At 38.8% G+C, this 57,671-nt stretch carries 53 protein-coding genes and 1 pseudogene (1 of these 54 running past the window's edge); 46 read left to right on the plus strand and 8 right to left on the minus strand.

Translation table 11 applies throughout. The features are described 5' to 3' along the window. Positions 1-432, plus strand: a pseudogene (locus tag ABU914_RS02735) (IS256 family transposase); the annotation flags it as partial. Positions 433-604: 172 nt separating this feature from the next. Here the strand turns inward: ABU914_RS02735 and rpsD are convergent. Next, the gene (gene rpsD, locus ABU914_RS02740; protein WP_379668226.1) at positions 605-1,207 is read right to left on the minus strand and encodes a 30S ribosomal protein S4; all 603 of its coding nucleotides are present in this window, start codon (positions 1,205-1,207) and stop codon (positions 605-607) included. A 390-nt stretch (positions 1,208-1,597) separates the two neighbouring features. Between rpsD and ABU914_RS02745 the strand changes: the two genes are divergently transcribed. Then, positions 1,598-3,037 carry a sensor domain-containing diguanylate cyclase gene (locus tag ABU914_RS02745; protein WP_379668227.1) on the plus strand — a complete coding sequence of 480 codons (1,440 nt, stop codon included), beginning with the start codon at positions 1,598-1,600 and terminating at the stop codon, positions 3,035-3,037. A gap of 111 nt (positions 3,038-3,148) precedes the next feature. Then, a complete protein-coding gene (refZ, locus tag ABU914_RS02750; protein WP_379668228.1) occupies positions 3,149-3,787 on the plus strand; it encodes a forespore capture DNA-binding protein RefZ in 639 nt (212 codons plus the stop codon). Positions 3,788-3,832: 45 nt separating this feature from the next. Here refZ and hisJ read toward each other — a convergent pair whose 3' ends face one another. Continuing rightward, positions 3,833-4,657, minus strand: a complete 825-nt coding sequence (gene hisJ / locus ABU914_RS02755; RefSeq protein ID WP_379668341.1) for a histidinol-phosphatase HisJ — start codon at positions 4,655-4,657, stop codon at positions 3,833-3,835. Between the two features lie 463 nt (positions 4,658-5,120). Between hisJ and ABU914_RS02760 the strand changes: the two genes are divergently transcribed. The 11 genes from ABU914_RS02760 to ABU914_RS02810 all read left to right on the plus strand — a co-directional run bounded on the left by ABU914_RS02760 (position 5,121) and on the right by ABU914_RS02810 (position 14,617). Next, on the plus strand, positions 5,121-6,833 hold the full coding sequence (locus ABU914_RS02760; protein WP_379668229.1) for a septation ring formation regulator EzrA: 1,713 nt from the start codon (positions 5,121-5,123) through the stop codon (positions 6,831-6,833). A gap of 124 nt (positions 6,834-6,957) precedes the next feature. Then, positions 6,958-8,088 carry a cysteine desulfurase family protein gene (locus tag ABU914_RS02765; RefSeq protein ID WP_379668230.1) on the plus strand — a complete coding sequence of 377 codons (1,131 nt, stop codon included), beginning with the start codon at positions 6,958-6,960 and terminating at the stop codon, positions 8,086-8,088. Further along, the gene (gene thiI, locus ABU914_RS02770) at positions 8,088-9,293 is read left to right on the plus strand and encodes a tRNA uracil 4-sulfurtransferase ThiI (protein WP_379668231.1); all 1,206 of its coding nucleotides are present in this window, start codon (positions 8,088-8,090) and stop codon (positions 9,291-9,293) included. The genes ABU914_RS02765 and thiI overlap by 1 nt, the downstream gene beginning before the upstream one ends. A gap of 89 nt (positions 9,294-9,382) precedes the next feature. Then, complete coding sequence (locus ABU914_RS02775) at positions 9,383-9,580, plus strand: alpha/beta-type small acid-soluble spore protein (RefSeq protein WP_379668232.1); 198 nt, start codon at positions 9,383-9,385, stop codon at positions 9,578-9,580. Positions 9,581-9,891: 311 nt separating this feature from the next. Next, the gene (gene sppA / locus ABU914_RS02780; RefSeq protein ID WP_379668233.1) at positions 9,892-10,896 is read left to right on the plus strand and encodes a signal peptide peptidase SppA; all 1,005 of its coding nucleotides are present in this window, start codon (positions 9,892-9,894) and stop codon (positions 10,894-10,896) included. Between the two features lie 11 nt (positions 10,897-10,907). Further along, entirely contained in the window at positions 10,908-11,378 is a 471-nt protein-coding gene (locus ABU914_RS02785; RefSeq protein ID WP_379668234.1) for an RDD family protein, read from the plus strand. 94 nt (positions 11,379-11,472) lie between these two features. Beyond that, the gene (gene tpx, locus ABU914_RS02790) at positions 11,473-11,970 is read left to right on the plus strand and encodes a thiol peroxidase (RefSeq protein WP_379668235.1); all 498 of its coding nucleotides are present in this window, start codon (positions 11,473-11,475) and stop codon (positions 11,968-11,970) included. Between the two features lie 168 nt (positions 11,971-12,138). Then, complete coding sequence (locus ABU914_RS02795; RefSeq protein WP_379668236.1) at positions 12,139-13,122, plus strand: class I SAM-dependent methyltransferase; 984 nt, start codon at positions 12,139-12,141, stop codon at positions 13,120-13,122. Positions 13,123-13,144: 22 nt separating this feature from the next. Then, the gene (locus tag ABU914_RS02800; protein ID WP_379668237.1) at positions 13,145-13,951 is read left to right on the plus strand and encodes an EcsC family protein; all 807 of its coding nucleotides are present in this window, start codon (positions 13,145-13,147) and stop codon (positions 13,949-13,951) included. Between the two features lie 7 nt (positions 13,952-13,958). After that, positions 13,959-14,267: a hypothetical protein gene (locus ABU914_RS02805; protein WP_379668238.1), complete on the plus strand. Its 309-nt coding sequence runs from the start codon at positions 13,959-13,961 to the stop codon at positions 14,265-14,267. Further along, on the plus strand, positions 14,264-14,617 hold the full coding sequence (locus ABU914_RS02810; protein WP_379668239.1) for a hypothetical protein: 354 nt from the start codon (positions 14,264-14,266) through the stop codon (positions 14,615-14,617). The genes ABU914_RS02805 and ABU914_RS02810 overlap by 4 nt, the downstream gene beginning before the upstream one ends. Positions 14,618-15,168: 551 nt before the next feature. Here ABU914_RS02810 and ABU914_RS02815 read toward each other — a convergent pair. After that, positions 15,169-15,627, minus strand: a complete 459-nt coding sequence (locus ABU914_RS02815) for a universal stress protein (RefSeq protein ID WP_379668240.1) — start codon at positions 15,625-15,627, stop codon at positions 15,169-15,171. Between the two features lie 177 nt (positions 15,628-15,804). Between ABU914_RS02815 and ABU914_RS02820 the strand changes: the two genes are divergently transcribed. The 4 genes from ABU914_RS02820 to ABU914_RS02835 all read left to right on the plus strand — a co-directional run bounded on the left by ABU914_RS02820 (position 15,805) and on the right by ABU914_RS02835 (position 19,221). After that, positions 15,805-16,566, plus strand: a complete 762-nt coding sequence (locus tag ABU914_RS02820; RefSeq protein ID WP_379668241.1) for an SDR family oxidoreductase — start codon at positions 15,805-15,807, stop codon at positions 16,564-16,566. A gap of 44 nt (positions 16,567-16,610) precedes the next feature. Then, positions 16,611-16,982: a hypothetical protein gene (locus ABU914_RS02825; RefSeq protein ID WP_379668242.1), complete on the plus strand. Its 372-nt coding sequence runs from the start codon at positions 16,611-16,613 to the stop codon at positions 16,980-16,982. A gap of 365 nt (positions 16,983-17,347) precedes the next feature. Further along, on the plus strand, positions 17,348-18,469 hold the full coding sequence (gene ald / locus ABU914_RS02830; RefSeq protein ID WP_379668243.1) for an alanine dehydrogenase: 1,122 nt from the start codon (positions 17,348-17,350) through the stop codon (positions 18,467-18,469). A gap of 68 nt (positions 18,470-18,537) precedes the next feature. Further along, positions 18,538-19,221: a metal-dependent hydrolase gene (locus tag ABU914_RS02835; RefSeq protein WP_379668244.1), complete on the plus strand. Its 684-nt coding sequence runs from the start codon at positions 18,538-18,540 to the stop codon at positions 19,219-19,221. Between the two features lie 46 nt (positions 19,222-19,267). On the opposite strand, the gene ABU914_RS02840 is transcribed toward ABU914_RS02835, so the two are convergent. Next, complete coding sequence (locus tag ABU914_RS02840) at positions 19,268-20,260, minus strand: phenylacetaldoxime dehydratase family protein (RefSeq protein ID WP_379668245.1); 993 nt, start codon at positions 20,258-20,260, stop codon at positions 19,268-19,270. A 319-nt stretch (positions 20,261-20,579) separates the two neighbouring features. On the opposite strand from ABU914_RS02840, the gene ABU914_RS02845 reads away from it, so the two are divergent. Continuing rightward, entirely contained in the window at positions 20,580-20,819 is a 240-nt protein-coding gene (locus tag ABU914_RS02845) for a hypothetical protein (protein ID WP_379668246.1), read from the plus strand. 64 nt (positions 20,820-20,883) lie between these two features. After that, complete coding sequence (locus ABU914_RS02850) at positions 20,884-22,203, plus strand: DRTGG domain-containing protein (protein WP_379668247.1); 1,320 nt, start codon at positions 20,884-20,886, stop codon at positions 22,201-22,203. A gap of 8 nt (positions 22,204-22,211) precedes the next feature. Here ABU914_RS02850 and ABU914_RS02855 read toward each other — a convergent pair whose 3' ends face one another. Continuing rightward, on the minus strand, positions 22,212-22,517 hold the full coding sequence (locus tag ABU914_RS02855) for a YtpI family protein (RefSeq protein WP_379668248.1): 306 nt from the start codon (positions 22,515-22,517) through the stop codon (positions 22,212-22,214). Between the two features lie 553 nt (positions 22,518-23,070). Here ABU914_RS02855 and ABU914_RS02860 point away from each other — a divergent pair. Beyond that, entirely contained in the window at positions 23,071-24,009 is a 939-nt protein-coding gene (locus tag ABU914_RS02860) for a DHH family phosphoesterase (RefSeq protein WP_379668249.1), read from the plus strand. On the opposite strand, the gene ytrI is transcribed toward ABU914_RS02860, so the two are convergent. After that, positions 24,004-24,510 (minus strand): sporulation membrane protein YtrI, encoded by a 507-nt coding sequence (ytrI, locus tag ABU914_RS02865; RefSeq protein WP_379668250.1) that lies wholly within the window; start codon positions 24,508-24,510, stop codon positions 24,004-24,006. The genes ABU914_RS02860 and ytrI overlap by 6 nt on opposite strands. Continuing rightward, positions 24,510-24,839, minus strand: coding sequence for a sporulation membrane protein YtrH (ytrH, locus tag ABU914_RS02870; protein WP_379668251.1), 330 nt, complete (start codon positions 24,837-24,839; stop codon positions 24,510-24,512). The genes ytrI and ytrH overlap by 1 nt, the downstream gene beginning before the upstream one ends. Positions 24,840-25,173: 334 nt before the next feature. Here ytrH and dnaE point away from each other — a divergent pair, with 334 nt between their 5' ends. The 11 genes from dnaE to ABU914_RS02925 all read left to right on the plus strand — a co-directional run bounded on the left by dnaE (position 25,174) and on the right by ABU914_RS02925 (position 39,238). Beyond that, positions 25,174-28,521 carry a DNA polymerase III subunit alpha gene (gene dnaE / locus ABU914_RS02875; protein WP_379668252.1) on the plus strand — a complete coding sequence of 1,116 codons (3,348 nt, stop codon included), beginning with the start codon at positions 25,174-25,176 and terminating at the stop codon, positions 28,519-28,521. 182 nt (positions 28,522-28,703) lie between these two features. Then, positions 28,704-29,972, plus strand: a complete 1,269-nt coding sequence (ystJ, locus tag ABU914_RS02880) for an NADP-dependent malic enzyme (protein WP_379668342.1) — start codon at positions 28,704-28,706, stop codon at positions 29,970-29,972. A 297-nt stretch (positions 29,973-30,269) separates the two neighbouring features. Then, on the plus strand, positions 30,270-31,139 hold the full coding sequence (gene accD / locus ABU914_RS02885) for an acetyl-CoA carboxylase, carboxyltransferase subunit beta (protein WP_379668253.1): 870 nt from the start codon (positions 30,270-30,272) through the stop codon (positions 31,137-31,139). Further along, entirely contained in the window at positions 31,127-32,113 is a 987-nt protein-coding gene (accA, locus tag ABU914_RS02890) for an acetyl-CoA carboxylase carboxyl transferase subunit alpha (RefSeq protein WP_379668254.1), read from the plus strand. Before accD ends, accA begins: the two co-directional genes overlap by 13 nt. A gap of 7 nt (positions 32,114-32,120) precedes the next feature. Next, complete coding sequence (gene pyk / locus ABU914_RS02895; protein ID WP_379668255.1) at positions 32,121-33,875, plus strand: pyruvate kinase; 1,755 nt, start codon at positions 32,121-32,123, stop codon at positions 33,873-33,875. A 77-nt stretch (positions 33,876-33,952) separates the two neighbouring features. After that, positions 33,953-34,351, plus strand: a complete 399-nt coding sequence (locus ABU914_RS02900) for an FxsA family protein (RefSeq protein WP_379668256.1) — start codon at positions 33,953-33,955, stop codon at positions 34,349-34,351. Between the two features lie 193 nt (positions 34,352-34,544). Continuing rightward, complete coding sequence (locus tag ABU914_RS02905; RefSeq protein ID WP_379668257.1) at positions 34,545-35,069, plus strand: gamma carbonic anhydrase family protein; 525 nt, start codon at positions 34,545-34,547, stop codon at positions 35,067-35,069. Continuing rightward, positions 35,069-35,461: an acyl-CoA thioesterase gene (locus ABU914_RS02910; RefSeq protein WP_379668258.1), complete on the plus strand. Its 393-nt coding sequence runs from the start codon at positions 35,069-35,071 to the stop codon at positions 35,459-35,461. Before ABU914_RS02905 ends, ABU914_RS02910 begins: the two co-directional genes overlap by 1 nt. Positions 35,462-35,483: 22 nt before the next feature. Beyond that, positions 35,484-36,041, plus strand: a complete 558-nt coding sequence (locus tag ABU914_RS02915) for a cysteine dioxygenase family protein (RefSeq protein WP_379668259.1) — start codon at positions 35,484-35,486, stop codon at positions 36,039-36,041. 140 nt (positions 36,042-36,181) lie between these two features. Continuing rightward, complete coding sequence (locus ABU914_RS02920) at positions 36,182-37,663, plus strand: sodium:solute symporter family transporter (RefSeq protein ID WP_379668260.1); 1,482 nt, start codon at positions 36,182-36,184, stop codon at positions 37,661-37,663. 147 nt (positions 37,664-37,810) lie between these two features. Next, positions 37,811-39,238: an amidase gene (locus ABU914_RS02925; RefSeq protein WP_379668261.1), complete on the plus strand. Its 1,428-nt coding sequence runs from the start codon at positions 37,811-37,813 to the stop codon at positions 39,236-39,238. Between the two features lie 78 nt (positions 39,239-39,316). On the opposite strand, the gene ABU914_RS02930 is transcribed toward ABU914_RS02925, so the two are convergent. Continuing rightward, complete coding sequence (locus tag ABU914_RS02930) at positions 39,317-40,240, minus strand: AEC family transporter (RefSeq protein ID WP_379668262.1); 924 nt, start codon at positions 40,238-40,240, stop codon at positions 39,317-39,319. A gap of 242 nt (positions 40,241-40,482) precedes the next feature. On the opposite strand from ABU914_RS02930, the gene ABU914_RS02935 reads away from it, so the two are divergent. The 14 genes from ABU914_RS02935 to ABU914_RS03000 all read left to right on the plus strand — a co-directional run. Next, positions 40,483-41,403, plus strand: coding sequence for a hydroxymethylglutaryl-CoA lyase (locus tag ABU914_RS02935; RefSeq protein WP_379668263.1), 921 nt, complete (start codon positions 40,483-40,485; stop codon positions 41,401-41,403). 113 nt (positions 41,404-41,516) lie between these two features. Continuing rightward, on the plus strand, positions 41,517-42,311 hold the full coding sequence (locus ABU914_RS02940; protein ID WP_379668264.1) for an enoyl-CoA hydratase/isomerase family protein: 795 nt from the start codon (positions 41,517-41,519) through the stop codon (positions 42,309-42,311). Positions 42,312-42,343: 32 nt separating this feature from the next. Beyond that, on the plus strand, positions 42,344-43,504 hold the full coding sequence (locus ABU914_RS02945) for an acyl-CoA dehydrogenase family protein (RefSeq protein WP_379668265.1): 1,161 nt from the start codon (positions 42,344-42,346) through the stop codon (positions 43,502-43,504). 839 nt (positions 43,505-44,343) lie between these two features. Next, positions 44,344-46,461 (plus strand): acetate--CoA ligase family protein, encoded by a 2,118-nt coding sequence (locus tag ABU914_RS02950; protein WP_379668266.1) that lies wholly within the window; start codon positions 44,344-44,346, stop codon positions 46,459-46,461. Between the two features lie 400 nt (positions 46,462-46,861). Continuing rightward, positions 46,862-48,019: an acyl-CoA dehydrogenase family protein gene (locus tag ABU914_RS02955; RefSeq protein ID WP_379668267.1), complete on the plus strand. Its 1,158-nt coding sequence runs from the start codon at positions 46,862-46,864 to the stop codon at positions 48,017-48,019. A 32-nt stretch (positions 48,020-48,051) separates the two neighbouring features. Then, complete coding sequence (locus ABU914_RS02960; RefSeq protein ID WP_379668268.1) at positions 48,052-48,822, plus strand: citryl-CoA lyase; 771 nt, start codon at positions 48,052-48,054, stop codon at positions 48,820-48,822. Positions 48,823-48,849: 27 nt separating this feature from the next. Continuing rightward, complete coding sequence (locus ABU914_RS02965) at positions 48,850-50,019, plus strand: TAXI family TRAP transporter solute-binding subunit (protein ID WP_379668269.1); 1,170 nt, start codon at positions 48,850-48,852, stop codon at positions 50,017-50,019. 85 nt (positions 50,020-50,104) lie between these two features. Continuing rightward, a complete protein-coding gene (locus ABU914_RS02970; protein ID WP_379668270.1) occupies positions 50,105-52,009 on the plus strand; it encodes a TRAP transporter permease in 1,905 nt (634 codons plus the stop codon). 125 nt (positions 52,010-52,134) lie between these two features. Further along, on the plus strand, positions 52,135-53,913 hold the full coding sequence (locus ABU914_RS02975) for an acyl-CoA dehydrogenase family protein (RefSeq protein ID WP_379668271.1): 1,779 nt from the start codon (positions 52,135-52,137) through the stop codon (positions 53,911-53,913). A 565-nt stretch (positions 53,914-54,478) separates the two neighbouring features. Further along, positions 54,479-55,825, plus strand: coding sequence for an MmgE/PrpD family protein (locus tag ABU914_RS02980; RefSeq protein ID WP_379668272.1), 1,347 nt, complete (start codon positions 54,479-54,481; stop codon positions 55,823-55,825). A gap of 10 nt (positions 55,826-55,835) precedes the next feature. Beyond that, complete coding sequence (locus ABU914_RS02985; protein WP_379668273.1) at positions 55,836-56,678, plus strand: fumarate hydratase; 843 nt, start codon at positions 55,836-55,838, stop codon at positions 56,676-56,678. Positions 56,679-56,690: 12 nt separating this feature from the next. Then, entirely contained in the window at positions 56,691-57,245 is a 555-nt protein-coding gene (locus ABU914_RS02990) for a Fe-S-containing hydro-lyase (protein ID WP_379668274.1), read from the plus strand. Positions 57,246-57,338: 93 nt separating this feature from the next. After that, the gene (locus ABU914_RS02995; protein ID WP_379668275.1) at positions 57,339-57,533 is read left to right on the plus strand and encodes a hypothetical protein; all 195 of its coding nucleotides are present in this window, start codon (positions 57,339-57,341) and stop codon (positions 57,531-57,533) included. Between the two features lie 19 nt (positions 57,534-57,552). Further along, positions 57,553-57,671: the 5' portion of a tartrate dehydrogenase gene (locus ABU914_RS03000; protein ID WP_379668276.1), read on the plus strand. The gene runs 949 nt beyond the window's last position; the window shows 119 of its 1,068 coding nt (coding positions 1-119); the start codon lies at positions 57,553-57,555; its stop codon lies beyond the right edge, outside the window.

Genomic DNA, 57,671 nt, shown 5'->3' on the forward strand with positions numbered 1-57,671 from the left:
TTGTCATATCGCCCTCGGTGTAACAGATGAAGGTGATCGTGAAATCGTTGGTTTCATGATTCAAAATGGTGAAAGTGAAGCATCTTGGTCCACTTTCTTTGATGATTTGAAAAATCGCGGGTTGTCTGACACACAACTTGTTATTTCTGATGCTCATTCTAGGTTAGTATCAGCGATTCGTAAATCTTTCACAGGTGTTTCCTGGCAGAGATGTCAAGTGCATTTCATGCGAAACATCTTAAGTATTATCCCTAAAAAGGATTCCAAAACCTTTCGTGAAGCTGTTAAAGCAATCTTTCGATTCTCAGATATTCAATTAGCTAGAGCAACGAAAAACGAACTGTTACGTGCCTACGCGGACAATAAAAAGTATGAGAAAGCCTGCCAAAAATTAGATGAAGGCTATTTGAAGATGCTCTTCAATACACTTTGGTCATTAAATTGAGTCTTGGACCTAGATTTAATCTAGTCCCAAAATCGCCCCAATTTACCCCCTAAAATAGCCCCAAATCATGCATTATCTTACAATCCAAAAAAAGCCCCAAAACCTTGATATATCAAGGATTTTAAGGCTTTCAATACTACAGTATGCATTGCGTAAAAGTTAACGTGAGTAGAACTCAACAATAAACGCTTCCGTAATTTCAGCAGGCAATTCTGAACGTTCTGGGTAACGAGTGAATGTGCCTTCTAATTTTTCCTGATCAAATGTTAAGTAGTCAGGAACGAAACTGTTTAATTCAAGTGCTTCTTTAATGATATCTAAGTTTCGTGATTTCTCGCGAACGCTAATCGTTTGACCTGGTTGTAAACGATATGATGGGATGTCAACGCGTTGACCATCAACGAGAATATGACCGTGGTTTACGAGTTGACGAGCTTGGCGACGCGTACGTGCTAAGCCAAGACGATATACGATGTTATCAAGGCGAGATTCGAGAAGAATCATGAAGTTCTCACCGTGAACACCTTTCATTTTTCCAGCTTCGTCAAATGTACGACGGAATTGACGCTCGTTTAACCCATACATGTGACGTAATTTTTGTTTCTCTTGTAATTGTAGTCCATATTCAGAAAGCTTTCTTCGTTGATTAGGTCCGTGTTGTCCAGGTGGATAAGGACGTTTTTGAAGTTCCTTTCCAGTGCCACTTAAAGAAATACCTAATCGACGAGAAAGTTTCCAAGTTGGTCCAGTATAACGAGCCATGAAAGCTCCTCCTTAATCACTTGTTTTGTTGTAAAACAGAAACAGTGTTCGTAATCCCGACGTTTGCCCATTTTATTTTCACACACCTTCACTTCGACAGCGAGAAGTTACACAGTGCACCTCACTCATTCGCAGCCGCGGATCAAAAAGTTTAAAACTCATAATTGACCCAATAGAATGAGAAATAAAATGAACTCAAACGAAGTTTACGCTAGCTGTCTTATTTTACACAAATTTAAGTATAGGTTTTTTTTTGATAAGAGTCAAGAACATGAAAAACGCTTTAAGGATTATACTTGAAATAAAAAACACGAAGCAACTAAAATGTAGTATGATAGAAGTAGGACTTTTGAACGTATGGTGATAGCTTGCTAGAGTGAGGTGAAGGCCGTGACGAGTCATCATAAAGAGACTTATATCCATAATAATGAATTTGAGCGTTTGTTTCACTTAACGAAAAAACTTCTTTCTATATCACGATCGAATGAAGTATTGAGCGAATTTATTCAAGCCCTTTTAGATTTTTATCCCGAATCTCGCATGTTTTTATTATTAACACATGAAGACAATCAATATACCGATTTGCCAATTGCATATTTTGAGCGGAATATTAAGTTCAAAAATGAAGTAGCATTTCGAGCATATCAAACGGGAACGATTCAAGTTGATGAAAAAAACGATGAGCGCATGTTGCATATCCCTTTAAAAGGGTTGCAAGCAATGTATGGTGTTTTGCAGTTAACATTGCCAACATCGAAAGTGATAGAGGAAGCGGATTTTGAAATTTTGAAACATTTAGCGGATGTCTCTGGTAATGCGTTTGAAAAGGCACGGCTTCAAGAACAATTAAATCAGCGGCTTGATGATCTTAATTTGCTGAACGAAACGTCCCATACGTTAAATTCTAATCTTCGTTTAACGGATACAGTGGAGTATATGACGAAGCAAATTCAATCATCCATTCAAGCTGAGCAAGTCGGATTCTTTTTTTATAATCGCTACGGCGAAATTGAAACGTTAACGGGTTCTAGTGAATATTTTTTTGAGAAAAATTCAGAAATGCTCGTTGTTAAAATAAGTGAAGAAGTGAAAAAGCGAAAAGAAGCATTTATGATTACCGATATGAAAAATGGAAATATCGAGTCAATGTATCAATCACTTTTGGCAGTTCCGATGATCCATGATCGAGAGCTGAAAGGCGCTGCGATTGTCTTGCATCATGATCCCTATTATTTTACATTTGAGCAGTTTAAATTGCTCCAATCACTTATCTATCATTTCACTTTAGCATTTATAAACTCGATGCTACACGAAGAAATGGAACAATTAGCGATTACGGATCAATTAACACGTTTATATTCTCGAAATTATTTGGACGAAAAAATTAACGAATCGATGGAAAAAGACTGTTTGGGGACGTTCATTTTATTTGATATTGACGATTTTAAACAAGTGAATGATACGTACGGACATTTAACAGGTGATGACGTCATTATTCAAGTCGCTAATATTATCTTGAAGAATAAACGAGAAACAGATATTGCTGCACGATGGGGTGGTGAGGAACTTGCACTTTATTTGCCATCTGTCGATGTGAACAAAGGGTTGAAAATTGCGAAACGACTCGTAAAAGCTGTGCAACAGAGTACAAGCCCTTCCGTTACGATTTCGGGAGGAGTGACGTATTGGAGTGCAAAAAAATCCGAAGATACAGTGACAAAACTATTTAATCGTGCTGATCAGGCGCTTTATGAAGCGAAACGTTCCGGGAAAAACCGCATCGTAGTAGATTCATCCACTTCTAGCGACAATCTTCTACATGAAGAGTAGGAATCTAGTTGCAATTTGTCGTACGATTCTGCTAGGAATTTGTAGTTAAAAGGTGGAAAATATAAATAACGACAAGCGACTCCTAGTAGAATGAAATTAGGTGGGATAAATATGGATGAACGAATGACGAGGCAAAATATTTGTAACGCAGCCGTATCATTGTTCAATACGAAAGGTTTTACTGGAACGTCTGTAAGAGAAATCGCGAAAAAGGCAAATGTAAATGTCTCGCTGATTTCCTATTATTTTAATGGGAAACAAGGTTTACTAGAAACTTTAATGGAATCTTTTTTCGAAGCGTATATCAAAGTTTTAGAAAATGCCTATGAATTAAGCGATACACTTTCAACTCGAAACTGTATTCGTAAATCGATTTTTGACTTGCTTAACTATCAACAGGAAAATAGCCGCCTTGCTCGATTTGTTCATCGTGAAACGACGATCGACTCTACGTTGACAAGAGAGATTATGGCTATTTACTTACGGAAAGAAAAGTTTTATTGGCAAAAGTTGTTTGAACAAGGTTTTCGTTCAGGTGAATTGACGAAACGTGATCTCGATTTCACGATCATCCAATTAAAAGGGATGATTACGATGCCGTTTAGTAACCCGCAATACGTTGAAGAAATTTTTCATCTTTCACCAACTGAACAGTACTTTATACGGAAATATGGATTGTATATCGTTCAATGGCTTGACGAACGATTTTCATGCCATGAAAAACAGAAGCAAAAAGCAGATGTTGGATAATGTGAAAGCAACATGCTCCCTTAAGTTTGTTGGGAGCCTGTTGCTTTATTTCAATCCTTTCGGAACTGTCGTTTTATCGTGCAAATAAAGTTGTTGAAAGCCTTGACCTAATCCTTTTACACTATGTGCATCCGAACCATAAATTAGTGGAATGCCACGTTTGACCGCTTCATTAATAATCCATCCGGATGGATAAGCTTCTTTGCATAGCGGTTTCGTCAAACCAGCCCCATTATAGTCGAGTTCAAACCCTTTAATTTCGACTAAGTCTAATATTTCCATGATTGCGTTTTTGTTCGTTTTTTCATAAGGAAATTGCTTTTGAAATTTACGCACGAGTGTCATATGGCCAATTCTTCTCGGTTTGTGCTCTCCTAAGTCTGCGAGTATCGACTGTTTAACAGTATGAAAATATTTTTTATAAACAGCATCAACGGTTCCCGCTTTTTCAACAATTTGAGCAAACATTTCTGGACTGAAGTCTAAACAAAAATAATCATTTTGAAAGTGTAAAAAATGCACGGATAAAATCGCATCATCTAAATATTTTCCCCATTTTGAAAGAAATGCCCGTATATCTCTATCAAAACCTTCGATATAATCAACTTCAAGACCAATATTTATAGTGATTTTCGATTCGAAGTCTTTTTTTAACCTCGTTAACGTCTCAACGTATGCATCCATATCGATAAGGCGCATTCCGCTATCTTGATCAGGAGTCGGATCAATAAATGAAGAAGGAAGCGGTGCATGTTCAGTGAACGTTAACCCTTGAATGCCAAGTTCAATCGCTCGTTCTATGTAAGCTTCAAAAGAATCGCTTGTCCCGTGGGGACAAAAAGGAGTATGTACGTGTCCATCGTAACGGATCATTTATTATCCCACCTTTTATTATTAAAATCCAACAATTAAAAGAGAATTTTGACAAAAAATGTAGGAAACCGATACTCAAATGAGTGGTTACATGGTATCATAATAGCAAGATATTATGAAAAAGACGAAGACTTTATTTAAAGCGAGGTTTAGGCTCACATAAGTGGGTCATGCAAATGTTGCCACAGGACTCAAACAATGCTCCGTCGAGTATGCTGTACTAAAGAGTAAACCGAGAACAATACATCCTCGAATCATTATCGGGTGTCTCGAACGTGGCGTACTTAGTCTGCCTGCCTAATAAATCACTAATGGGTAGCGACACTTATCAATTTTTAGCGTGTGTTTGAATAATCAACGGATACTTGACATGCTGAAACAGAAGCCTGTCATTTTACTATACACAGGTTGCTTTGTTTTATCACTTTGAAGGATGCACGTTTCGGAAAGGGTGCTTTCAGTGAAAGTTATTATTGGCATTGTCGTGCTGCTTACAGTTTTTATCATTATAGGTGCATTAATACGTAAAAAAATATATCGAGAAGTCGACCGCCTCAGTCTTTGGAAAATCGAAATTTTGAATCGACCCATCTCAGATGAAATTTCAAAAGTGAAATCGTTGCATATGATTGGAGAAACGGAAAAGCGTTTTGAACATTGGCGAAGTGAGTGGGAACGAATCATTGCGATTGAGCTGCCCGACATAGAAGAGACGTTAATCGATGCTGAAGAGGCTTCGGATAAATATCGTTTTCGAAAAGCGAAACAGACGCTTTCAGCGATTGAGAACGAATTACATAAAATTGAAGAAAAAATTGAAGTGATTTTAAAAGAAGTTAACGAGTGGGTAAGAAGTGAAGAAGATAGTAAAATTCAGATCGTCACATTACAGGCTGAATACAACGAAACAAAACAATTTTTACTTTCGCATTACCCCAGTTTTGGAAAAGCGGCCGCAATTATCGAAGAGCAATTTCAAAAGGTCGATGAAAGTTTAGCTCAATACGAAGATGCGAATGCAGACGGAAATTACCCGAAAGCAGAAGAAATTTTAGTCTCTACACAGAAAATGATTGATGAAATAAAAGTAAAGCTTGAAAAAATCCCAGAGTTTCGCATCCAATTGACGTCAGAATTACCGAAAAAAATAGCTCAGCTAGAACGAGATATTGACGAAATGGAAAGGAAAGACTTTATTTTAGAGCGTCGTTCTTTTCAAAAAGAACTGGATGTAATACGTGATATTCTTCAAGCAGAATTGAAAAAAGTCGAAGCGGATGATCTTTCGACTACAGGTGAGAAAGTAAATGAATGCAATGAGCGAGTCGAGGCATTATACGATTTACTTGCAAAAGAAGTTGAAGCGAAGCAAGCGGTTATTGAAAAGCAAACAAAGCTGACACAAGATCTTGAAGTGCTACAAACGAATATTTCGGAATTGAAAAACGAAGTTCAAACGATTTTGGAGCGCTATCGAATTGATGATAAAGACTTAAAGTCACAAGTAAATTTAGAAAAACGGGTAGAACAGCTAGTCGCACGATTTGAAACGGTAGAAGAATCTTTGGAGCAGAAAGAACAATCGTATACGACCGTTCAGCATATGCTGGAAGAAATCGATGAAAAACTGAAAGAATTGCAAACATTAAGCGAAGACTATGCTGAAATGTTAGCGAACTTAAGAAAAGATGAAATTGAAGCGAAAGAAACAATCGAGCTGTTAATGAAACAATTGTTTAATGCGCAACGACTAATTGAGCGATACAATTTACCGGGAGTTCCTGATACATACTTCGTTTCTGTGGAGGAAGCGGAAGAGAAAGTAACTGAAGTTGAAGCGAAATTAAAAGAAAGCCCGCTTGATATCCCAGCAATCAATTATGCTTTAAAGCAAGCTTTAAAAGTTGTTGAGTTGTGCTTGAAGGATACGGAAGACATGATCGAAACATCATTATTAAGTGAAAAATTAATCCAATATGGAAATCGTTATAAAAGCAGTGATCCTTCGATTGCGAAGGCATTGCAAGAAGCAGAAGAAGCATTTCGAAATTATTTATATGCTGATGCTTTAGAAATCGCAGCACGTGCGATCGAACCGATCGATCCAGACGCACTGAAAAAAATCAATGTTGAATTGGAAGAGATTGAGCTCTCGATACTCGTCAAATCGTAAAAACACTCGGGGAAACGAAACACCGAGTGTTTTTTACTGTCACGAAACGTCCATTCCTTTACAACCGTCCTATAATTATGCTTGAATATAGACATTGAAATCGTCTAATAAGAGGGAAGTTTGAATGATTTATTTAGATAACAGTGCAACGACAGAACCTTACAAAGAAGTGATAGAAACGTTTACGACAGTGTCTGAAAAATTTTATGGCAACCCATCTTCTTTACATGAAAAAGGGTGGGAAACAGAACGATTAATTGAACGGGCACGTCAATTAATCGGAAAATACCTTCATGTGAAACCGCAGGAGATCGTGTTCACTTCGGGCGGAACTGAAGGAAATAATTTAGCGATAAAAGGTGTTGCGTTTCAGTTTCATCAACGAGGAAAACACATGATTACGACAGAGATTGAACATCCTTCAAGTATAGAAGCGTTTCGTTTTTTAGAGACGTTAGGGTTTGACGTGACCTATTTACCTGTTGATGAAAATGGGCTTGTGTCTGCTGAAGCTGTGAGAGAAGCGGTACGAGACGATACGATTTTAGTTTCGATCATTCATGTCAATAATGAAATCGGCTCAATTCAACCGATTGAGGAGATCGGCGCGTTTTTAAAGACAGAACGGAAAATTATTTTTCACGTCGATCATGTGCAAGGACTATCGAAAGTACCGCTAAGTTTCTATGAAGCGAATATTGATTTATGTACAGTTTCAGGTCATAAAATTCATGGGCTGAAGGGGACTGGACTGCTCTATGTCCGCGAAGGCTTAAAATTAACACCACTTCTACACGGCGGGGGTCAAGAAAACGGGTTCCGATCGGGTACTGAAAATGTAGCAGGTATCGTTTCACTCGCGAAGGCGATTCGATTAAGCTTTGAAAAAGCGAATGTGGATAAGTTGTACGAGTTGAAACAATATGTAATCAATGAGCTTGAGCAAATAGAAGGTTTGATTTTAAATACACCGAAGCAGCACTCAGCCCCGCACATCGTAAACTTTTCGCTCCCGGGGTACAAACCAGAAGTGCTCATTCATGCGCTCTCCAAAAAAGGAATTTCGCTTTCGACAAAATCAGCTTGTTCATCGAAACAAAGTGAAGCGAGCCACGTCATTTTGGCGATTGGAGAAAATAAAGAGCGCGCCCAATCAGCATTGAGAGTAAGCATGTCTTTTCATACGGAAAAAGCAGACTGCGAAATGTTTATTCATCATTTGCGTGAACAAAAACAATGGATAGGAGGATCATAATGGAATATGATCACATTTTGATCCGATTTGGTGAAATTGCATTAAAAGGAAAAAACCGTAAAAGCTTTGAAGAACAACTCATTCGTAACATTCGACCATTGCTTCAACAATTTCCGGATGTTCGTTTACAGCGTTCTTACAATCAGTTATATGTTGTGCTGAATGGAACAGATTATGAACCAATCGTAAAAAAATTAAAAACTGTTTTTGGGATTCAGTCTATGAGTGTCGCATTAAAGTCTGAAAATGATATCGAAGACATGAAGCGGGTGGCACTAAGCGCGATTGCGATGGCTGGAGCTGAAGTTAAAACATTCAAAGTATCGGCGCGGAGAAAGTTTAAGCCGTTCCCGATTGACTCTCAACAGTTAAATCGTCTGTTAGGAGCACACATCTTGAAAAATTATAAAAACATTAAAGTCGATGTCCACGAACCAGACGTAGAACTCCGTGTTGAAGTAAAAAGCGATGGGACGTATTTCAGTTCACTGCAAATTCAAGGGGCGGGTGGATTGCCAGTCGGAAGTTCAGGTAAAGTGATGCTCATGTTATCAGGAGGAATTGATAGTCCAGTTGCTGGTTATCTGGCAATGAAACGTGGTGTAACGCTTGAAGCCATTCATTTTCATAGCCCTCCATATACGAGTGAACGGGCGAAGCAAAAAGTCGAAGACTTAACTAATGTATTAGCCAATTGTGGGGTAAACGTCCAACTTCATGTCGTGCCTTTTACGTACATTCAACAAGAAATTAAAAGGCATGTTCCCGAACATTATTCTATGACGATCATGCGGCGTATGATGCTTCGGATTGCAGAAAAAATAGCTCGTAAGCGAGGTGCTTTGGCACTCGTCACAGGGGAAAGCTTAGGGCAAGTTGCAAGCCAAACGGTTGAAAGTATGCATACGATTAATGAAGTGACGTCGATGCCAGTGCTGCGCCCACTTATTTCAATGGATAAGCTAGAAATAATGGACATTGCAAAAAAAATTAACACGTATGACATTTCAATTCGTCCGTATGAAGATTGTTGCACGATCTTTTTACCGACGCATCCCGTAACGAAGCCTAAAGTTGAGCGTGCAATCGCATATGAGCAAGCTCTTGACGTCGAAAAATTAATCAATAAAGCAGTTGAAACGACTGATATGCTAACGTTTGCAGCTGAAAAAAAGATGGAATCGCCAGTCGATGAATTGTTTTAAGAATTGCCATCGTTGGTCGTGATTACCAAACAAAAATTAGTATGTTTCAGCTTATTTTACAAATCATAATAGCCAAGGGGGTGAAATCCTTGGCTAATAACAATTCAAATCAATTGCTTGTTCCAGGAGTTGAACAGGCGTTAGAACAAATGAAGTATGAAATCGCTCAAGAATTCGGTGTGAACTTAGGAGCAGATTCAACATCTCGCTCGAACGGTTCAGTTGGTGGAGAAATTACAAAACGATTAGTGCAACAAGCACAAAGTCAAATGTCTTCACGTCAATAATTTAATAATCATTGGCTAACAAGAGCGGGTCTTCCCGCTCTTTTTTCGATCGTTACAATATGGTAATATATAATATGTTTGTGTGACGCTAGGGCTCACATAATGTGGGTCAAGCAAACATTGTTCTATGATGTCATTCGTAGTTTGCTTATATCATTACTTAATGTTATTAGGTTTCTAGCGCCCGCTTGATATGGACAAAGTGGGACTTCAGAGCATTATCACATTGATGTCTTTTAATGAAGAGTATAAATTTCTAAAAGAATGATGACATCACAGTATTAGTTATTAGAAAAGACAAGGGGGTTCTTATGAACGCAAAAAGATGGGCTGCTCTAGGAATTGCAGCGGGAATTTTTATCGTTTCATTTATGGTAAAATTTGCATTTTCGTTAGCGTTTGGTGAGTTTGCTTCCTTCCAACAAAGTTTATTTGCGATGGATGAGTATGAAGTTACAGAGCGAACGATTGAACCAGGCACTAGCTTTGATCGCGTAGCGATTATTGAAGTCAATGGTGTTATTCAAGATTTAGGTGCCTCTCCTTTGCTCGCACAAGCGGGTTACCACCATCGATTAACGTTAAATATGCTAGAACAAGCTGCAGAAGACGATTCAGTAAAAGGAATTATTTTGCGTGTAAACTCGCCTGGCGGTGGTGTCGTTGAAAGTGCAGAAATATATAAAAAGGTTCAAGCGTTGATCACTACAGAGAAACCTGTCTATGTTTCAATGGGTAGCATGGCTGCTTCTGGGGGCTATTACATATCAGCGCCGGCGACAAAAATATTTGCGAATCCGACGACGATGACTGGTTCACTTGGTGTCATTATGGAAACGATCAACTATAGTGATTTAGCTGAAAATATCGGCATTGATTTTGAAACGATAAAAAGCGGACCGTATAAAGATATTGGTTCAGGATCTCGAAACATGACGAAGAAAGAACGCGAGATTCTTCAATCTATGGTTGACAATGCATACAATGATTTCGTTAAAATCATTGCAGAAGGTCGTAATATGTCGAAAGAACAAGTGAAAAAAGTAGCAGACGGAAGAATATATGATGGATATCAAGCAAAAGATGTCGGTTTAATTGATGAACTCGGTGATATTGATGATACGATCGCAGCAATTAAAGAAGAGATCGGTAATGAAAATCTCGGTGTAATTCAATATGAATCTGCTTTCGGCTTCGGTTCTTTTTTTCAAATGACGGCGCAAAAAATGTTCAGTTCGGAGTTTGATTTACTCGGAATTCGACAACTGATTTCAACATCAAATTCTCCACGTTTGATGTACTTATATGCAGAGTAGAGGTGAAAAAAATGGACCTAACCTCTCCAACAAATATGATTGATGAATTGGAAAGACAAAATGAGAGCGATTCTGTATACGCAGGCTTTTGGGTACGCTTTTGGGCATACTTACTCGATTTACTCATCATTGCGAGCTTGAACAGAATTATCGTATATCCGATTGTGAAGGTTTTTGATTTGCCGGAGTCGAGTTTCTTTTCAGTGCAAGCGATCGCAACGAGTCTCATCTTTTTTACTTATTTTGCATTGATGACGAAGTTTTTTAATCAAACATTAGGAAAAATGGTACTTGGGATTAAAGTGACTTCATTTCATGGTATGAATCTTTCATGGGGAACGGTCATTTTCCGAGAAGTCATAGGGCGTTTTATAAGTAAATCGCTTTTCGGGCTCGTTTACGTATGGGTTGCTTTTTCGCCAACGAAGCAAGGTGTACATGATTTTTTTGCGGATACGTGGGTCATTCATACGAAAAAGTAATTCTAAGTTGAAACTTTCACATGCAACAAGGTAAGATGAATGTACATCTTATGTACAGACCTCTAAGAGATAATTAATCATTGGAGGGATGATCATGGCGAACGTTACGTTTGCAGGGAATTCGGTAACTTTAATCGGATCTGAAGTAAAAGTTGGCGACAAAGCACCGAATTTTACAGTTTTGGATAACGGTTTACAAAATAAGACGTTGGAAGATTTTACAGGTGTTCGCTTGATTAGCGTTGTGCCTTCATTAGATACAGGCGTATGTGAGGCGCAGACACGTAAATTTAATGAAGAGGTCGGAACACTATCGAATGTAACAGTGCTGACCGTGAGTGTAGACTTACCGTTTGCTCAAAAACGTTGGTGTGGTAGTGCTGGTCTTGATGATGTCGTAACATTGTCAGACCATCGCGATCTTTCATTCGGAAAAGCATTCGGTGTTGCAATTGAAGAGATGCGCTTACTGGCGCGGGCTGTTTTTGTTGTCGATTCAAATGGAATCGTTACATATGCCGAATACGTCAATGAGGTGACGAATCATCCGAATTATGACGCGGCGATTGAAGCTGCAAGGAAAGCAGATTAAATGTTAAGATAATATAAATATAGAGTTTTAGCTTCGATGAAAAAAGGCATCGAAGCTTTTTTAGCAGGTAGGAAAATATAAAGATTTTAACCTACTTGCATAAGTGTAATTATGTTTTTGACGTCGTCAATTTACGAGGTTACTTTACGAGTTTGGAGGCAGTCGCTCATGTCATCAGTTGAAACATTATTTACAGTCATCGATGAAAGTACGCAGCTTTTACAAAACGAATTTTCTATTCCATATTTAGAAGCGATTATTCATACAGGAGAACATTTATTTTATCAACACATTGATGAGTCGATAAGTGAAACGAGTGAGAAACGGTTGCAAGAACTGTACAAGTATGTAAATATTGAACAGTATTCGAACGAAGAAATACGGAAAACAATGCAACTGGCAATTTTAAAAGGGATGAAAGAAGCAGTTCAGCCTCATCATGAAATGACACCTGATGCGGTATCTTTGTTTATTGCGTATATAGTTACGAAATGGACGAAAGGGAAGCAGTCGCTACGAATTTTTGATCCTGTCGTTGGTACTGGAAATTTATTGACTACAATTTTAAACGGTTTACCGAAAAACATTGAAACGAGTGCTTACGGTGTCGAAGCTGATGAGACGTTATTAAAACTAGCGTATGTGAATGCAAATTTACAACAACATCAGATTGAACTTTTTCACGGCGATGCACTGCAGCCGTTATTTGTTGATCCGGTAGATGTTGTAGTCGCTGACTTGCCAGTCGGATACTATCCGAATGATGAAGTAGCGAAGGATTATGAATTACGTGCCAAGTCAGGACATTCGTACATCCATCATTTACTAATCGAACAAAGCGTTCGCCACGCAAAAGAAAATGCAATTCTAATGTTTTTAATTCCAAATGGGCTGTTTGAGCATGATGCCGAACAACTACAATTATTTTTACAGGAACATACACATATTCAAGGGTTACTTCAATTGCCCACTACAATGTTTAAAAAAGAAGAAAATGCAAAAAGTATCTTTATCCTACAAAAGAAGGGGAAAGAGGCCCGTGCACCGAAAGAAGTTCTGATTGCTGCATTACCGTCGTTTACAAATGAACAAGCGTTATCACAAACGATCTTAAAAATGGATCGTTGGTTTCAAGAAAATATAACGACATAGCTTTTTTGGTGGGGTGTGTGAAATGAGCTTAACAGAACGAGAACGCAAAATTTACGCGGACATTATTCGTTGGGAAGAAAATGTTTTAAAAGCAAAAGCAAGGACGATTAAGCCAGAAGAGCAATTAGAAAGTCGCTTCTTTGAATCAATCGATACTATGTTATTTTTTATCCAAGCACTTGCGCAATCTCCGAAATGGCAACAGAAAGCGATCGAAAAAATAAGTAACGAAGCTCGTATGTTTGATCAATCGGTTCAAACATTGCATGATATCGCTCAATTACCCATTGAACAAATCATGGCCTTAGCTGAACAACAGGCAAAGAAAGAATTGCCTCGCTCATTAGTGCATGGCAGCTTAACAGGTACTGGCGGATTATTGCTATTAAGCCTCGATTTTCCCCTAATGATCATCCAACAAATGCGAACCATTCAGTTCATCGCGCTCAGTCACGGCTATACGATTAGCCATCCGACAGAAACGCTTATTTCATTAAAAGTGTTGCATGCCGCATTGACACCAACCTATCATCGTTATTTTGTTTGGAAAGCAACGGAACGTGAAATTGAAAAGCTCTCACACCCTTACTTGTATGAAACCGATGATTCAATCGTTGATCGCAACTGGCTTGAAAGTCAATGGAGACATGTCTTAAAAGTAATTGTCATCCGCATGTTACGAAAGAAAACAACTACAGGACTTCCGCTCATTCGCATGGTACTCGGTGCAACGGTCAATTATACTTCATTAAAAAATGTGGCCATAATCGCACAAAAGTTTTATACGAAACGATTGCTGCAGGAACGTTTACAGAATAGAAAGGAATGAACAACTCATGACGTATGAGTTTGTTTACGACGAACGACTCGGCATTTGCTTGCCGCACTTGAAATATGAATGGGAAATGTATTCACGTGAAACACAAGCGCGTATTTTATTCGAGTGGGAAACGATTCGCGGAACGATTCCAGATCGGATAAACGAACTTGAAGCCTTGATTAATGAAAAGCAAGAAAAGCTCGGGCATGAAGAAGATTTTACAGTTTCTTGTCATTTAAATCGAGAAATTAGCGAACTGGCATCGGTCATCAATGACTTGTGGATTTGGTTTCGGACTCGGCAAACGATCGAAATGAACGAATGAATGAACTTCGTAAAGAGAGCGCTTCATTGTTGTGCTATTTAAACGTGCTGTTTTTTGTAAGAAAAACAAAAGAAGCACACGATTTTTTTGAACATGTGCCTCTAGATTGTTTTAGTTTATTCGGTGGTTTTTCTGCGCTTGTGGTCGTTTTTGGTAGTTTTCCACCTAGAGCAGATTTGCCTTTGCTTTGTCATCAGTATCACTGCTTGTTGATGTTTTTGAAATCAAAAGAAAGGAGGATATCATTTCTAGTTGTATCTATTGAAAAAGTTACTATAACTGTGGACACTGTTAATTGGAACTCTTCCCCCGGTGCAACCACATCAGGCACGTTTGTTTTAAAGGTCTAGGCTGTAAAAAATAGATCAGCACCTGGCACTTGGGTTCGCAATTGAGGTCAAAAGTTTTTTCCAACTCATGAATTCCACCAGCAGCACTTGCTGAGTTTGTGCTAAATGCATAAATTAAGACCAGCGACAAAGTGAACATTGCAATTATTGCCTTTTTTATAAGATTACTAATTCTATTATTCCTCTTTTTTGTTGTCTGCATATGATGAATAGACCTTACTTATCAAGATAAAGATTTGTCTCTTTTTTAACTTTTCCAAAAAAATGTCGGGAAATCAAATAACATTTGTAGGTGTTTTGAAGTGTTTAACGATATGTCATTACAAACAAAACACTAAAAACGTATGCATGAGTATACCTACCTTCATGAATTTTTTCCAATGAGGAGAACACTGATAAGAACTCTCTGAGTATTGAAACTCAAAAATGGAGGCACACGCTCTTTTTAAACGTGTGTGCCTCCTGTTTATTTTTGGTCTATTCCAATACTTTTCTGCGTTTTAAGGAAAAGCCAGCAATCTAATCACATTAACATTGCTGGCTTTTTCAATTTATTCTGTTTCGGTTTGTTCTCTTACAATTAATACATCACATGAGGCACGGCGAACGATATTTTCCGAAACGCTTCCGATTAAAAAGCGTTCGATTGCATTGAGTCCAGTCGCACCGACGACGATTAAGTCAATGTTGTGATCCTCTGCAATTTTACCTGGGATGTCTCGTTTTGGGCTTCCCGATTCCAGTACTTTCTTTACGTTTTCAAGGCCGGCTGCTTTTGCTTTTTCGATGTACTCGTCGACTAACTTTTCTCCGTAGTTTTGAGCGTCTGTGATGGAGACATTGTACGGAGCATATTGATCGATTGTCGTTAAACTTTGCGTGTCAACGACATGGGCAATATGTAGCGTTGCTCCTTCGGCTTTTGCAACTTTTACGGCTCGTTCAAAAGCAGCGCTTGCCTGATCGGATCCATCTAGTCCGATCAACACGTTTTTGTACACTTTCATCATCCTTCCTCAATTTTTACTAAGACTTGATTATCTTTACTATATCCTTTTTCCCTTGCATTTGTAAGCAATAAACAAGAAATAGTAACAAAATGTCGAAATTCTTATTTCTTATAATCATGCTTAAAAAAATTGAAGTCGTGATTGGCTTTCATGTAAGATAAAAGAAGGAGGGTTACAATGAGGCATGCATTCGTTACCGCTGGATCAAAAGGTTTGGGGAAGAAAGTGTGTGAACACCTGTTGCAAGATGGTTTTCGCGTTTCGGTAAATTATCGAACTGATGCAGAAGCCGTTGAGCAACTCAAACGTGAATGGGCCCCATATCGCGATCGATTGTTATTTGTTCAAGGGGATATTACGAAAAAAGCACATATCGTTCGGATGGTAGATGAAGCTGTTCAGGCGTTTGGAACGATTGATACGTTGATTAACAACGCAGGTCCGTATATTTTTGAACGTAAGAAGCTCGTTGATTATACAGACGACGAATGGTACAACATGGTCGAAGGAAATTTAAGCGCGGTTTTTCATCTCGTGAAGTTAATGATTCCGGACATGCGAGAGCGAAAATTTGGTCGAATTATTACGTACGGATTTCAAGGGGCGAACAGTGCTCCGGGATGGATGAATCGTTCAGGCTTTAGTGCGGCGAAGGTTGGACTCGTTTCATTAACTAAAACGCTCGCTTATGAAGAAGCCGAGAATGGCATTACCGTTAATATGATCAATCCTGGGAATATCGTTGGTGATATGAAGGAAGCGGCGATTTCTGACGCTCGCAAAACGATTGATCATGAAACACCGATTGGCCGTTCTGGTACAGGGGAAGATATTGCACGAATCGTCTCATTTTTATGTCAAGAAAATTCTGATATGATCACGGGCGCTGTTATCGATGTGACAGGTGGCGTCGAAGTCGTTCATCGTTACCGAACGTGAATAAAGGAGAGGAAAGCCGCTCATCTTAATAACGAGGTGAGTATATGAAAACGGGATGGATTGCTAGTTTACTCTTTTTGCTTTTTGCAGTTCCAATTGCGACGAACAATCAGTTTCTTTCGTCTACGTTTACGTTAAAAATTGCTGTTGTTAGTAAAAACGATACTTCTGAACAGTTTGAATTTCATAGACCGAATCAATATACATATGTGAAAAATAATCGAAAATATCACGGTGCACAAGCGGAAAAAGCGATGAACGCTCTTCTGAAAGAAATGAATTTGTCGGAGGGAGCTACGATTGATTCACTTGTCGACCAATTGCAAAATAAGTCATTCAAACATCTTACCCATTTAGAAATTCGCTGGCTTACAGACACTAATGAATTATATACATGGGTGTGGAATTCTGATTAGAAACGTGTGCAAATCATTATTTTTAAAAAAGGACAGCCGGATTCCAATGGCTGTCTTCATTTGTTCAATCGTTTAATAAATCTAATTCAACATTTGTTTCAGTATTATTCCTTAAATAGGGAAATTGAATGCCCAAATCTGATCTTTTTCCGATTTCAAATGGACATCTGCTTAATATCTTTTATTGAAATGAGATACGATGTGACGAGTAGACGAGTCATGTGTATGACCTAGTTCATTTTGTCTTTCGATAACCTCTAACAAAAATACGTTAAAAAGTTTTTGCTACTTCCTGGCAAAAGCTTTTTTCGATTCGCGAAGTGTTGTAGAATAAATTTGACTAACAAAAAAATAGGTGGATGATTATGAGAATTGGAATTCCGAAAGAAATTATGAATAATGAAAACCGAGTGGGGATTACGCCCGCAGGTGTCTCGATCCTAGTTGAACAAAATCATCATATTATTATTGAAAAAGATGCAGGCTTAAATGCGGGGTTTTCAAATGACGAGTATGAACAGGCTGGTGCGGAAGTCGTTGAGACGGCTGCCGAAGCGTGGGACGTTGAAATGGTTCTAAAAGTAAAAGAACCTCAGCCTGAAGAATATCAGTTTTTTCGTGAAGATTTGATGATTTTTGCGTATTTTCATCTAGCGGCGTTTCCGGAATTAACGAAAGTGTTAATGGATAAAAAAATTATTGCGATTGCTTATGAAACGGTGCAAGTGAATGGTACGCTGCCATTGCTTACTCCGATGAGTGAGATTGCTGGACGTATGGCGCCGCAAATTGGTGCACAATTTCTTGAAAAAACGTACGGTGGAAAAGGGATTTTGCTCGGTAGTGTGCCTGGTGTGAAACGAGGCAAAATTGCGATTGTCGGAGGAGGAGTTGTTGGGACAAACGCAGCGAAGATTGCTGTTGGCCTAGGTGCAGATGTGACGATTATCGATTTAAGTGCGGAGCGACTTCGCCAGCTTGATGATATTTTTGGTTCAAACATTAATACGTTAATGTCAAATCCATACAATATCGCTTCTGCAGTACAAGAGGCGGACCTCGTTATCGGAGCTGTATTAATTCCAGGAGCAAAAGCACCGAAGCTCGTTACAGAAGAGATGGTGAAATCAATGCAACCTGGTTCGGTTATTATTGATGTCGCGATTGACCAGGGCGGAATTTTTGAAACAGCCGATCGGATATCGACACATGATAACCCTACATATACGAAACACGGTGTTACTCATTATGCGGTTGCGAATATGCCTGGTGCTGTGCCTCGAACATCAACGACTTCATTAACGAATGCAACCGTATTATACGCTTTGGAAATTGCAAATAAAGGGTATAAACAAGCAAGCTTAGACAATCCGGCTATTTTAAAAGGGTTAAATACACTTGACGGTTCTGTCGTGTTTAAAGCGGTTGCCGAAGCGCATGGCTTGCCTTATCGGTCTGCAGAAGAGATACTAAAAAATAAAAAATAGAGCAGGGAAAGAAACTTGTTTTGTGTAAGTAAAAGGTATACCAAATAGAAAGGATGTTGTAAAAAAAAATGAAAGTAAGTTTTCATGGTCATTCAGTCGTTATGATTGAGACGAATGGAAAGAAAATATTAATTGACCCGTTTATTAATGGAAATACTCAAACAGATTTAGATGCTGACACGGTTGAGTGTGATGTTATTTTATTAACACACGGGCATAACGATCACGTCGGTGATACGGTTGAAATTGCGAAGCGCAACGATGCGCTCGTCGTAGCAACGGCAGATTTAGCGACATACTTAGGGTTCCAAGGACTTAACGTTCATGGAATGAATATCGGCGGTGCGTACGAATTTGATTTTGGCAGAGTGAAATTAACGCAAGCATTTCATAGCTCACATTATACAGAAGAGGAAACTCAAACCATCGTCTATACGGGTATGCCGACAGGTATTTTGTTTACAGCTGAAGGAAAGACGATTTATCATGTAGGCGATACAGGTTTATTTTCAGATTTAAAATTAATTGGCGAAATGAACGATATTGATCTTGCGTTCATACCAATTGGTGATAACTTTACGATGGGGCCTGAAGATGCAGCAGTCGCAGCAAAATGGATCGGCGCAAAGACGGTCGTTCCAATCCATTACAATACGTTCCCTGTCATTGAACAAGATCCAAATGTGTTTATTGAAAAGTTAGATGGCATTGAAGGGGTAGCACTTAAACCAGGTGAATCGATTACGTTATAATAGTAGAAAAGTGTAGCGTCTATGATGAGATGCTACACTTCTTTCGCTATTTATACATGTATGACATTTCTTTTGTTTTAAAATAAGGTAATAAACCTGTATCGGAATGACAATTGATATATTCGAGTTCTACTTCGTCAGATTGTAAGACAGACACTTCGTGCCAAAGTGATAATTGTACAGAGAGGTTATGTCTTCTTAACATTTCAGCAAATGTACCGAAAAGCGCAATATGTGTCGGGTGGTGATGTGTCCAATCTTCTAAATGTTTTAATGATAGAAAGAAAGAAACGACACACGTTTTTTCAACAGGGTTGCCGTTTTCATCAAGTTCTTGAACGAACTTCGGATTGATGCAGCCACTTTCTTCTTGGTTCGTATTTAAATAATGATAAGATTTTTGTAGTGCTGGCTCAACGAGGCTTAAATACGTTTCCTTTTCTTCATCGTTGCATCGTGTCCAGTCTTGGGCTGTTCGAATTAAACAGATGTTATTTGGCGGAATTACTTTTAAATGTTTGCCGAGCGTTTCTTTTTTCGTATGTTCAATTTTTTCAATTGAGTTGTCAAGGCGATTCATGCTCGATGCTTGGATTCGTTTTCGCATGGAACCCCAATAGGCATGTTCCTTTGTTCCTTCTAAATTCAGAAAGTGTGTCACACCACTATTGTTATTTTGCATCGAATGAATGGTTTCAAAATGGGTGACTGGTATTTTTGTAACTTCGTGATAGAGACCAATATTTCCTTCTAACCCCTTACCATTCCACCATTCTTGCACATCCGCCTGCAGAAGCCAGTTCTCAAATTCATCAACGTCACGCCAATACACCATGAAAAGCCGATTTTCATAGTCGGCAATATCCGTAAATTGTGCTTGATCAACATGAATAGGAGCATGCGGAAGCGTAAAACTTTCGGTTATTTTAGCAGCGAACTCTGCAGATTCTTCAATCGATTTCGCTTGTAACCCAATTTGTGCAAAAACAATTTTTTCTAAACCTTCGGGAATTGTCGTCGTATATGCTTTTACTGCCATAATGTCATGTCCCCTTTATGATTTACTTAAAATTAGCATAACACTTAATTTTCAGAATTGAGTGAATGAACATCAATTTTTTTTTTCATTCATATAATAAAGCGAGACTTATAAAGTTTTTATCGTGCGTTTGAGTGCAGCGAATGACGGACGATTGACACTTGGAAAAGCGAGAATTAGACCCACAACAGGAAGTGAATCATGTAGACGGAGCCATATGTGGCGTTCTTAGTCTTCCTACGTAACCAATTACAATGGTTAGCGAGACTATCCGTATGAACGAGAAGTGAACAATCTATACAAGAGGGGGAAAGTTTCAATGAAACAGAGATGGTTATTATCCATTTTATCCGTTTTAGCCTTATTGTATTATGCTTTACCGCGGTTACCGTTTAATGCTTCAGGTATGCCGCAGTATTTTAGTTTACTTTGGCTCATGTTTGCGTTACTAGCAATTGGCGGAAATTTAGCTGCTTTTTTATACGCTGAATCGAAGCGGATATCTGTACTAGATTTAACGAAAGAGGAGCATGAACGCGAGCGAAGTTATGATGCATAGATTGCCCTTAGCTGTATTCATTTGTATAATGTAAACAATGATACAGATGAATGGGATGAAGAATATGAGCAAACCAATGACGAAGCACGAACAAATTTTAGCATTTATTGAAAACCTTGAAGTCGGGGATAAAATTTCAGTGAGACAAATTGCAAAAGAATTAAACGTGAGTGAAGGGACAGCCTATCGTGCGATAAAGGAAGCGGAAAATCAAGGGTTTGTTAGCACGATTGAACGCGTTGGGACGATTCGAATTAAAAAGAAACAAAAAGAAAATATTGAACGGCTGACGTTTGCTGAAGTCGTTAATATTGTTGACGGGCAAGTTCTCGGTGGACGGGCTGGGCTTCATAAAACGTTAAATAAGTTTGTCATCGGTGCAATGAAGCTTGATGCGATGATGCGGTATGTTGATCCGGGCAGCCTTCTCATTGTCGGGAATCGCGATCAAGTGCATAAAATAGCCCTTGAGGCAGGCGCAGCCGTATTGATTACGGGAGGTTTTGATGCGAATGACGACGTGAAACAGCTAGCAGATGAACTTGAGCTTCCCGTTATTTCGACTTCATATGATTCATTTACTGTCGGTACGATGATTAACCGTGCAATTTATGACCAACTGATAAAAAAAGAGATTGTACAAGTTAGTGATATTTTAACGCCAATTGAAAGCACTCGCTTTTTATATATTGGTGATACAGTTGATCGCTGGCATCAACATCATGAAGATACGAAACATAGCCGTTATCCTGTCGTCGATAGTAATATGAGAGTTGTCGGGATCGTTACGACGAAAGATGTCATAAATGCTGGTGACGAAAGACAGATTGAAAGAATTATGACGAAAAATCCGTTAACGATTAACGAGCGGACGTCCGTTGCAACAGCAGCGCATATGATGATTTGGGAAGGAATTGAAATGGTTCCTGTCATCAACCAGTCACATCGGCTTGTTGGAATTATTAGCCGACAAGACGTGTTAAAAGCAACACAGACGATGCAGCAACAACCGCAAATGGGAGAAACGTTTACGGATTTAATTACGGGACAAATGCAAGATGTCGAAGACAATGGTGAAGTGCATTATGAGTGTGAAGTAACACCGCAAATGACGAACCACCTCGGAACACTTTCGTACGGTGTCATTACAACGCTTATAACTGAAGCAGGGAGTCGGATTTTAAAGAAACAGAAACGTGGGGACCTCGTCGTCGAAAATATTACGATTTATTTTATTAAACCAATACAAATAGAAAGCACGATCGAAATTCGACCGCGCATTTTGGAAGCAAGCCGTAAATTTGGTAGAGTGGATGTAGAGGTGTTTAATGAAGGAACACTCGTTGGGAAAGCGCTCATGGTTGCACAATTAATCGATCGTTAGACCAAAGATTAGTTTTGATTTTGCTCAGCTTCTTTAATGGCTAGAGGCAAGTAATGACGGTATGCTCTATACCCTAATATGACATTGGCTAGCCCGAGCAATATAAAAATGGCGCTTATAATAAGCGCAATGGCTGAATCGAAGCGGATAAAGATTTGATTTAAACCAAAGAACACGAGAAAACTACCGAGCGCTATATTCGCTTTCGTATTGATCCAACTTTTTTCAATGACGGCTTTCGTGCGAAATGATTTTGCTTTATAAAAAAAGTAAAACATGATTGAAGCAATAAGGAGAATAACGAATACTGGCATGAAAATACCTCCACAATGATTTTGATGTTCGCATTACTTTCATTTTAGATCAATTTGAGCTGATATGCTATGTTTGCCATACAATTGCCATAAAGCGAGACTTATCAGGTTTTTATCGTCCGTTTGAGTGTACGAATTACGGAGGATTAACACGTGTAAAAGTGGGACTTAGGCCCACAAAGAAGTGGAGCATGCAGATGTGTCTACAGGACTCAAACAATGCTCCGTCGAGTATGCTGTACTAATAGTAAACCGATAAAGGAAACTAGCCAATTGGAAAGTCTTTTAAGGCGCAGACAGAGGCTTAGTTGCGCTTATCTAGGGACTTAAAGTTTGCAACTATGTTGAGCTTCTTCTAGTTGCAAATGTAGAACAATATATCCTCGAATCATTATTTGGGTGTCTCGAACGTAGCGTTCTTATCGTGCTTATTTTTAATCGTAAGAAATTGATAGCAAGACTGATGAGAATTGTAACTAAAGTCTATTGTCTAAGAATGAACAGATTAGTGCGACGTGATAATCAGAGCGTGGAAAAAAGGAGAACTTAGTAGATGAAATTACAAATTTTAAATGCAATTAAACAATATGAAACGATCATTATTCATCGCCATATTCGCCCTGATCCTGATGCGCTCGGGTCTCAAGGGGCATTGGCTGAACTGATTAAAGAGAGTTTTCCTGAAAAAAAAGTGTACTGCGTTGGCGAAGAAGATGAGGCGCTCACGTTTTTGAATCGGATGGACGATGTTCGTGATGCGGAATATGAAGGTGCTCTTGTTATTGTTTGTGACACGGCTAACGAGCCGAGAATAAGTGATCACCGTTATAAAATGGGTGACATGCTAATTAAAATTGATCATCACCCAAATGATGATCAATATGGAGATATCATGTGGGTGGATACGTCTGCAAGTGCGGTCAGTGAAATGATTTATGAGTTTTACCATTTCGGAAAAGAACACGGGTTGAAGTTAAACGATAAAGCGGCTTCATTAATTTACGCGGGAATAATCGGTGATACAGGGAGGTTTTTATTTTCAAATACGACAGAGAAAACGTTCCGTTACGCTAGTGAGATCGTATCTAGCGGTTTAGATTTTACTGCCATCTATGATGAACTTTATAAACGACGCATTGAACTCATCCATTTAAATGGCTATGTGCTGCAAAATTTCACTTTCGAAGATCACGTCGGAGTGATGAAAATTCCGATGGAAGTGTTGAAGAAATTTAATGTGTCACCGAGTGAGGCGTCATTGCTTGTCAATGCTTTTTCTGATGCTGAAGGATTAAAAGCATGGGTGTTTTTTATTGAAGAAAATGACCAAATTCGCGTTCGTTTCCGATCAAAAGGACCGATCGTAAATACAATAGCAAACCAGTTTAATGGGGGCGGGCACCCGTTGGCGGCAGGAGCGACGATCTATTCTTGGGATGACGTAGATGAGATCGTTCAGCAGCTGAAAGAAGCTTGCCGAATAGAATCATGAAGAAAGTTGAATGTCTACGAAAAATTCAACCGTCGTGTATAAGTAGAGCTGTCGAACCTTAAACGAATATTGTTTCTTTTCAAATGTGAATTGCTTATTTTCTAACGTTGAAATGAGCAATTCTTTATTTTTAGAAACCGTATCAACATGTTTATTTAATAACAGTTGATTTAAATAGTGCTGTGCCATTTTTTCTAGTTCAAATATTTCCATTTCGTTTAACTTCAATTTTTCATGATTAAGAAATTCAAGTTTGATCTCTTTAATTAATAATTGTTTTTCACTTTGTTCATTAATCTCTTCGATATCTTTCTGGAACAGTTCAATTTTTTCATTTAACTCTTTAATTTCTGCTCGTTGCTCAGTAATGGTATCTATTTGTCGTTCATGCATTATGCCGAAAAATAATAAAAATAAAAACCAACCGATGATCGTACCAAATGCTAGTCCTGCAAAAAAATGTTGCAATGTTTTAATGCGATAAAAAAAGGGTATTCTCATTAGTTTAAATGCTCCTGTGTAAACCATTCGATAAACTGTGATCCTGTATATGCACCACTCATGGCTGACATGACGAGTAGGATTTGTTTTACGACTTCGGTTGGCGTTCCATAAAATAAGCCTCGTTCTAAGCTTGAAATCATATCAAATGTACCGCCAATTGCCGCAACAAGTGCCCAAATTTTTAAATTGTTAGCCAATTGATTCATTGTTTTTAATGGAGGCTCGTTAGAGAGAAAAGCACCGATACTTCCGATAACGGAACCGCCAACGACAACGCCGACTGCAACGAAAAATGCTATAATGAGCGTAATAATAAACCTTTCCATTTCACTTTTCCCCTTTCTTTGATTGATGGGAATGTGTAGAGCACTCTTTCTGTTCATTTTCGCTGTAGAACGAAACGGCGACGCACAGGATGTAGTAATACAAATCTTTACGGTCCAAACAAAGCACCGTCGAGAATGCTGTACTACGATTAAATTTAAACAATAAATCCCCAACATAATATTAGGTGTTTCGAACGTAGCGTTCTAAGTTTAAGTTGTATAGCTACTGCGCGCAATTTACTACTATTCAAACTAATACTATAAATATGGACAACCAGTTCATTATATGATTGATTTTGAACGAACGAATACATTGCTGTAGGAAGGGATAACAATGACATTTACTCATTTGCGTGTACATACGGAATATAGCCTTTTAGAAGGCGCGTGCCGAATCGATTCACTCGTCCAACAGGCGAAGAAACTCGGCTTTTATGCGATTGCTATGACAGATAAAAATGTTATGTACGGAACGATCCCTTTTTATAAAGCGTGTCTGCAAGCAAAGATAAAACCGATACTCGGGTTGGAAGCTAACGTCATGACGAGTTCCGCGGAACAAGGGACAAGTTACCCGCTCGTTTTAATAGCAAAGAACGAGATTGGCTATCGCCACCTATTAAAAATTAGCAGCGATATACAAAGTCAAAAACAACGTAAAAGTGAAGCGATTCATATCGATACGCTTGCGTCTTATTCAGAAGGTTTATTTTGTTTATCTGCTGGTATCGATGGTGAGATAGGTCAATGTTTGCTACATGGAGAATATGAACAAGCCTATCAACTCGCAAACGAATTTAAACAGATCTTTCAAGTAGAGCATTTTTTTCTTGAGCTTGTTGACCATGGGTTACAAGCAGAAAAACAAGTCAATACATTGCTAGCTAAATTAGGTAATAAACTGGGCATTCCACTCGTGGCGACGAATAATGTACATTATGTTCACAAAAAAGAAGCGATTGCCTATGATGCCTTGCTTGCGATAAAGAACGGAACGATATTGAAGCGACAACAGAATGAGCAATTTTATTTAAAATCAACAGAGGAAATGGTAGCTGCGTTCGATCCATCATTCCATAAAGCGCTAAAGATGAGTACAAAAATTGCTCAAAGCTGTAATGTGAACTTAACGTTAGGTAAACCGATCTTGCCTAAATATCCGTTGCCGCCAGATGTTACATCAAAAGAAGCGTTATTGAAGCTTTGCGTGAGAGGGTTGAAAGAGCGGATTGAAAACATTACACCAGAAGTGAAGCAACGACTTCAATATGAACTTTCGGTCATTCATGAAATGAATTTTAACGATTATTTTTTAATCGTCTGGGATTTTATGAAGTACGCTCGAGAACAGGGAATTTTAACAGGTCCAGGACGTGGCTCAGCAGCAGGTTCACTCGTTGCCTATGCGCTTTATATTACACATGTTAATCCGTTAGAACACGGGTTATTGTTTGAACGATTTTTAAATCCTGAGCGGGTGTCAATGCCTGATATTGATATTGATTTTCCTGATACGAAACGAGACGAGGTGATTAACTATGTTGCCCGTAAATATGGAAAGGAGCACGTTGCCCAAATTATTACGTTCGGTACGCTTGCAGCAAGGGCGTCCGTACGCGATGCAGGAAAAGTACTTGATTTTGAAAAAAAAGACATTGAGCAAGTAGCTAAATTAATTCCGGCAAAGCCGGGGATGACACTAAAAAAAGCGATGAAAGCTTCATCGGAATTAAACGAACTCGTACGTCGATCCGATCCCGCTCGCAAACTCGTTGAACTTGCTCATATGATTGAAGGTTTTCCCCGACATTCATCAACACATGCGGCAGGTGTTGTGATAAGTGATAAACCGTTGACCGATGTGATCCCGTTAAAAAATGTACAAGATGATGTACCGCTTACCCAGTTTCCAATGGAAGATTTAGAAGAAGTCGGTTTGTTAAAAATGGACTTTCTCGGTCTTCGCAATTTATCGCTCATTGAAGATATTTTGAAGGATCTTGAAAAATCGACTGGACAAAAAATAAATCTTGACGACATTCCATTTGATGACAAATCTACATTTCAGTTGTTAAGCAAAGGGGACACGACGGGAATTTTTCAATTGGAGTCAGAAGGTATGCGACGAGTGCTAATTCAGTTAAGACCAAATGAATTTGAAGACATCGTTGCGGTCAATGCGTTATATCGACCAGGACCGATGGAAAACATCTCGACTTTTATTGCACGGAAACATGGTAAAAAACAAATTACGTATCCACATCCCGCTCTTGAACCGATCTTAAAAAGAACATACGGTGTTATCGTTTATCAAGAGCAAATTATGCAAATCGCATCACTTCTTGCAGGCTTCTCGCTTGGTGAAGCCGATTTATTGCGAAGGGCCATTTCGAAGAAAAACCGAACAATACTCGAAGAAGAGCGTCGTCATTTTGTTTCAGGCTGTATGAAAAATGGGTACGAAAAACGAATCGCTGACTCAATTTACGACTTACTTGTTCGTTTTGCTGACTACGGCTTTAATCGTAGTCATGCGGTTGCATACAGTATGATTGCGTACTACCTTGCGTATTTGAAAGCGAATGAGCCTGTAGCTTTTTTTACCGCTTTATTATCGAGCGTCGTCGGGAATGATGAAAAACTTGCTCGCTATATCGGTGAAGCGCGGCAGAAGGAACTAGTCATTCACGCTCCATCGATCAATAATAGTGATGTTTATTTCACGATGAATGGAGATGTTATCCAGTTTGGTTTACTTGCGATTAAAAACGTTGGGTTTCAAGCTGTTCAGCACATCATTCAACAACGTCCATATGAATCCATTTTTGATTTATGCAGACGTGTTTCATTGAAAATTGTAAATCGAAGAACATTAGAAGCGCTTATTTTGTCAGGTGCATGTGATGAATTTGGAGTGGAGCGCGGACGTTTGCTTGCGACATTGGACGATGCGATAGAGCACGGTGAAACGTATCAAAGGTCGAAAGATCAAATAGGGTTTTTTAGTGAAAATGATCATGAACCTACGTATGTCGACGTTCCACCATTAACAGAATTAGAAAAAATGGGGCATGAAAAAGAAGTATTCGGATTTTATTTTAGTGGACATCCGTTGCTTCGTTACGAATCGCTACTTAAGCATATTCCTTACACACGACTGAGTGAGTGCAAAGGCAGAAAGAAAAATCGTCGCATCATGACCGCAGTTTTGCTTGAGAATGTTCGTATCATTCGGACAAAGCGAGGCGAACAGATGGCATTTTTAAAAGTAAGTGATCAAACAGGGGATGGGGAAGTTGTCGTTTTTCCGAACGTGTATAGTGAGTCACGACAAAAACTAAGCGAAGAATCGCTCTTGATAATCGAAGGGACAGTAGAACTACAACATGACCGTGTGAAAATAATTGCGAACAAGATCAAACATATCGAAGAACTGAACGAGCGGACTCATAGTTACGTGCTATTAAAGATTGAAAGTCATCGTCATCGTACAACGCTTTTAACCGACTTACAACGAATTTTAACTAAGTATCCTGGCGATGTAGCTGTTCAATTGTATTACGAATCAGATAAACAACTGAGGCGCCTCTCAAACCAATATTCGATTTCTGCTTCAGAGTCATGTCTAGCTGAAATTAAAAAGTTGATCGGTAAAAATAATGTCATTTTTAATTATCGCTAAAAAATTTGAAGACAGGCTTGTTCTAACTGTTTTCGAATTTTCAGATTAAAAAGGATAAAACTATTTACAACTAGAGAGTAGTTGTTATATCATATAATGTATAACTTTTTTTACCTATAAGGCTTTATTATGGATTATCGAAGTATAGTGAAAATGAGTGTATAGGGGTGGAATACATGTCAATGAATGAAGTTAAAACTGAAGGAGTGACGACGGTGTCAACGTTGCGCGATGAAGCGTTGCATATACATCGTAAGAATAAAGGAAAACTTGAATCAAAAACGAAAATTGAGGTAAGGAATTCACAAGATTTAAGCCTCGTTTATTCTCCGGGTGTGGCTGAGCCTTGTCTGGAAATAAATAAAGATCCGAGTCAAGTGTGGGAATATACGATGAAAGGAAATATGGTCGCTGTCGTTTCAAATGGAACTGCCGTATTAGGACTCGGAGATATTGGTCCTGAAGCATCACTGCCCGTTATGGAAGGAAAAGCAGTTTTGTTTAAAAGCTTCGCAGGTGTTGATGGGTTCCCGATTTGTCTAAATAGTAATAATGTTGATGAAATCGTAGCGACAGTCAAATTGCTTGAACCAACGTTTGGTGGTATTAACTTAGAAGATATTGCAGCACCGAATTGCTTTGAAGTCGAAGAACGTTTAAAAGCAGAAACGAATATACCGATCTTCCATGATGATCAGCATGGAACGGCGATTGTTACGCTTGCCGGTCTTGTTAATGCACTTAAATTAACGGGTAAAGAAATGTCTGACGTGAAAGTTGTCGTTAATGGTGCAGGTGCTGCTGGGATTGCCATTATTAAGCTACTTGAACGGTTCGGAGTAAAAGATATTATTATGTGTGATTCTAAAGGGGCTGTTTATGAAGGACGCCTGAACGGAATGAATGCAATGAAAGAACAAATTGCTACATTTACGAACCGTGACAAAAAAGCGGGTTCTTTAGCAGAAGTCATTAAAGGCACAGACGTATTTATCGGTGTCTCTGTTGCGGGTGCATTAACCCAAGAAATGATTCGTACGATGAATGAAAACCCAATTATTTTTGCAATGGCAAATCCAAATCCAGAAATTATGCCTGAAGAAGCAAAAGCAGCAGGTGCAAAAGTCATTGGTACAGGTCGTTCAGATTGTCCAAATCAAGTGAACAATGTGTTAGCGTTCCCAGGAATTTTCCGCGGGGCACTTGATGTGAGAGCGAGAGAAATTAATGAAGAAATGAAGGAAGCGGCTGTTTATGCGATTGCAAATCTAATTTCTGTAGATGAACTTAAAGAAGATTATGTCATCCCTGGACCATTTGATCCACGTGTCGCTCCAGCTGTTGCGGCGGCAGTTGCGAAAACAGCAATGGAAACAGGAGTTGCTAGAATTGAAGTTGACCCAGAAGAAGTAGCTGAAAAAACTCGACAACTTGCAATTATTGGAAAATGAACATATGTAAAAGTATGTATTCAATAGGATAGCAACGGAAGGCAACGCCAATTAAATACAAAACGTTTTTTGCAACACCGGCGTGAGTGAGGTTACCGGTAAGGACGTTGAACTCACTCATACCGTGTGAGTTGCTGAACATTTTAAAACGAGCGGAGAAGTCATCTTCTCCGTTTCTTTATGTTTTAAAAGGATAAATGAGTGAGACTAGATCTCACGATCACATATCGGGTAAAATAGATCTAAGTGTGTTTGATTGTAACCTCGTACTTTTTAGTGAGGGAAAGGATGGGTATGTTGATTAGAGACTTTTTTGTGAAGAAACGAAAGTATGCAACAGTTCCCTCTGAACGTTTAAAACAAGATGTACCAGAAGGAATTATGACGAAATGTCCTAACTGTAAGCAAATTATTTATACAAAAGAATTAAAGAAAACGTTAAACGTATGTCAGTCATGCGGGTTTCATATGCCGCTGACAGCTTATGAACGAATTGATAGTTTAATCGATTCAGGCTCGTTCATTGAGTACGATAAAAATATGATTTCTGAAAACCCGCTCGGCTTTCCGAATTACCTTGAACGCTTAGAAGCAGATAAACAAAAATCAGAATTGAATGAAGCCGTCGTTACGGGAGAAGGGACGATCGAATCGTACCAAACTGTCATTGCAGTAATGGACTCTCGGTTTCGAATGGGGAGCATGGGGTCTGTCGTCGGAGAGAAAATTACGCGAGCCGTTGAAAAAGCTGGTGAAAAAAACGTACCGTTCATTATATTCACTGCCTCTGGCGGTGCAAGAATGCAGGAAGGCGTACTCAGCTTAATGCAAATGGCCAAAACGAGTGCAGCACTAAAGCGATTTAGCAATAGTGGCGGGTTGTTCATTTCAGTCATGACTCACCCAACCACAGGAGGCGTATCAGCTAGTTTTGCTTCAATTGGCGATTATAATTTTGCTGAACCACGTGCTTTAATCGGCTTTGCCGGTCGCCGGATTATTGAGCAAACGATTCGTGAAGAATTGCCAAAAGACTTTCAGACTGCTGAATTTTTAATGAAGCATGGCCAATTAGATCGCGTGGTTCATCGTGAAGAATTAAAAGATACGATCGTAAAACTATTGGATATGCATCAGCTAGAGGGGGATTCGCAGTGGCTGAGTTAGAGTTTGAACGTCCGATTAATGATTTAAAAAATAAAATTAGTGAATTAAAAGCATTTATGGATGAGAAAAAGATTGATTTATCATCTGAATTAAAACATCTTGAAGAACGACTAGAAAAATTGGAAAGCGATACATATGAAAACATACAGCCGTGGCATCGCGTTCAAATTGCCCGTTTTCAAGAAAGACCGACAACACTCGATTACATCGAACATCTCTTTACAGATTTTATCGAGTTGCATGGCGATCGATTGTATGGTGACGATGCCGCAATTGTAGGCGGGATTGCGAAGTACAAAGGTAAGCCAGTAACCGTTATCGGGCATCAACGAGGAAAAGATACGAAAGAAAATATTCGCCGTAATTTCGGAATGCCTCATCCTGAAGGTTATCGAAAAGCGTTGCGTTTAATGCAACAAGCTGAAAAGTTTAATCGCCCGATTATTACGTTCATCGATACGAAAGGGGCGTATCCCGGAAAAGCAGCAGAAGAGCGCGGCCAAAGTGAAGCGATTGCGAAAAATTTACTTGAAATGGCTGGTCTCACCGTACCTATCGTTTGTATCGTGATTGGCGAGGGCGGAAGCGGTGGTGCGTTAGCACTTGGTGTGGCGGATCGAATTTATATGCTTGAAAACTCTACATATTCCGTTATTTCCCCGGAAGGCGCTGCAGCGCTTTTATGGAAAGATTCGACCCAAGCGAAACGCGCAGCAGAAACAATGAAAATAACCGCACCAGATTTGGTTAAACTTGGGGTCGTTAATGATTTAATCCAAGAAGTTAGAGGTGGTGCCCATCGTGATCCGAAGTTACAAGCTAAATATATTGACGATGTTTTAGAAAAAGCACTAAACGAATTATGTAAACGATCGAAAGATGAGCTCGTTCAACAGCGTTATGAGAAATATCGAGAGATCGGAACATATGCGCAAGCGACACAATCGTTTCAAGAGGAAAGCGAGGAGGGCTAAAACGACAATGCGGAAGACGAAAATTGTTTGTACGATTGGACCAGCCAGTGACAGTGTAGATATGCTTGTAAAACTTATTCAGGCAGGCATGAACGTAGCTCGTTTAAACTTTTCCCATGGAAACCGTGATGAACATTTAACTCGTATTCATAACATCCGTCAAGCTTCAGAAAAAGCCGGTAAAAAGATTGCGATTTTGCTCGATACGAAAGGTCCAGAAATCCGAACGGGAGATCTGGTAACCGATGAAGTTGAACTTCAAAAAGGGAATGAGCTAATCATTTCCATGAAAGAAATAACAGGAACGGCTGAGAGAATTTCGGTGACGTATTCGGGTCTAGCTAGTGATGTCGAAGTCGGGTCGAAAATTTTACTCGACGACGGTTTAATCGAACTTGAAGTTATCGGGAAAACAGAGCAAGAAATTCGTACAAACATTTTAAATAGCGGGATCCTTGGCAGTAAAAAAGGTGTAAATGTTCCAAACGTTCGCGTAAATCTTCCGGGTATCACGGAAAAAGATGCCAAGGATATTGAGTTTGGCATTGAACAAGGTGTCGATTTTATTGCTGCATCGTTCGTAAGAAGAGCATCAGACGTACTCGAAATTCGTGAAATCCTTGAAAAGCGCGGAGTAACGGACATACACATTATCCCGAAAATTGAAAACCAAGAAGGTGTCGATAATGTAAAAGGGATTCTAGAAGTTTCAGACGGTCTAATGGTTGCAAGAGGAGATTTAGGAGTGGAAATACCAGCAGAGGAAGTTCCGCTCGTACAAAAAATGCTTATCCATGAATGTAATATGGTTGGTAAACCGGTCATTACGGCAACACAAATGCTTGATTCCATGACACGAAATCCTAGGCCGACTCGTGCAGAATCGAGTGACGTTGCAAACGCAATTTTCGATGGAACGGATGCGATTATGCTTTCAGGCGAAACAGCAGCAGGAAACTATCCTGTTGAAGCAGTAGAAACGATGCATAAAATTGCGTCTAGAGTTGAAAAATCATTAGATTATCGTGAAATTTTAAGAAGTCGGAGTCGGGAGAGCTTTACATCAACGACGAACGCAATTAGCCAGTCTGTAACGCATGCTTCATTGCAATTAGATGCAGCGGCTATTTTAACGGCGACAGAAAGTGGTCATACGGCGAGAATGATTTCTAAATACCGACCGAAAGCCCCGATTATTGCGGTTACAAGTTGTGAAAAAGTGTGTAAAAAACTGTCCCTCGTATGGGGTGTTGCTCCAAAGTTTGGAAAAAGTGCAGAAACGACCGATGAGATGCTTCAAATTACAGTAGACGAAGCGTTAAAAACGAATCTCGTAAAACGTGGAGATTTAGTCATTATTACGGCTGGTGTCCCCGTAGGCGAAATCGGAACGACAAACTTATTAAAGATCCATGTCATTGGTGATGTCGTTCTGAAAGGACAAGGAATCGGCCAAAAAACAGTATCTGGGAAAGTTGTGATCGCTAAAACAGCAGAGGAAGCAAATGAAAAAATAGAAGATGGTAGCATTCTCGTTACGTACGGTACAGATAAAGAAATGATAGAAGCGTTTAAGAAAGCGTCCGCTGTCATAACAGAAGAAGGTGGATTAACGAGTCACGCTGCAATTGTTGGCTTAAACTTAGGAATTCCAGTTGTCGTTGGAGTGGACAACGCAACAGATATATTAAAAGATGGTCAAGAGATTACTGTTGATTCGTTTAAAGGTGACATTTACGATGGATATACGAGTGTAATATAGAAGCAAAAAAGTCAGGGAACGGAGGCCAGAGGTCAGATTGGGGATGGTATGACAGACCGCGAAAAAAGGAGATAGTTATGTTTCGAATTATTTTAGCCTTGCTTATCTTAATTCCCGTAATGGAAATTGCTGTATTCATTTGGATCGGTCAATACATTGGCATTGGCTGGACGCTTCTTTTAATTGTATCAACTGCTCTGTTAGGAGCATGGTTAGCGAAACGAGAAGGGACCCAAGTGATTCGCCTTGCTCAAGTACAAATTCAAAATCGTGATATGCCGAGTGAAGCAATTTTGGACGGAATTTGTGTGCTTGTCGGAGGCATTTTTCTAATTACGCCGGGATTTGTTACTGATTTAGTCGGCTTTTTCTTGCTTATTCCTTATACACGCTCTATTTTTAAAGCATGGCTGAAGCTTTGGTTTGGCAACTTAATTAGAAAACGAACCGTTGGAGTCATGATAAAACGGAGGTGAACCGAGATTTATTATGTAGTCGAATGATGAACGATTGCAAATGAAAAGAAAGGTTTTCGCCTAGCTCATAGAATGTGAGTGAAGCAGGTGAGAGTTGTCTGTCTAACAAAGGCTTTAGAAGTCTGACAGCATTTTGAATTCGTGGACGGTTAGTGAGAGTTTATTCTGTTATATAGGAAAGTGGGGGAAAGTAATGCTTCATACATTTAACGGGATTGATCCAAAGCTTCATTCATCGGTTTACGTTGCACCTGGTGCCCACCTTGTTGGTGATGTCGTTTTGGAAGAAGACGTGTCGATATGGTTTAATGCAGTTTTACGAGGAGATTATGAACAGATCAAAGTTGGCAAACGTTCGAACATTCAAGATGGAACTATTATCCACGCTGATCCTGATTTTCCAACGAATGTTGGAGAAGATGTAACTGTCGGTCATAACGTCATTTTACATGGTTGTACCGTAAAAGATGGGGCTCTTATAGGGATGGGAGCGACTGTTTTGAACGGGGCTATTATCGGAGAAGGTGCGCTCATTGCTGCTGGGTGTCTCGTGCCAGAAGGAAAGGTAATTAAACCAGGTGTTCTCGTTGCAGGTGTACCAGCAAAAGTTATTCGTAAGTTGACAGATGATGAAAGAAAACGACTAAAGCTTGGCGCAGACGGTTACGTCAATAAAAGCAGACAATACATTGAAGAAAAAATTGTAGGGCGATCATAATGGAAACGTGGACAGAAATTATTGTAAAACGTGAAGATTTAGATGAACTAAATCATGTAAATAACAAAGAGTATGTCGGTTATTTAGAAGAGGCGAGAGGAGATTGGTATGTGCAATCTGGCTTTTCATTTGAAATGATGCGCAAACACGATCTCGGGACTGTCGTTGTGAACCTAACGATTACGTTTTTAAAAGAAGCTGTTTATGGTGAGCGTTTAAAAGTAAAAACAGTACCTGTTCGATTAGGGAATACAAGTTTTGATTTGAAACAAGAAATATTCAATCAAGCTGATGAAAAAATTACGGAAGCAATGGTGACAAGTGTCATGTTTGATCGAACAGAGAGAAAAAGTGTACCAGTCGTTAAAGAAATTGCATGTCAGTTTAATTGATAAGGGAAATGAGGGAAAAAAGATGCATCCCGCAATGAAAACATTTATTACTGAAATTGAAGAAATTATTAAATTAGAAGAAAACGAAAGTCGTTTAACTGAAAAGGTTTCAGAACGGCTGAAAAAAATTGTTATGAAGCAAGGAATCATCCCTGATATATACAAACAACCGAATCCGGATAAATATACGTTATATCCTGTTTACATCGATCCAGACAATCGTTTTTCGATTGCTTCAGCTGTATGGGATGTCGGGCAATCAACTCCGATTCATGACCACGGTACATGGGGCGTCATCGGCATAATTCAAGGAAAAGAGCGCGAAATTCATTATGCAATTCATCCTGGTCAGCCACCGTTAAAAGAGTTTGAACGGAATTTACAAAAAGGTGATGTCGTCGTCTGTTGCACATCTGATCAAGATCTTCACGAAGTTCATTGCGCTTCTTCAGAACCTTGTGTCGGACTTCACATTTATGGGGGAAACATTGGAGAGATTGAAAGACATATTTATGATAGCGAGACAGGTAAGAAAACAACCGTCGTGACAGCTTGGGATAAGGTCCCGGAAACGACGTAAACAGAGAAAAACTTCGTGTTCTTAACAATAAGAACACGAAGTTTTTTGATCCGTAAAGAAATTAGAGGATGAATAGAACGTAATCAAACTCCGTATAATTTTACTAAGTTATTCATTACTGTGGCAGGGAGGTTACGTTCTTGGACCAAATACAGATCTACATGTGGATAGGTTTTATTATATTTGTTGGTATTTTAGTTTATTTAAGTTATTTAGGCTATAAACATACGTCAGATATTGAAGATTTTACGATTGCAGGCTCATCATTAGGGCCGGTCGTATTAGGATTAGCTTATGCAGCAACATTTTTCAGTGCAACAACGTTTATCGGCTATCCTGGATGGGCATATTCATTTGGTTTTTCAACACTGTGGATCTTTTTAACGTTAATTATCGCATCACCGTTAGGACTTATTGTTGTCGCCAAAAGAGCAAGAATGATGAATATTAAACAGAAGTCGTTATCACTTCCAGACTGGTTAGGAGACCGATACGACAGTGACTTCGTGCGAGTCGGAACCGCGATCGTTTGCTTGTTTAATATTTTTGCTATTGCCTCACAGTTTGCTGCAGGTGCTTGGATTTTTAACACGCTGCTCGGAATTCCATACAACATCGGACTAATCATAACAATGGTGCTTGTCATTGCGTACGTATACGCAGGTGGATCCTTTGCGGACATTTATACGGATGCTGTACAAGCGGTGTTAATGGCAGTGATGGGTGTTGTCGTGTTTATTTCAGCTTTATGGGTCTTTGATGGTGGTTTTACGGGTGCATTTACAGAAATTGACGCTGTGCTTTCAGCGAAGGATCCGAATTTAGTGGCGATCGTCAATCCGAACTCACTCGTTTTTTATTCCATTCCAGCGATTATTGGTGCTTTTATTATTCAGTTTGCATTTTCATCACAACCACAACTTTTTAATAAAGTGTTAGCATTAAAAGACCCGCGTGATATGCGGAAAATGATTATTACGTATGCAGTCAGTGCATTGGCATTTTTATTCGTCATTTTTGGCGGGCTTTATGCAGCAGTAGAAGTAACAGTCGACCACCCTGATCAAGCATTATTAGAATACGTTATGAAAGTATTCCCTGCAATCATCGCAGCATTTTTAGGAATTACAGTTATTGCAGCTGCAATGTCGACGACGGACGGATTATTCGTCGTTATGTCAACCGTTATTGCCAATGATATTTATCGAAAATTTTTAGTTCCGAAAGGAATCGTAAAAACCGATCCGGAAATAGTCGACGAAGTTTCATTAAAGATTAGTCGTTATGTTGTTATCATTGTCGGTGTGCTCTCGTACTTGCTTGTTTTAAATCCACCAGAATCATTAGGGATGTTTCTTTGGATCGGCATTTCCGGTGTCGCTTCCGGTACGATGGGACCATTGCTAGCAGGTTTATTCTGGCCAAAAATTGCCACGAAAACAGCAGCACAGGTTTCTCTCGTATCAGGTGTCTTTGCTTATATCATCATCTTAGTTACAGACTTTGAATTGAGTAACTTAGCTGCTGGTGCTTGGGCAGTGCTTGTTGGGCTTGCTGCAATGATGATTGTTGGACTCTTTACTCAAAAAAGCGATTCTGGAGGTGTGAATCATGTGGGTTAATGCAATGTTAACGATATGGTTATATGGAACATTGTTCGGAATTTTGATGATTATCATGACCCTTTCGATCTGGTATAGGCGTGAAGACTAAAAAGACCATCGCTTCAACGTGAAGCAGTTTTTAATGGGGCATAGAGGAGAATGACGATGAGAGAAAACATCGTATCGTTATCAATTGTTGAATTAGCAAAAAAAATCAAAGCGAAAGAGCTTTCACCTGTTGAGGTTTTTGAATGTTTTTTGAGTCAAATCAAACGTGTGAATGAAGAAGTAAATGCGTTCATAACGATAATGAGTGAAGATGCTAGAGATGCAGCAAAAAAAGCGGAAGATGAAGTGATGAATGGGTACTATCGCGGACCGTTGCACGGCATCCCGATTGGACTAAAAGATGTCGTTTTTACGAAAGGTGTGAAAACGACGATGGCATCGCCGATTTACAAAGATTTTATCCCTAATGAAGATGCAATAGTCGTCCGAAAATTAACTGAAGCAGGTGCAATTTTGATCGGAAAGTTGAATACGCATCAGTTTGCGTATGGCCCGACTGGAGATCGTTCTTATTTTGGTCCAGTGAATAATCCATTTGATGTAAGCAGAATGTCGGGTGGCTCAAGTAGTGGCTCTGCTGCCGCGGTAGCGACAAATATGTGTAAAGGGGCGATTGGAACAGATACGTCAGGTTCGGTTAGAGTACCAGCTGCTTTTTGTGGCATTGTCGGTATGAAGCCAACATATGGTCTTGTAAGTAGAAGAGGAATTTATCCTTTAAGTACAACACTTGATCATGTCGGACCGATGACGAGAACAGTTGAAGACAATGCTCTATTTTTAAATGCGATTGCCGGTTATGATCCGCTTGATTTTCATTCAAAAGAGCTAAGTTATTACACTAATTATTATGGATGTATCTCTGACAACATTAAAGATGTCGTGATCGGGATTCCTAAAAATTTTTACTTTGAACATGTTGATATAGAAATTGTAGATTCGGTAAATAAGAGTATTATGTTATTGGAACGTTTAGGTGCAAAGCTTGAAGAAATCGAAGTGCCGAACGTTGAGGAAATGGTTAAGGCGCAGCAAATGATTATTAAAAGTGAAGCATATACAATTCATAGGCAACACCTTGAAAACCTAAGCAATGAATGGGACGAGGAAGTAAAAGAGAGATTATACACGGGCAAAGATGTGCTCGCAGATCAATATATACAAGCTCGAGATAAAAGAATTCAGGCATATTACGTTTTTAAGCAATTGTTTAAAAAAGTGAATGTGATTATCACCCCAACAACTGCAATGCTAGCACCAAAAATTAATCAGCGGGAAATCAATCGTGGCTTATTTAAAGGGGAGCACATCCGATGGCCAATGTTACGGTTAACGAGCCATATTAATTTAATTGGCTTTCCGGCGTTGTCACTTCCTTGCGGCATTTCAAAAGATAATTTACCGATCGGTGTACAGTTTATCGGAAATACGTTTCAAGAAAAATTGTTATATCGACTTGGAAACGCATTATTTCAAGAACTTAGCATAATTGAAAAATTAGATCGTACAATTAATGTGAAATAGCAAACGATTAGTCTTCTAACATAATGTTTCTGTGAACAGCATGTAACTTAATTTTCGATAAGCTATGAAAACTCTGTGTTAAATATATATAATTGTCGATAGATAAATGACAATCGTTACTGTAACCATACTAAAAAAAGTTGAAGCGAGTACAGCTTGTGCGGCAAACTCTGGTTCATTGTCATATTCTTGTGCGATAATTGACGTTGTTACCGAAGTCGGCATTGCAGATGCGATGAAAAATGCTTGGGCGATAACACCTTCAACATTTGTAACAACGATAATAAGATAGGCAAGAGTAGGGCCGACTACTAGTCGCATAATGACACTTAAGTATACGGTCATTAAATTTTTTGAAAACTTCAATTGGGCGACTTGCGCGCCCAACGTTAGTAATGCAATTCCGATTAAAGCATTCGCAATATACGTTCCTGACGTATACAGAAATTCTGGTAGCGGGATGTCAAAAATATTTAAACCTATTCCGATAATCATTGCATACGTGACAGGCATTTTTAAATAATCGATAAACGCTTTAAACTTTCCGATTTTAGAAGCTTGTACTGAAAAGATTCCGAAAGAATAAAGTAGTAAATTTTGTAACGTTAAAATAATAATTTGGATGGACATGGCAAACGGATCTTGTCGAAAAACGAGATCATTTACGGGCACACCATAATTTCCAGAATTATAGTAAAGCGTGCTATTCATAAATGCTGTGCGCATAGTCTGTTTAAAGTGAAATATATGACTGATTATGAAAGATACAACATATAAAATAACGCTATATAAAATAAAGAGCATAAAAACAGTGAAAAATAAGTTCATTGTAAGATTTGTTTCATACAAACGAATTAAGATTAAACCAGGAACTAAATAATAAATGTTTATCTTTACTAACGTATTCATATCAAAGCGGAATTGCAAATGTAACAATGCTCCAATTCCGACGATAATAAAAATTGGCAAGATAATATTTACGAAGATTGTTAATAAGTCCATTCGGTTTCTCATCCTTTTCTATACACGCATTTAATATATCATAAAGGGATGAATTGCTGTCTTAAAGCAAGATTTCTATCAGCAATGACTTAAATTCATTAATATAGTCTTTCCAAGAGTTCTTAAGGTCATTTGATTATTGCTAAGGATAATAACATAAGAAAGAGGGCTTTTAGAAACTAGACAAAATATTTTGGATCCGGTATCCTTTAAGAAGAAAAGTATTTAAAGGGGAAGTTGGAATGCAATTACCTAAGGAAGTTCAAATAAATGAGGTTGGTATTCGTGACGGGCTCCAATTGGAAAATAAAATTCTTTCGATTGATGAAAAAGTTGATTTAATTGTTAAACTAGCGGAAGCAAATGTTAAAAATATTGAATTCGGTTCATTTGTAAACCCGAAGCTTGTTCCTCAAATGGCTAATAGCAAAGAGGTTTTTGAACGTATCAAAGATATGAAAGGCATGCGCTTTATCGGATTGGTTCCTAATATAAAAGGTTTGGAGAATGCTATTGAAGCGGGAGTTAAACACGTAAACTTCGTTTTTTCTGCAAGCAATACACACAATCTTCAAAATGTAAAGAAAACGACAGAGGAATCGCTTGAGGAATATAAAAAGATTTACAAGTTAGCGAGCGATAATGAAGTAACACTTGATTGTATTATTGCAACAGCTTTTGGATGTCCGTTTGAGGGGATGACGCCAAAAGAACGAATTGTATCCATAGTTGATGAACTTATTGGAAAAGGAGTTAATCTTCTCTCATTAGCTGACACAACAGGTATGGCAAATCCAAAGCAAGTCTTTGATACCTGCTTGGAAGTTTCAAACAAATGGCCAAGCAAACAATTGAATTTGCATCTCCATAATACACGAGGAATGGGGCTGGCTAATGTTCTTGCAGGCATGGAAGCGGGTGTTACAAGTTTTGACGCTGCACTGGGAGGATTAGGAGGATGTCCATTTGCGCCAGGGGCAACCGGAAATATTTGTACAGAGGATACCGTTCATATGCTTAAGGGAATGGGGATTGAGACAAAAATAAACCTCGATAAGCTAATAGAGGCCGCTATGCTATTAAAAGAGTATATAGGTCATGAATTACCCGGCCAAGTTATCAAAGCAGGCAAAAGTTCTAAAAGATATACGGTAAAACAGTAAAGTCTTATTGCGGAATTACATTTTTGGGAATATTCGTCTAACTATCTGTAACATGCTAATGCTTTTTCTCGTTTCTGAGAACTTGCATTCATACATTATAAGGGGGGGTACAATTGCGGAATTGGGAAACAATCCAATTGAAGAAAAACTTTATAGCTCAAGGAGTTTTCGTAATTACACTGAATCGACCACAATCAATGAATGCGTTGAATACGCAAATGTCTAGAGAATTGGTGGAGTGTTTGAAACTATTGTACAAAGATAAGGAATGTCGGGTGCTTATGATAACTGGTTCTGGTGAAAAAGCTTTCTGCGTTGGTGCTGATCTCAAAGAACGAAATGGAATGTCAAAAGAAGATTGGAAAGTGCAGCACGACATTTTCGAAGAAGCATTTATGCTAATTCGTAACTTTCCATATCCTGTCATCGCAGTCGTCAATGGCTACGCGCTTGGTGGTGGAATGGAAATGATTTTGAACTGTGATTTAAGGGTTGCGGTGAAGCATGCAACGTTTGGTCTACCTGAAGCGACACTCGGAATTATTCCAGGTGTTGGGGGAACACAACTGTTACCGAGAGCAGTTCCTGTTGCTATCGCAAAAGAAATTTTATTTAGTGGCAAGCATTTTTCTGCAGAAAGAGGGAAAGAGATCGGTCTACTCAATGTAGTTGCGGAAAGTGGGAAGCTGATGGAAGCAGCAATAGATTTAGCTGCTAGCATCGCAAAAAATGCCCCTCTTTCACTTCAAAATCTCAAGAAAGCGATTAACACCGGTCTCCAAACTGACATTACGACAGCATTAACTATCGAGCTTCAAGCCTATTATAAATGCGCAGATTCAGAAGATCGTCTGGAAGGCATCCTAGCTTTTAACGAAAAAAGACAGCCAAACTGGCAAGGCAAATAATAAATAGCTAATAAAATTAGGAGGAATTATAAGTGGCAATAAGTTCAAAAAAAGATTTGGAGTTAATCAGAAGCGGTATCCGAGCACTTTGTGAGAAGTTTCCTGAATCGTATTGGAGAAATCTTGATGCGACAAAATCATACCCAGAAGAATTTATAAAGGCTTTAACTGTAGAGGGTTGGCTATCAGTTCTTATCCCAGAAGAATATGGTGGTGCAGGACTTGGAATGGTTGAAGCTGGAATTATTTTAGAAGAAATCAATCGTTCAGGCGGAAATGCAGGGGCGGGGCATGCGCAGATGTACACAATGGGGTCAATTCTGCGGCATGGGAATGAGGACCAAAAACAACGTCTTCTTCCAAAAATTGCTAGTGGCGAACTTCGTCTTCAAGCGTTTGGGATAACAGAACCGACTGCTGGAAGTGATACAACAAGCATTGAAACGTTCGCCGAAAAAAAAGGTGATCGTTACATTGTAAATGGTCAAAAAATTTGGACCTCCCGTGCGGAATATTCTGACCTCATGCTTCTTTTAGCAAGGACGACTCCAAAGGCTGAAGTAGTTAAGAAGACTGACGGATTGAGCTTGTTTATTCTTGATATGAACGATCAGAAAGAAAATATTACGATTCGTCCAATTGAAACAATGATTAACCATTCAACAACAGAAGTGTTTTTTGAAAACGTGGAAATTCCGGTAGAAAACTTAATCGGTGAAGAAGGTAAAGGATTTCGCTATGTATTGAGTGGAATGAACGCTGAACGTATTCTCGTTGCGTCTGAGAGTATAGGGGATGGCTTTTACTTTGTTGATCGTGCGGTACAATATGCAAATGAAAGAATCGTTTTCAACCGACCGATCGGGAAAAACCAAGGTGTACAATTCCCAATTGCTGAATCTTACATGGAAATCGAAGCCGCAAAATTGATGCGTGATAAGGCGGCAAAAATGTTTGATGAAGGAATTAATTGCGGTGCGGAAGCGAATATGGCAAAATTTTTGTCGTCAGAAGCTGCGTGGAAAGCAGGGAATGCTGCAATGTCAGCATACGGTGGCTATGGATTTGCAACTGAATACAACATCGAACGGAAATTTAAAGAAGCAAGACTATTCATTGTAGCACCGGTTACAAACAATTTGATCCTAAGTTATGTTGGACAGCACGTCCTCGGAATGCCACGTTCTTTCTAATTATTTCAACTAAGAAATTAAGTATGCCAATCATGACAATTACGAGGCTGTAAGCTTAGATGAATCTAATAAAAACTTATATCGTTCTGTTTCCAAGGTGAGTACATATTACATAATGAACATACTTAAATCGTTCATTGAATTAACCATGCTGAGCATCATAAAATGGATCGGTGTTTTTAATTCATTTGCAAGAATAGGAAATTCTGTTGAAATTGTACAAAAGAATATACGATAGGTCCGGTTGATTTAAAAAGAATAAGTCGAAAAAACGAGGTGTACATGGAAGAACATTCTGAGAACGCTTCTTAACTTGGTAGGGAAGATTCAATTTTTGTACCGCGTTGAGATGTGCCGTTGTTAGCACAATAAATATAAAGGTGCAAGATAATAATAGAATTAGACTAATTCAAATTATTTAAGAGAATTTTAAAAAATGAATCGTATCTTTAATCATAAGGTTTACAAACTTTAATTCATTTTTGGGATCATTTTACATGTTTGAGCTTGGAATCATTGAAAAACAATAAGGCGAACGTTGAAAACATTTGCTGTTATTTATTCGGAAGTGACAGGGATTGGAGCGTCGATGAACATTGTTTTTGTAGATATTAAAATACGGAAAGTTTAAAGGAAAAAGACTTGGATTCATGCAGTGGAAAACGTCAATGAATATTAGTGAAAAGGAAACTAAGAAAATGGAATAACTTGAATTTTGAAGATTTAGATAGAATACAGCGTGCGACTATTATTTCAATGAAAGAAAGCGCTGTCAAAATAATAACTGAGCAGTCTTATCCAAAAAAACACAGTTTTTTAATTGCGAATGGAGGATAAAGGTGGAAAAAGAAAGGATTATCGATAAGTTTTTACAACCTAAATCAGTAGCGATTATTGGAGTATCTAAAGATTTTTCTTCCATTAGTGGCAAGCCTTTGAAAAATCTTATTCGTCATCAATATGATGGAGAAATCTATCTTGTCAATCCAAAGTATGACGAGATAGAAGGTATTACTTGTTACCCAAGTATTTTGGATGTACCTGGTTCTGTTGATGTCGCACTTATTGCGGTATCGCAGAAAAGAATTATGCAAGTTCTAGATGAATGTAAAGAGAAATCTATTAAACATTTGATTCTGTTTGGGGCAGGCTTTGCTGAGACAGGTGAAGAAGGCAAAGCTTTGCAGGATAAACTTCTAGAAGAAGCGAAAAAGGCAGATATGCATTTGCTCGGGCCAAATTGTATAGGGTTATTAAACGTAAAGAAAAGCATACCATTAGGCTTTTCAACGTCTTTTGAAACAGATAAAGGATTCATTGAAGGTAATGTCGGTTTTGCTTCGCAAAGCGGTGCACTTGGTTTTTCTCTTTTTGGTATTGCTCAGGAAGAACATATTGGTTTCTCTTATATATTCAATACTGGGAACCAAATCGATTTACATACATTGGACTGCATGGAATACATGCTTGAAGACGAAGACACGAAAGTTATTTGCGGATACTTAGAAAGTATACCGGATGGCGAGATGCTAATACGTCTTGCAGAGCGTTCTAAAGTATTAAAAAAGCCGCTCATTTTATTAAAGGCAGGCCGTTCTGAATTGGGTAAACAGGCAGCGATATCACATACGGCGTCTCTTACTGGATCAGAAGAAGCCTTTCAGGCGATTGCGAAGCAATACGGCATAATCACTGCAAACGATATTGATGACATGATTGACGCTATGAAAATATTTAAACGGGGTAAGTCGGCAAATGGCAATCGTGTTGTAACAATATCGAATTCTGGTGCGGCCGGCATTGCTTTTGCAGATTACAGCGAAGCACTCGGACTTAATCTCGTTTCACTATCAACAGAAACTGAAGAAAAAATTAAACAGGTGATTCCGCCATACGGCTCACCGAAAAATCCCGTCGATATTACAGCACAAGCGCTTAAAGAACAGCATATTTTTATTGAAACAGTTAAAATTGTCGTTAACGATCCAGAGATTGATGCCATTATTGTTCAGACAACATTTGGCGGAGAACTTGGAAAGACGATTTGTGAAAAGATTGCTGAGATTGATAGAACAACAAACAAGCCAATTGTTGTGACGGTTACAGGTGCCAATGAAATTACAGGCCAAGGGAAGGAATACTTGGAAAAAGTAGGCGTACCGGTATATCTGACGCCATATAAAACAATGGTCGCATTAAAAAAATTAATTGATTTTTCTCTATTTTGCGAGGACTCGAAAAGGAATGAAGATAGCGGTTACACTTCTCCCTCACTTGAGCATATTCCGACGTCAGGGATTTGGACCGAAGAGAAGGTTAAAAAAATATTAGCCAAGATGAATATACGGATTCCGAAAGGAAACGTGATCGAAAATGAAACACACTTGAAGCAAATAAAGGATGTCATTCCCTATCCAGTTGTTTCTAAAGTCATTTCAGATAATATTCTTCACAAAACCGATGCCGGTGGGGTGAAGGTAAATATACAAAATGCGGAAGAATTACAAAAAAGTTATACAGAAATAATAGAATCTGCAAAGAAGTATTTCCCTAATGCAAAAATTACGGGCGTTCTCGCTGAAGAGATGATCAATGACGAAGCGGTAGAAATGTTTATCGGTATTAAAGATGATCTTGATTTCGGCACGCTGATTGTCACCGGATTAGGTGGCATATTTATCGAAGTATTAAATGATGTTGCAATAAGAAAAGCACCTATATCATTGGTAGAAGCCCGTCTTATGTTAAAGGAATTGAAAGGATATCCTTTATTAGAAGGTGTAAGAGGTGCTGCAAAACGTGATATTGAAGCATTGGCGGAAGCATTGGTACGAATCTCTTACTTTGCAAAAGTGCATGAAGGCAAAATTAAAGAAATGGATATTAACCCCATTTTAGTATTTGAAGAAGGAAAAGGAATCGCAGCCCTGGACGGGATAATATTATGGAACGATTGATTAAAATAGAGTGAAAAACATGATGCATCATTAAAAAATTAAAGTTAGAATTGATCCAAAAATTTTGCAGATCTACTTTGATGGACAAATCCTTGGTGATTTGGGTGCTAATGTTATCAAGGTGAGCAGCTGTTCAAGATGGTTTATGACGCTAGATTTGAATGAGAGAGCTGTTACTGAAACAAAAGAAGCATTATACAGGAAAAAAATAGTGATGTGTTAATTGAAAGTTTTCGTACAAGTACACAGGAAAAGTTTGAAGTGAGAGGTTGGCACCTTTGTGGTCTAATTTAAATCAATACCGTTGAGGAGTTGTACCGCCATTTTAAGCCTCTGCAAGGGGACATGAGTAGAGAATGATCTAGAGGAAATTTCAAAATTTGTTAAGGGGAGATAAAAAATGAACTTTAAATTAGATGACGAATTATTAGCACTGAAACAAAATGTTAAAGACTTTGTTTATAACACAGTCGATCCACTAGCGGATGAGATTGAGAAAAAAGATGCAGTCCCTCAAGAAATAATGGATATGAGTAAAGAAATGGGCCTCTTTGGATTGAGTATTCCTGCAGAATATGGTGGGTTAGGGATCGGGATGGTTGGCAAAGCAGCGATATATGAAGAACTTGGAAAAACAATCAACGGTTATACGACACTGATTGGCGGCCACACAGGGATCGGAACAGTTGGGATTGTTGAGATGGGGGATGAAGAACAGAAACAAAAATATTTGCCTAAATTGGCATCAGGGGAATATATCGGTGCATTTGCTTTAACCGAGCCAAGCGCAGGATCTAACGCAAGCAATTTAAAAACGACCGCGGTTCGCAAAGGAGATAAGTATATACTAAACGGATCCAAGCATTACATTACAAACGGAAACATTGCGGACGTATTTACAGTGATGGCTGTTACCAATCCAGACAAAGGTGCAAAAGGAATCACTTCCTTTATCGTCGAAAAAGATTTTCCAGGTTTTATTGTTGGAAATATTGAACAAAAAATGGGCCTTCATGGTTCTCAATCTGTCGAGTTATTTTTTGAAGACTGTGAAGTTCCTGTAGAAAATATTCTTGGTGATGAAGGACAAGGATATGTGAATGCTTTAAAAATTTTAGCCAATGGACGGGCTGGCTTAGCTGCGAGAAACTTGGGCTCATGCGTTAAGCTAATGGAACTGACTTTAAAACATGCGATGGAGCGTGAACAATTTGGGAAGCCAATTTTTGAACAGCAAGTGATTCAACATTATATTGCTGAAATGGATTTGGATATTGAAACATTAAGAACAATGACATACCGAGTGGCCTGGATGGTTGACCAAAAAATGAATGTTATTAAAGAGGCAGCAATGGTTAAACTGCTTGGATCGGAAGTGTATTGTCGGATTGCTGACCAAGCCGTGCAAATTCATGGTGGAATTGGCTATATGAGCGATTATCCAATCGAAAGATATTACCGTGATGCTCGAATTACAAAAATTTACGAAGGGACTTCCGAAATTCAAAAAAATATTATTGCAACCCAAATCAAGAAAAACTATTTTAAAAATAATTAAACAAAGTACAAGATTAGGAGTGAAAGGGTATTATGGAATTTAAAACAAGTATTGGGAAATCTACACCCGATAAAATTTATGTGTATGGCTACGATTTAACAGAAGATTTAATCGGAAATATTACTTTGGCTGATATGGCATTTTTAGGAGCAAAACATCGAAAACCGACTGAAAATGAATCAAAAATGTTAAATGCTATTTTAGTTGCGATTTGTGAACATGGCTTTACACCTAGCTCAATATCAACACGTTTAACTTATCTTGGAGCTCCGGAAGCGGTGCAAGCTGCAGTAGCATCAGGCTTACTAGGCGCTGGAACTGTTTATCTAGGTGCAATGGAGGACGTAGCCGAGATGCTCCAAAAAGCTTTCCAAAAGTATGGTGATAACAAAGAGATACATGAACTGGCATCAATCATCATTAAAGAAAGAAAAATAAACGGTCTTCAGCTTCCAGGATTTGGACATCCGATGCATAAACCTGAAGATCCGCGCACAACTAAGTTATTTGAGATTGCCGAAGAGCTAGGTTTTAACGGAAAAAACTCTAAGCTTTTAAAAGAAATTCATAGGCAATTTTGCGATTCAAAAGGAAAAACGATAACGCTAAATGCAGTTGGCGCGATTGGTGCCATTATGTCCGATATGGATTTTGACTATAAAGTAGTTAAATCATTCGCTGTTGCATCCCGTGCAGTAGGTCTTGTTGGTCATATTGTAGAGGAAATTGAATTCGGAAGAAAGGACAGTGTTGGGCAGCAAATTTACGATTATGTCGAGGAGAATACACTTTATAAAGGATAACCTAAATATTTTTTAGGAGGAATGAAAGTGAAAAAGAAAGTTATATTTCTATTAATGCTGACAAGTTTATTCGGACTGGTTATTGGTTGTAGTGGAGAACAAAAAGAATCAGCATCTAGCGGTACTTCATCTAGCGACATAGAACTTCCAGAGCAAATTGTCATGACAACATATGATATTGGGTCGTCTGGGTATACTCAATTAAGTGCTATTTCCGATGCAATCACAAAAGAATTCGGTGCACAAATTCGTATGATGCCATCAGCTTCAGGACTTGGTCGCCTTCAACCTTTGAAAGACGAGACAGCACTCTTCGGTGGCAGACTCGCGGATGAAGTTTATTTTGCATTTGAAGGGATTGAGGAGTTTGCGGTACCACAGTGGGGACCACAAGATATCACTTTTATGTATCCAATCGTTAATCAATACGGCTTTTTAGTGCTTGAAGATTCAAAATTCGAAACAATTGAAGATTTGAAAGGAGCTAAGTTTCCTAGAATCATAGGCAACCCATCGATAAACATAAAAAACGAGGCGTTATTAGCCGCGGCTGGATTAACTTATGATGATGTAGAAGTTGTGGAAATCGCATCATATGGTGATCAAACTGATCTTTTGGCTCAAGGAAAACTTGACGTTGCTACTACTGTTCCTTCTGCAGCTATGGTTTTTGAGGCTGCTGAACTTCATGGTGTACGCTGGCTTGATATTTCCATTATAGAAGATGATGAGGCACTTGAAAGATTAAGAGAAATATATCCTTCAGCAGTTGTATCACCCTGGGATATAGGAGGGGCACTAACTAAAGGTGAGCCAGAAATCTTCTTAGGATATACGACTTATGCTCCTGCAGCTTACAGAGACGTGGACGCGAACTTTGTTTACAATTGGTTGAAAGCGCTTGAAGCAACATTTGATACGTATAGTCAGGTTTCTGAAGATATGTCAGTTTGGCATTATGAAGAATCAGTGCCTGAACCGCTGTCTGTCCCTATCCATGAGGGCGGTGTCCAATATTTTAAAGAAAAAGGACTGTGGAATGATGAATTTGAAAAGAAAAACAATGAACTCATAGAAAGGCAAAAAAAGCTTAAAGAAGCATGGGAAACAGTTGTGGAAGAGTCGAGTGAAAAAGGGTTGAGTGAATCAGAGTTCCCGGAGTATTGGCTCAAACGTAAAGCAGAATTGCTCGATTAATTTTAATAGTTAAATTTTCCTCACTGAGACTTTCCAAATTAAGGGTTAAATATTGAGGCTTTTTATTTAAAGGGTGTGATTGAAAATGACAGAGCGTCTTGGAAGGTTTTGGACTATTATTGCTTTAATCTTAGTACTCTCTGCAGTATGCATATCAGTGAATCAGCTGTTTTACTTAAAATTATTTGGATTTAGTCCCATTTTTGAAGCCTATCTTTACTATTTATTGGCTAGTTTTTTACCGCTTGCCTTTTTAATATGGCCTGCCAGGAAATCAGAAGATGTACAGAAAGTGCAATGGTATGATGTTTTGTTATTTATCATTGCGCTCGTTTTTCCAATCTATTTGGGAATAAATGGGGAACGTGTTGTGCTTATGGGCTGGGAAACAAATGCACCTATGTTGCCGACTGTTGGGAGTATTTTGCTTTGGATTGTCATCCTTGAAGGTGTTCGTCGCGTAGCAGGGCTTGTTCTTGTGCTTGTTTGTCTTTTCTTTTCCATTTTTCCAATTTTTGCAGGAAATGTACCGATTTCTTTTCTTCAAGGTATTTCATTTGATTTCGTATCGACAGCAACAAATCATATTATGAGTCATAATTCAATCTTAGGTGTTCCCATGAAAACAATGGGAAGTTTGCTAATAGGATTCCTAATATTTGGAGCAGTTCTTGTTAATACAGGTGGAGGAGATTTTTTCTTTAAGCTTGCTCAATCATTATTTGGAAATCAGCGTGGCGGAACGGCGAAAGTTTCAGTTATTGGAAGCGCCTTCTTCGGCATGTTAAGTGGAAGTGCGGTCTCTAATGTAGTAACTACGGGTTCAATGACAATCCCAGCAATGAAGAAGTCAGGGTTTAAAAATCATTATGCGGGTGCTGTAGAAGCTACTGCTTCGACGGGTGGTACCATTACACCTCCAATCATGGGTTCTGCTGCCTTTATCATGGCTTCTTTTTTGGCAATCCCATACGCTGAGATTGCACTTGCAGCCGCTATTCCAGCTGCCCTTTTTTTTATAGGGGTTCTTTTCCAGGTGGATGGGTATGCCGCAAAAAACAACCTTGTTGGTACACCTAAATCCGAGTTGCCGTCTTTTTGGACTACATTTAAGGAAGGCTGGATCTACATTTTTGCTACAATATTGCTCGTTTATTTAATTTTCGTTTCAAAAAACGAAGCACAAGCTCCTTATTATGTTTCGCTGTTTCTAATATTAGGCACCTTTTTACGCAAAGAAACACGAATGAACTTGGAGAAAGCAAAGCAATTAATTCTTGATGGCGGGAAGCTTATGGCCGAAATAACGACGATATTAGCTGCTGTTGGCTTCATTGTAGGAGCTCTTTCAATCACAGGGGTAGCTTTCGCATTTTCAAGAGAACTTATAGCCGTTGCAGGTGGAAGTGCGTTATTAATTTTGATCGCAGGTGCGGTGACTAGCTTCATATTAGGGATGGGGATGACAGTTTCTGCTGTATATATCTTTTTAGCTGTTATTATGGCACCGGCCTTAGTCGGACTTGGATTTGATCCAGTTGCAGCACATTTATATGTCATCTATTGGGCAACCGTGTCTTATATTACGCCTCCTGTTGCATTAGCAGCATACGCTGCATCAGGAATTGCAAAAGCAGATCCGATAAGAACCGGATTTACGGCAATGAAACTCGGGGCAGTTAAATACTTTTTACCGCTGTTCTTTGTTTATAATCCAGCATTAATTGGTCGAGCAGAATCCTTTGAGATTATTGTGACGGCTATATTTGCACTACTTGGTGTTTGGTGGCTCTCTTCTTCAATGGAAGGGTATTTAATTGGGTTAGGTAATTTATCGAACATATTTTTAAGAGTAGTTGTAGGGGTAGCGGGTTTACTTGCGTTTTTCCCTCATCTTTTGACAGACTTTATCGGTTTAGCCATAATGGTAATCATTTATGCATGGGCTTTTATAAAAAAGAAAAGTGAACCAACTAGTATTAGTGTATAGGTGAAGAATGCTAAACAATATTTCAAATGAACTAGTCTACCGTATTCGAAAAATTTTAACCGATTCTAATATGAAGAAAACTTATCATTTCAAAATGATCTACTTATAGAAAGGAATGATGAATGTTGAGTAATGATAAACTAGTCAAAGCGCCTATATCTGAAAATGTGGAAATGCCTGATACAAAAGGTATAAACTTTTTTGAAATTGATCCTAATTTGCAATTCCTTTTAAATATGTATTTGTCGTCAGATGAATTGACAAAAGCTTTACCTTATTTGAAAGAATTAGGTAAGCTTGCAGGAGATGAACTTGATGAACTTTCTCGAGATGCTGATCGCTACACTCCTGAACTAATTCATTATAACCATAAAGGTGAACGTATTGACGAAGTGAAGTACCATCCTTCTTATATACGTATGGAGGAAATTGGTTTTGAACAATTTGGATTTGCTGCGATGTCAAATCGGCCCGGTGTTTTTGGGTGGGAAAAGCCTTTTTCGAAAGTTTTAAAATATTCATTTTGGTATTTATTTGCACAATCCGAATTTGGTCTCTGCTGCCCAATGAACATGACAGATTCAGCCGCACGGATTTTGGAGCAATATGCAAGTTCTGAAATGAAAGAGAAATACTTTCCCCTTTTAACAAGTACTGAAAAAGATAAGAGATGGTCTGCAGCACAATTTATGACAGAGAAACAAGGAGGCTCTGATGTAGGCGCTAATACACTAACAGCTAAAAAAGTAGGCGATCATTACGAATTGTGGGGTGATAAATGGTTTTGTTCAAATGTATCAGCTGATCTTGCATTGGCATTGGCACGACCGGAAGGAGCGCCAGAAGGTACAAAAGGATTGGCAATGTTTCTCGTTCCAAGAATATTGGAAAACGGTGAACGCAATCGTTACCGGATTAATCGATTAAAAGATAAATTAGGTTCGAGAGATATGGCATCGGGTGAAATTACATTCGAGGGTGCTATGGCGTATGTCGTCGGTGAATTGAATTCAGGTTTTAAACAAATGATGTCAATGGTTAATTCTTCAAGGCTTTCAAATGCTGTACGTTCTGCAGCAATGATGAGAAGAAGTTATTTAGAGGCAGTTGTAACAGCAAAAGGGAGAAAAGCTTTTGGAAAAACGCTTATCGAATTGCCGTTAATGAGAGAGAACATTTTTGAACAGATGTTAGATGCTGAGGCAGCTGCTTCAATGATTTTCTATACATCAAATGTCTATGATAAAGCAGATGAAGGCAGCCAAGAATATAAAACATTGCTTCGTGTGATGACACCCCTTTTGAAAGGTTATATTTGCAAGCGGGCAAGATATATTGCAGCGGAATCGATGGAAATTCGCGGTGGTAATGGATATATTGAAGACTGGGTTAACCCAAAGATTGTCCGGGATGCACATCTAGGTTCGATTTGGGAAGGAACAACAAATATTATCGCACTTGACATTATCCGGGCTTTTCATAAAGATCACGCAGATGAAGCATTTTTAAATGATTTGGAAACACGCATGTCTAAATTGAAAAACAGCATGGCTCAAGAAGCGGCTATTAGTTTGCATTCAACGATTAAAAAGTTTAGAAATCAAGTCGATAGAATTAAAGCTGAAAAAAGTGCCGAACATGAGATAGCAGCAAGAAGGTTTATGGATAGAATGTATCATCTTTGTGCAGCAAGCGTCTTGTTATCGGAAGCCGATTATCAAATTTCTACAAATAATAGTAATCGCAAATTTTTTGTATTTATTCATTATGTCCAAAGATATTTACTTGGAACGGAGGACACCTATACATTTGATAAGTCGTTAAATGAGTATCTTGAGCAGTTAATCGATTGGGAAGAGATCCCATCTGAAGCGGTAGAGGAAATTTTGAAAGAAATTAAATAAATTTAATCAGGAATTGTTTAAAAAGCCTGAAAGCCGCTAGAACGGCTCTCTTTCCGCGAGTAGATTCTGCTGTATAGGAAGTACAAGTGTCGATGACGTTAAGAACGTGACGGTTGTGTTAGGAGGTCTTTTGACGTACAGCAGACGTTGCCACAGGATCCGATGGCTCTGACAAGACGTTTATAGTTAGTGGATAGTAATCTGTTTTCATTCGTCCTATCCTTATTAAATTATTGGATTCGACATTCTATCATTAAATTTAAACTATATTGTTTCACTCAAAAAGAAATTTTTAACATTATTTTATTGAAGTTGCTTTTGTACGTGAGGAAGGGAGAAAATGTCGCGAAAATACAGAATCATAGGAATGTTGAAGTCTAATTTTGCACCGCTTGAAGTTAATATGATCTTATTGTTTAATAGAAAACATTTTCAATAAAATAATATTCACCTGTTTTGAATGATGTAAATGTTCGTGATGTGTGTTTAAATTACGTTGTTTATAGGTTAGCGTAAAGTTGTATCGATTACTGTGTATTTTTAACTGAATGAAAGGGGAAATAAAATGGAATTAAGTAGAAGGTTGGCACAATATATTTCTACGTTATCATATGAACAGCTACCTAAACATGTTATTGAATTTACGAAACTATGCCTATTAGATTATTTTGCCTCAGCGATTGCTGGGAAAGACAAAAAACCGATTCAAATGATTGACCAGTTTGCAAAAGAAATGGGTGGATATGAACAAGCAACTACAGTAACAGGTGGAAAAACCTCAGTCATGAATGCAGCATTTGTCAATGGAGCTGCGAGTCATATTGTAGAGCTTGATGACATTCATAAAGGATCAATCATTCATGCGGCTACTGTCGTTATTCCGGCTGTGCTTGCGGTCGCTGAATGGAAACAATTATCGGGAAAGGAAGTCATCACCGCTGTAGTTGTAGGTTATGAAGTATGCTATCGAATTGGTGAGGCAGTATCCCCATCTCACTATTATTTCTGGCATAATACGGCGACATGTGGCACGTTCGGTGCGGCTGCGGCCGTTGCAAAGCTATTAAACTTAACAGAAGAACAAATTGTTCATGCACTGGGTAATGCAGGTACACAAGCGGCTGGACTTTGGGAGTTTATTGAAGACGGTGCGATGACGAAACAGCTTCACCCGGGAAAAGCGGCAATGAACGGATTGATCAGTGCTATGCTTGGAAAGAAAAACTTTACAGGGGCAACAAAAATATTAGAAGGTAATCGCGGATTTTTTCATGCGATGAGCGAACAGTTTGATGTGACAAAAGTAACAGATAAACTTGGAGAACGATACAAAATTATTGAAAACTCATTTAAAATTCATGCATCATGCCGGCATACCCACCATGTGATGGATGAAATGATTGAATTAGCAAAAGAGAGAAAGTTTCAGGAAAGAGAAATCGATCATATCGTTGTTCGAACGTATCAGGTTGCAATTAACATTACAGATAACGATAAGCCGATGACGGTATATGCAGCAAAGTTCAGTTTGCAGTTTTGTACAGCATTAGCACTTTTAACTGGAAGAGGGGGACTTGATGATTTTAATGAAGGAACGTTGTGGGACCATGACATTCGTGCATTGATGAAACGGGTAGAGCTTATTTCCGACGAGACATTTAACGATGCTTATCCTGACAAGTGGGGGGCGGCTGTCACAGTATACTTAAAAAAGGGTGATTCGATTACGAGAAAAACAGATTATCCGAAAGGTGATCCTGAAAAGCCTGTAACCTCTGATGAGTTAGTTATGAAGTTTAAAAATTTGGCAAAAACTATGTCAGATGTAGCTCGGGATCGTTTCGTCAACGACGTATTAACGTTAGAGAGGCAAAAAAATATACATAAATTAATGAAAACGATTCACGAATAGGGGATTAACGATGAGAGAAATCCATTTTGATGAGATCGTTGAGAAAGTTGCTCAGCTTTGTATAAAGTCAAACTATGAGTTAGGCGAAGATGTCATGCAAGCGTTTCGCTCGGCATTAAAATCGGAAAAGTCTGAAATGGGAAAAGATATTATAAACCAATTAATTGAAAATGCGAACATTGCAAAACACGATCAAGTTCCGATGTGCCAAGATACAGGAACTGCTGTCTTTATCGTTGAGCTAGGTCAAGATTGTCATATTATTGGTGGTCAGCTAAAAGCTGCAATTAATAAAGGAGTAAAAAAAGGCTACGGTGAAGGGTATTTGCGTAATTCAATCGTGCACGATCCGTTAAATCGAAAAAATACTGGTGACAATACGCCTGCCATTATTCACATTGAAATGGTCGAAGGAGATCAACTCGCACTTCATATGACTGCTAAAGGAGGCGGTGCTGAAAATATGAGTGCGTTAAAAATGTTAAAGCCTTCGGATGGGATTGACGGGGTGAAAGATTACATTATCGATATCGTGAAGGAAGCAGGGCCAAATGCGTGTCCGCCGCTCGTCGTCGGTGTCGGAATAGGAGGCAATTTTGAACGGTGTGCCTATTTAGCAAAACGGTCGTTATTTCGGCCGTTAGGTGAACGGCATCAAGAACGTCACATTGCCGAGCTTGAAGCTGAGCTTATTCGTACAATTAACCGTCTCGGAATTGGCCCGCAAGGAATGGGTGGAAGTACGACAGCACTAGATGTCAAAATTGAAGCAGAACCATGCCATATTGCTGCGCTCCCAGTTGCAGTTAATTTAAATTGCCATGCAAGTCGGCATAAAACAGCAGTATTGTAGGTGATGATGAATATGCAAAAACATATTTATTTACCATTAAACGATAAGTCGATTCACACACTGCGAGCAGGAGAAAGAGTGTTGCTATCAGGAACCGTTTATACAGCGAGAGATGCTGCTCATAAACGGATGATTGAGCAACTTCAAGACGGCAAACGACTTCCGTTTGATGTGAACCGACAAGTCATTTATTACGTTGGACCGACGCCAGAAAAACCAGGTCAAGTGATTGGTTCAGCTGGTCCGACGACGAGTTCACGGATGGACAAATATACACCTGCACTTTTAAATCTAGGTTTAAAAGGAATGATTGGAAAAGGCTACCGAAATGAAGATGTGAAACGAGCTATCGTTAATAACAAAGCTGTCTATTTCGGATCAATCGGTGGCTCTGCAGCTCTTATTTCTCGTTCAATTAAAGCTGTGGAAGTCGTTGCTTACGAAGAATTAGGTACAGAAGCGATTCGGAAATTAACGTTAGAAAAGTTTCCGTGCATCGTTTTATATGATGCATTTGGCGGCGATCAATATGAGATTGGCAAGAATATGTATCGTGAATTAGAATAGGGAGGAGATGCTTAATCGAAAATTGTAAATATCGTCGAAAAAGCAGTACCGATAAAATCGGAAATCCGTAATGCATATGTCGATTTTTCTAACATGAGTGCGTCTGTTGTTGCCATTATTACTGATGTGATGAAAGATGGAAAGCCCGTTATCGGTTACGGTTTTAACTCTAACGGTCGCTATGCATCGAGCGGTCTATTGAGAGAACGTTTTATTCCAAGACTTCTTGAAGCGAGTCAAGAAGACATTTTAAATGATGACGGGACAAACTTTGATCCGCATAATTAACTTACGAGGGTGTGACAACTTGAAAAATTATAAGATAGCTGTTATCCCAGGGGACGGGATAGGAAGAGAAGTCGTTCCTGTCGCGCTTGACGTATTAGAAGCGATAGCAAAGAAACATAACTTCTCGTTTTCGTTCAC

Origin of the sequence: Pueribacillus sp. YX66, from assembly GCF_041725775.1 — a bacterium.
Taxonomy (GTDB): Bacteria; Bacillota; Bacilli; order Bacillales; family UBA6769; genus Pueribacillus.

What these genes read in the sequence shown, in the direction of transcription:
- ABU914_RS02930 (WP_379668262.1), bottom strand. Translation starts at nt 40,240, where the DNA reads ATGGACTTATTAACAATCTTCGTAAATATTATCTTGCCAATTTTTATT.
- ABU914_RS02960 (WP_379668268.1), top strand. Translation starts at nt 48,052, where the DNA reads ATGGAATTTAAAACAAGTATTGGGAAATCTACACCCGATAAAATTTAT.
- ABU914_RS02765 (WP_379668230.1), top strand. Translation starts at nt 6,958, where the DNA reads ATGATTTATTTAGATAACAGTGCAACGACAGAACCTTACAAAGAAGTG.
- ABU914_RS02825 (WP_379668242.1), top strand. Translation starts at nt 16,611, where the DNA reads ATGAAAACGGGATGGATTGCTAGTTTACTCTTTTTGCTTTTTGCAGTT.
- ABU914_RS02840 (WP_379668245.1), bottom strand. Translation starts at nt 20,260, where the DNA reads ATGGCAGTAAAAGCATATACGACGACAATTCCCGAAGGTTTAGAAAAA.
- ABU914_RS02795 (WP_379668236.1), top strand. Translation starts at nt 12,139, where the DNA reads ATGTCATCAGTTGAAACATTATTTACAGTCATCGATGAAAGTACGCAG.
- ABU914_RS02925 (WP_379668261.1), top strand. Translation starts at nt 37,811, where the DNA reads ATGAGAGAAAACATCGTATCGTTATCAATTGTTGAATTAGCAAAAAAA.
- ald (WP_379668243.1), top strand. Translation starts at nt 17,348, where the DNA reads ATGAGAATTGGAATTCCGAAAGAAATTATGAATAATGAAAACCGAGTG.
- ytrI (WP_379668250.1), bottom strand. Translation starts at nt 24,510, where the DNA reads ATGAGAATACCCTTTTTTTATCGCATTAAAACATTGCAACATTTTTTT.
- ABU914_RS02810 (WP_379668239.1), top strand. Translation starts at nt 14,264, where the DNA reads ATGAATGAACTTCGTAAAGAGAGCGCTTCATTGTTGTGCTATTTAAAC.
- ABU914_RS02995 (WP_379668275.1), top strand. Translation starts at nt 57,339, where the DNA reads ATGAGTGCGTCTGTTGTTGCCATTATTACTGATGTGATGAAAGATGGA.
- ABU914_RS02800 (WP_379668237.1), top strand. Translation starts at nt 13,145, where the DNA reads ATGAGCTTAACAGAACGAGAACGCAAAATTTACGCGGACATTATTCGT.
- ABU914_RS02835 (WP_379668244.1), top strand. Translation starts at nt 18,538, where the DNA reads ATGAAAGTAAGTTTTCATGGTCATTCAGTCGTTATGATTGAGACGAAT.
- ABU914_RS02805 (WP_379668238.1), top strand. Translation starts at nt 13,959, where the DNA reads ATGACGTATGAGTTTGTTTACGACGAACGACTCGGCATTTGCTTGCCG.
- ABU914_RS02955 (WP_379668267.1), top strand. Translation starts at nt 46,862, where the DNA reads ATGAACTTTAAATTAGATGACGAATTATTAGCACTGAAACAAAATGTT.
- ABU914_RS02905 (WP_379668257.1), top strand. Translation starts at nt 34,545, where the DNA reads ATGCTTCATACATTTAACGGGATTGATCCAAAGCTTCATTCATCGGTT.
- ABU914_RS02850 (WP_379668247.1), top strand. Translation starts at nt 20,884, where the DNA reads ATGAGCAAACCAATGACGAAGCACGAACAAATTTTAGCATTTATTGAA.
- ABU914_RS02985 (WP_379668273.1), top strand. Translation starts at nt 55,836, where the DNA reads ATGAGAGAAATCCATTTTGATGAGATCGTTGAGAAAGTTGCTCAGCTT.
- ABU914_RS02815 (WP_379668240.1), bottom strand. Translation starts at nt 15,627, where the DNA reads ATGATGAAAGTGTACAAAAACGTGTTGATCGGACTAGATGGATCCGAT.
- ytrH (WP_379668251.1), bottom strand. Translation starts at nt 24,839, where the DNA reads ATGGAAAGGTTTATTATTACGCTCATTATAGCATTTTTCGTTGCAGTC.
- rpsD (WP_379668226.1), bottom strand. Translation starts at nt 1,207, where the DNA reads ATGGCTCGTTATACTGGACCAACTTGGAAACTTTCTCGTCGATTAGGT.
- ABU914_RS02845 (WP_379668246.1), top strand. Translation starts at nt 20,580, where the DNA reads ATGAAACAGAGATGGTTATTATCCATTTTATCCGTTTTAGCCTTATTG.
- pyk (WP_379668255.1), top strand. Translation starts at nt 32,121, where the DNA reads ATGCGGAAGACGAAAATTGTTTGTACGATTGGACCAGCCAGTGACAGT.
- dnaE (WP_379668252.1), top strand. Translation starts at nt 25,174, where the DNA reads ATGACATTTACTCATTTGCGTGTACATACGGAATATAGCCTTTTAGAA.
- ABU914_RS02855 (WP_379668248.1), bottom strand. Translation starts at nt 22,517, where the DNA reads ATGCCAGTATTCGTTATTCTCCTTATTGCTTCAATCATGTTTTACTTT.
- ABU914_RS02860 (WP_379668249.1), top strand. Translation starts at nt 23,071, where the DNA reads ATGAAATTACAAATTTTAAATGCAATTAAACAATATGAAACGATCATT.
- ABU914_RS02820 (WP_379668241.1), top strand. Translation starts at nt 15,805, where the DNA reads ATGAGGCATGCATTCGTTACCGCTGGATCAAAAGGTTTGGGGAAGAAA.
- ABU914_RS02935 (WP_379668263.1), top strand. Translation starts at nt 40,483, where the DNA reads ATGCAATTACCTAAGGAAGTTCAAATAAATGAGGTTGGTATTCGTGAC.
- ABU914_RS02785 (WP_379668234.1), top strand. Translation starts at nt 10,908, where the DNA reads ATGGACCTAACCTCTCCAACAAATATGATTGATGAATTGGAAAGACAA.
- refZ (WP_379668228.1), top strand. Translation starts at nt 3,149, where the DNA reads ATGGATGAACGAATGACGAGGCAAAATATTTGTAACGCAGCCGTATCA.
- ABU914_RS02980 (WP_379668272.1), top strand. Translation starts at nt 54,479, where the DNA reads ATGGAATTAAGTAGAAGGTTGGCACAATATATTTCTACGTTATCATAT.
- ABU914_RS02910 (WP_379668258.1), top strand. Translation starts at nt 35,069, where the DNA reads ATGGAAACGTGGACAGAAATTATTGTAAAACGTGAAGATTTAGATGAA.
- ABU914_RS02990 (WP_379668274.1), top strand. Translation starts at nt 56,691, where the DNA reads ATGCAAAAACATATTTATTTACCATTAAACGATAAGTCGATTCACACA.
- ABU914_RS02915 (WP_379668259.1), top strand. Translation starts at nt 35,484, where the DNA reads ATGCATCCCGCAATGAAAACATTTATTACTGAAATTGAAGAAATTATT.
- ystJ (WP_379668342.1), top strand. Translation starts at nt 28,704, where the DNA reads ATGAATGAAGTTAAAACTGAAGGAGTGACGACGGTGTCAACGTTGCGC.
- tpx (WP_379668235.1), top strand. Translation starts at nt 11,473, where the DNA reads ATGGCGAACGTTACGTTTGCAGGGAATTCGGTAACTTTAATCGGATCT.
- thiI (WP_379668231.1), top strand. Translation starts at nt 8,088, where the DNA reads ATGGAATATGATCACATTTTGATCCGATTTGGTGAAATTGCATTAAAA.
- sppA (WP_379668233.1), top strand. Translation starts at nt 9,892, where the DNA reads ATGAACGCAAAAAGATGGGCTGCTCTAGGAATTGCAGCGGGAATTTTT.
- ABU914_RS02970 (WP_379668270.1), top strand. Translation starts at nt 50,105, where the DNA reads ATGACAGAGCGTCTTGGAAGGTTTTGGACTATTATTGCTTTAATCTTA.
- ABU914_RS02900 (WP_379668256.1), top strand. Translation starts at nt 33,953, where the DNA reads ATGTTTCGAATTATTTTAGCCTTGCTTATCTTAATTCCCGTAATGGAA.